The sequence below is a fragment of the Actibacterium atlanticum genome (assembly GCF_000671395.1).
Taxonomy (GTDB): domain Bacteria; phylum Pseudomonadota; class Alphaproteobacteria; order Rhodobacterales; family Rhodobacteraceae; genus Actibacterium_D; species Actibacterium_D atlanticum.
In genome coordinates, this window is the sequence record NZ_AQQY01000006.1 from 170,810 (window position 1) to 227,421 (window position 56,612).

The window sequence follows — 56,612 nt, forward strand, 5'->3', positions numbered from 1 at the left end:
TGTCATCGCCGTGACGATTTCCTGACTGTTCAAAAAGATGGTCAGCGGACGTTCTTCCACTACCCGGATTTGCACTTCATTGCCGTTCTGATCGCGGCCGGAAACAGGCCGTGTCAGGGTCTCGTCAGACGGATCAGGCAACAGGATCGGCGTGCGCGTCATGAGTTTGGTTTTCCTTTTTTTATCAGTATACTGTAGACATTCGCATAGGGCTACAGGCCGGAGACATAAGAAGGGTTCTCATGCTTGGGTTTATCACCCATGACGGACGCGGCAGCGCTGATCGACTGCTGAATAAAATCGCCTCTCAACTAGAGGCGGAAGGGCAGCATCTGGCCGGCGCGGTTCAAGAGAATTTAGGGGGCGACGAAGTCACCCGCTGTGACATGGTGCTGCGCGTATTGGGCACGGATCAACGGTTTACCATCAGCCAGCGCCTTGGCCCGGGGGCGGTTGGATGCCGACTTGAGCCAGACGCGTTTGAACGCGCGGTCGGACTGGTCGAAACGACGTTGTCGGATGACACGGTTTTGTTGATCGTGAACAAATACGGCAAACAGGAAATTGAGGGCCGCGGGTTTCGCATGGTCATCGCCGAGGCACTGTCGCGCGGCATCCCTGTCCTGACATCGACGGGCCGCTCGCATCGCCCCGCCTTTCTGGATTTTGCCGACAGTTTCGCCGAAGAAATCGCCCCAACCCCAGACGCCATCCTTGATTGGCTGGCCCGTCAGGACAACCCGGCGGAGGCAACTTGAAATCTGTTCGCCTAAGACTGCTGCTTATGGCCTTGCTTCCGCTTATCGTGCTGATGCCGATGTTGCTGGTGCTGGCCATGACCCGGTGGACGGCAGACTATGACGACGTTCTAATCGCCAAAGTCGAAAGCGATCTGCGGATTGCCGAACAATATCTGGGCCAGATCATGGCGGGCACAGGGGCCAGCATTCAGGCGGTGTCGAACTCTACGGATTTTCTCTTGGCCGCCCAAACCGGGGATTTCGCCGTAGCCCGACATCTGGCGGATATGCGTGACGCGCTCTCGTTGGATTTTCTGTACTTTCTGCCCAGCGAAGACCTGTTGCTGCCCGCCAAACGATGGCCGGTGATTGCTACGGCGGGCGCAGGAATGTTGGATACGCAAATCGATATTCTGTCCAATCAGGATTTGCGAACCCTATCGCCTGAAATGATGGCCCGCGCACGTTTGCCGCTGATCCCAACCGAAGCCGCCGTACCGACGGACCGCACCGTCGAAGATCGGGGCATGGTGGTGCACAGCGCGGCCCCCGTCGCGATCAAGGGCCATGAGGGCGTGCTGGTTGGCGGCATTCTGCTAAACCGCAACCTGCAATTCATCGATACGATCAACGCGCTGGTTTATCAAAGTGAACAGCCGGGCGTGCCCAACCGCCAAGGCACCGCGACCCTGTTTCTTGAGGATGTGCGGGTGTCCACCAATGTGCGTCTCTTCGAGGATGTTCGCGCCTTGGGGACCCGGGTGAGTGCGGTGGTCAGAAATCAGGTCTTGAACGAAGGGCGCACCTGGCTGGATCGCGCCTTTGTGGTCAACGATTGGTACATTTCGGGGTATCTGCCTATCGTCGACAGCTTTGGTGGACGGGTTGGGATGCTCTATGTCGGGTTTCTTGAATCGCCCTACAACACGGCCAAACGCGCCGCTTATTGGGCGGTTTTAGCCTCTTTTGCGGCGGTGGTGATCATTTCCGCCCCGCTGTTTTTATATCTGGCCAAGGGCATTTTTTCGCCGCTGGAACGCATGACCAACACCATGCAGCGCGTCGAGGACGGGGATTTGGCGGCGCGGATCAGCAATGTATCAAACAGCGACGAAATCGGACAGGTAGCGACCCACCTGAACGAGCTTCTGGATCAGGTTCAGGAGCGAGACCGCACACTGCGATCCTGGGCGGATGAGCTCAACGACCGGGTAGACCGGCGCACGGCAGAGCTGCATCGGGCCAACCAAAAGCTGGAAGACACGTTTCAGCAACTGGTGATGTCAGAAAAACTGGCCTCGATTGGCGAAATCACCGCCGGGGTCGCGCATGAAATCAACAACCCTGTCGCCGTCATTCAAGGCAATGTGGACGTTATCCGCGAGTCGTTGGGGGAAAACGCGGCACCTGTTGAAACCGAGCTAAACCTGATCGACCGGCAGATCGTTCGCATTGGCGCCATCGTCGGGAAGCTATTGCAATTCGCCCGCCCCGGAGAATTCGGCGATTTCGCGGAAAGCATCGATCTGTCAGTTCCGATCAACGACAGTCTGGTTTTGGTCAAGCACCAGTTCGTCAAACAGGACATCACGCTTGAGCAAGATCAGACTGCCAAAGCCCGGGTGTTGATTGACCCGGGCGAGTTCCAGCAGGTTGTGATCAATCTGATCATCAATGCCGTGCAAGCCATGGGCGACTGCAAATCCGGCACGCTGAAAATCAATACCTATGACGTCGAACGTGATGGCAAGGCCGGGGTGTGTATGACGGTGTCAGACACCGGCCCCGGCATTGCGCTGGATAAAATCAACGCGGTGTTTGACCCATTCCTGACAACCAAATCGGCCGAGGGCACAGGGCTGGGCCTGTCGATCAGTCAGACCATCATTCAAGAAGCGGGCGGGTTGATCACGGCGGCCAACCAAAAAGACGGCGGCGCGATTTTCACTGTCTGGCTGCCCGCCCACACGAACGGCTGAACTAGCTTCAGCCCTCTTCCCCGCCCCATGCCGCAAACTTGCGATCAATGGTTTTGCGGGACACGCCCAAACGGCGCGCGGCCTCGGCCCGATTGCCGCCGCACGTGTCCAGCACATGCATGATGTGGCGTTGGGTGACCAGCTCAAGCGTATCAATGGCCGCGGGCCCGGTGATTTTACCATTGCCCGAGAATTCTTCGGGGAAGGCCTGCAAGATCACAGATCGCTCGATCAGGTTGCGCAATTCGCGAACGTTCCCGGGCCAGTCATAGCGGCTCATTTTCAGCAAAGTTTCATCGTCCAGTTCCAAAGCGCGGGCGCCTTTGGCGGTGGAAAACTCTTTCATGAACAGGGCGGCCAGTTCGACGATATCTTCGCTGCGTTGGTTCAGCGGTGGCATTTCGATCTGCATGATGTTGATGCGATGGTACAGGTCCGAACGCATTCGGCCTTCGGCCACGGCTTGTTTCAGATCAGCATTGGTGGCGAACATAAAGCGCAGATCCAGCGGGATTTCGCGCTCGGCCCCCACCGGGCGAATGCGCTGATCTTCGAGCACCCGCAACAGCGCGACCTGAACCAGATCGGGCATTTGGGCGACCTCGTCCAGAAACAGGGTGCCGCCATCGGCATTCAGAAAAAGCCCGTCTTTGCGGGTGTCCTTCGCGTCGACATAGCCAAACAACTCTCGTGTCACCAAGTCGGGCGGGATGGCGGCGCAATTGATCGCGACAAAGGGTTTGTCGGCGCGCCCCGACATGGCATGCAAAGTGCGCGCGGCAACTTCTTTTCCCGCACCGCTTGGCCCGGTGAACAGAACCGAGGTCGACAAGGGCGCAAGACGCCCCAACAGATCACGAACCTGACTGATCGCCGGAGAATTGCCGATCAGCCGCCCCCCCGAAGCCGACACGCCCGTCGTCAGTTCATGGCGCAACAGGAAGTTTTCACGCCGCAGCCGTTTGCGATCCAACGCCTGCGAGACCGCATTCAAAATCTGGTTGGCGCGAAACGGTTTCAACAGGAAATCCGTCACCCCGATCCGCAGCGCTTTGATCGCGGCCTCAAGATCGGCATAGGCGGTAATCAGGATCGTATCGGCAAACAGCCCGACCCGGCGCTGTTCCTGCAACCATTCCAGCCCGGTCTGACCGGGCATGATGTTGTCGACGATGATCAGATCAAAATGGGCGGTATCCAAAATCTCGCTGGCGCGTTTGGGGCTGTCGGCCTGTTCCACCCGTCGGCAGCGTGGTGTCAGGATTTTGGCAAGGAAATTGCGCATGCCCGGTTCGTCATCAATCACAAGGATCGAGGCCCCGGCCAGTTTGGCATCATAGGTGTCTGTTTGCACCTTGTTCATCAGTAGCTATCTTCCAAACGGACAGAGTCGCTTGAGAATTTGTCTTGCGAGGAGAACCCCGCGCTGTTCAGAGCGTAGTTCGCAATCACCGCCAACACAACAATGCCAGCAAATCCAGCAAGGATCGTTTTCATAGGGGCCTCTTTCAGTTGGTTGCTGTTTTCAGAAAATCGGTCAGGTCGCGCCGGTCTTGCGGGTCAGTGATCCGCTGCATCGGCATTTTAGAACCGGGGATGTAGTGGTCTGGCCCCAGATCAAACAGTTGGTCGATGGTGTCTTCGTCCCAGATGATGTCTGATCCTGTCAGGGTATCAGAATACAGGTAATCTGGCACGGTCCCGGCGCGGCGGCCAAACACCCCATGCAAACTGGGCCCGGCCTTGCGCGATGCGCCCGGGGTAAGTGTGTGGCAGATGGAACATTTGCGCATGAACTGGCGTTCGCCGTTGGGCATGTTTTCAGCATCGCGCTGGAAGGATCGCGTGGGCCCTTGGATCGGGTCGTATTCATCCAGCAAGGCAACGGGCCAGGCATAAGCAACATCATCCAGCCCCCCGGCATAAATCACCTTGCCGTCCGGGCTGAACGCCAAGGCCCAGATCGGGCCTTGGCGCGTGGCGCGAAAGTCGCGGGTGATGCGCCAGGTTTCGGTGTCCAGGATCATGATATAGCCCTGCCCATCGCCCACCGCCAATTGGCCGGTCGCGGGGTGGTGTGCCATGGCCAGAACCGGGCGCCGGTCCAGTGTGAAATCCGCGCGCTCCCTCCCTGAGGGCAGGTCAACAACACGCGTCACCCCATCCACCGCGCCATAGGCCAGCCATCGCCCCGCCGGGTCCATTGTCATCACGTTCACACCAAATCCGTGTTTGACCAACGGGCGCTGCGTGTCGCCTTCAACCGACAGCTCGATGATCGCGCCCCCTGCCCCGGCGGCATAAAGCGTGGCGCCATCAGGTGAAAACATCACGTCGTTCAACCCGCCGTTGCCCAATGCGCGAAAGCGTTCCGGCGCGTCGGTGTGCCACAGGCCCACGGTGCCATCCCAACTGGCCGAGGCAATCAGCCGTCCATCCGGGGACACGGCCACATCTGTCACCTTGCCCTTATGGTATCCCAAACGCATCGGGGTGCCCTCGCGCCAAGCGATCACCGCGAAATCATCGCCGCCCGACAACAGATCATCTCCGTCAAACGCCACGCAGTTCACGGCGGCCGCGTGGGCATCCAGCCACGTGGGCGCGCGCCCGCGCCAAAGCCCTACAGCATTGTCGAAACTGGCGGTGGCCACCTGCCCTTCAGCCGACACGGCAATATCCATGATCGGCCCGCCGTGGCCTTTTAGTGTTACAAAGTCCTGGGCCGCCAATGGCGCGGCGGCCCAGATCAGTGTCACCAAAAAAGAAGCAGGAAATCGACGCATCATTCGGCGGGAGTGGCCTCATTGCTTGGCGTCGCTTCTTGTTTGGCTTTCACCTCGTCCAGCCAGATCGAGTGGTGCTGATGCGCCCAGGCCTCGTCTACCTCGCCGGTGCCCATGGCGTCATAGGCCCCTTCCATCCCGACAGAGCCGATGTAGATATGCGCAATGATGATCGCCATCAGGACAAAGGCCATGATCGCGTGCCATAGCTGCGCGTATTGCATTTCCTCTTGCGGGGACATCTGTTCAGGCAAAACGCCAAAGCCCAGCAGCTCGGGCAGACCCGTTTGGTTTAGCAGCGCGAATGTTTTGGCAAACAGCTGCAGTTCGAACGGAAACAGCAGGGCCACGCCAGAAAGAGAAATCGAGCTGCCAAACAGGATCACCGACCAGAATATCAACTTTTGACCGGCGTTGAACTTTTTGGCCGGCGGGTGTTTTTTGCCAATGATGCCACCGAACTGGCGCAACCATGTGATGTCGGTACGATTGGGAATGTTGTGCACAACCCACATCACAAAGACCATCGCCAGACCCAGTATGAACGCCCAGGCCACATTGTTATGGATGATCTTGCTGTAACCCAACAGCGTCGCGTTCAGCTCTTTTCCCAGATAGGGCGCGATGAAGACCCGGCCAAACAGAACAAGCAAGCCAGTAAGCCCCAGCAAGATAAATGATCCCGCCAGCAGCCAGTGGCCAAACCGTTCAATCGAGGCAAAACGGGTGACGGTGCGCCCGGTCATGGGTTCATCAATTTTGATACGCCCGCGCAGTAGATAGAACAGCACCAACGCGCCGATCGTCCCCATCAAAAGCCATCCGCCATAGGCGCGCAGTTCATCTTTGCGCCATTCCAGCCAACGCATGCCACCGTCCTGTATCAGCACGCTGGCAACCTCGCCTCCGGCGGAAACCTTTACATCAGCCGATCCATAACGCAGCGCGCGCCACACTTCGGGGTCTGACGCACCGCCCAATGTACCCAGCTGGGCCGAGCTGGCCGCCGCCGTGTTGTCGGCGCCGGTGTCTGTGCGGCGGAACGTGTCGTCAATCGCCGTGCCGTTCTGGCGGGCGAGAATGTCTTCGAGTGTCTGGGCGCCGCCGGTCGCTTCGCGATCCGTGGATTGGGCCGCAACCGGTGCGGCAAGTGTCACGGCAACCAGGAACGCAAGTAGAAGGCGCAGCATGGGCACTCTCCTTTGAAAATCCGTGTAGGGGAATGAGGATGGCCCCGCTGGGGGCCACCCTGTGTCAGGTGATCAGACAGACCGGCGGTTTAGCCGCCCTTCTGATCATAGGCCGTACCCCAACCCCAAGCGCCCGAGCCAAAGCCACGGGCCACCACACGTTCGCGATAGATGGCCGACACGATGTCACCATCCCCGGCCAGCAAAGCCTTGGTGGAGCACATCTCGGCGCAGATCGGCAGTTTGCCTTCTGCGATCCGGTTGCGGCCGTATTTGGCGAACTCGGCATTGGAGTGGGTCTCTTCGGGGCCACCGGCGCAGAAGGTACATTTGTCCATCTTGCCGCGTGAGCCGAAGTTGCCCGCCTGCGGATACTGCGGCGCGCCAAAGGGGCACGCATAGAAGCAATAGCCACAGCCAATGCACAGGTCTTTGGAGTGCAGAACGACGCCTTCTTCGTTTTGATAGAAGCAGTCGACCGGGCACACCGCCATACAGGGCGCATCCGAACAGTGCATACAGGCGACCGAAATCGACCGTTCACCTGGTTTGCCATCCTGAATGGTCACAACCCGACGGCGGTTGATGCCCCAGGGCACCTCGTGCTCGTTCTTACAGGCGGTGACGCAGGCGTTGCACTCGATGCAGCGTTCGGCGTCACAGAGGAATTTTGCTCTTGCCATTTCTCTTGTCTCCTTACGCTGTCCAGATTTTGCAAAGAGTGGCCTTGGTCTCTTGCATCTGGGTTACTGAGTCATAGCCATAGGTCTGCGCGGTGTTGGTACTTTCGCCCAGAACATAGGGGTCGGCACCGTCGGGGTATTTGTCCCGCAGGTCCTTGCCCTCAAAATGGCCGCCAAAGTGGAACGGCATAAAGGCAACGCCTTCGCCGACCCGTTCGGTCACCATGGCCATCACCTTGACCTTGGCCCCTTCGGGACCTTCGACCCAGACCTGATTGCCATCCCGTACACCAAGGTTGTTGGCGTCACGCGGGTTGATCTCGACGAACATGTCTTGCTGAAGTTCAGCCAGCCAGGGGTTCGAACGGGTCTCGTCCCCGCCGCCTTCATATTCGACCAGACGCCCCGAGGTCAGAATGATCGGATAGTCCTTGGAGAAGTCCTGTTTCTGGATCGACGCATACATGGTCGGCAGACGATAGAACTTGCGGTCCTCATAGGTCGGATAGTCGGCGACCAGATCACGCCGCGGCGTATACAGAGGCTCGCGGTGCAACGGGATCGGATCCGGGAAGGTCCACACAACTGCACGGGCCTTGGCGTTGCCAAAGGGCGCACATTCGTGCTTGATCGCGACCCGCTGGATGCCGCCTGACAGGTCGGTTTTCCAGTTGGTCTTGGGACCGGCCACCGCATCAATGGCAGCGCGTTCGTCGTCCGTCAGATCACCATCCCAACCCAGATCCATGAGCATCTGCATGGTGAATTCGGGATATCCGTCCTGGATTTCCGAATTCGCCGAGTAGACGCCTTCGGCCAGCAGGTTGTCGCCATCGCGTTCCACCCCGAACCGGGCGCGGAAGGTCAGGCCACCCTCAGAGACAGGTTTGGACATGTCATAGAGGTTGGGCGTACCCGGATGGTTCATTTCCGGCGTGCCCCAGCAGGGCCACGGCAGACCATAGTAGTCCCCATCAGCGGGGCCACCCACCGCGCGCAACGTGGTGCGGTCGAACGTGTGCTGGTTTGCCATGTGCATCTTCAGGCGTTCGGGGGACTGGCCGGTATAGCCAATCGTCCACAGACCGCGGTTGAACTCGCGGGTCACGCTTTCGATGTTGGGGGTGTTGGCGTCTTCCATCTCGATGTTGCGGAAGAAACGATCGGCCCAGCCGAACTTGTTGGCGAACATGCCAATGATCTCGTGGTCGGGCTTACTCTCAAAGAGCGGCTCAACCACCTGATCACGCCACTGGAACGACCGGTTCGAGGCCGTGACAGAGCCACGGGTTTCGAACTGCGTTGCGGCAGGCAACAGGTAAACCCCATCGGTGCGGTCATGCAGAACAGCCGAGACGGTGGGATACGGGTCGATCACGACCAGCATGTCCAGCTTCTCCATCGCCGTCTTCATTTCCTTCATCCGTGTCTGCGAGTTCGGGGCGTGGCCCCACAGCACCATGGCACGGACGTTGTTGGGCTGATCCATGTTGTCCTTGTCTTCAAGGATGCCATCAATCCAGCGCGACACAGGGATACCGGTCAGGTTCTGCAAAGACTTCTCTTTGCCATCGGCACCCGTCAGGGTGTCGAACTGGCCTGCCAGCCATTCGGGGTCTTCCTCCCACACGCGGGCCCAGTGGCCCCAAGCACCTTTGGACAGGCCATAGTAGCCCGGCAAGGTGTGCGACAGCACGCCAAGGTCGGTTGCGCCCTGCACGTTATCGTGGCCACGGAAGATGTTGGTGCCACCACCGCTGGTGCCCATGTTGCCAAGGGCCAGCTGAAGCACACAGTAGGCACGGGTGTTGTTGTTGCCGTTAGTGTGCTGCGTGCCCCCCATGCACCAGATCAGGGTGCCGGGGCGGTTGTTGGCCATGGTCCGGGCCACGCGCTTAAGCTGCGAGCCGGGGGTGCCGGTCACACGCTCCACCTCTTCGGGGGTCCACTTGGCCACTTCCTCGCGGATTTGGTCCATGCCCCAGACACGGGTGCGGATGAACTCTTTGTCCTCCCAGCCGTTCTCGAAGATGTGCCACAGAATGCCCCAGATCAGGGCCACGTCCGTACCCGGACGGAAGCGCACATATTCATCGGCATGAGCCGCCGTGCGGGTGAACCGAGGGTCACACACGATCAGCGGCGCGTTGTTTTCCTCTTTGGCTTTCAGCACATGCAGCAGCGACACGGGGTGTGCCTCGGCCGGGTTGCCGCCAATGATGAAAATGGCCTTGGAGTTGTGGATGTCATTGTACGAGTTCGTCATCGCACCATAGCCCCAGGTGTTTGCAACACCTGCTACTGTGGTCGAGTGACAAATCCGGGCCTGGTGATCCACGTTATTCGTGCCCCAGTAGGCGGCGAATTTGCGGAACAGATAGGCCTGTTCGTTGTTGTGCTTGGCTGAACCCAGCCAATAGACACTGTCAGGGCCGCTCTCGTCGCGGATCTGCATCATGCCGCCGCCGATCTCGTCGATCGCCTGTTCCCAGCTGATGCGCTTCCACTCTCCACCCTCTTTTTTCATCGGGTACTTCAGGCGGCGCTCGCCATGGGCATGTTCGCGTACCGAGGCGCCCTTGGCGCAGTGCGAACCCAGATTGAACGGGCTGTCCCAACCGGGCTCCTGCCCGACCCAAACACCGTTTTGCACTTCGGCAACAACCGTACAGCCGACCGAACAGTGGGTGCACACGGATTTGACAGCTTCCACCGCGCCGGTGGCCGCTGTGGCCGCTGTGGCTTGGGTGACAGCGCCGCCAGTGGCGCTGATTGCGGCAAGGCCACCAATGGCCAGGCCAGAGCCACGCAGGAACGCGCGGCGGTCCACTGATGTCGATGCGACATCAGACAGGATACTTGTCCGCTGGGGGCGTCTCGCAACCCCGTTGGTCTTTTTCCTAAGCATTTAAACCTCCCTTGCTCGTCTCATTGGACGTGCTGGGTTGACGAAAACCGCAGGCAGTCGGGCGTCACGCAACCAGTCGCCTTTGGCGTTTGGAAAGGTCCGCCTTAGAAGCGGGCGCTTTCAAAGTAGGCACGCGTATGTGCGGTATCCTGCATCTTCTCAGATGACAGGTCCGGCTCGGCCGCGTCGGCCTGCGTGCTGCCCGAGGCCACCGCGATCGCCGCAAGCGGCGCCGATGTCCCGGCCAGTTTCAGAAAATCGCGGCGGCTCTTGGCCTCCTCGGTTTTCTTGGTCATGAGAGTTCCCTCCCTCGGTTATGGCGGTCGCCCGCCGTTGAAATGCGGATCACTCCGCGCTCATCCGGAAGCCTTCGGCCTCGATCTCCATGAACACGCGGCCCACCTGGCCGACGGCTGCAAATAGGACCGAGTTTTTGGCGGCTTCCAAATCGGTGAAAAAATGCCCGGCCCATGGCGCGATGTGCCGGTTAAAGAAGGTGCGCTGATCGGCCAGTTCGGCCGGGTCGCCGAAACGGCCCACGATCAAAGCCCCCATCATCTCCATCAGGCTGGCGATGTTGTCTTCGGGTTCGTAAACGTTTTGGGCGCGGGTCATGCCGCGCGCTGCCATGTCCTGACGCAGCAGCGCCAAGGGTTTCTCGTTCAGGAAACCTGTCATGTAGTAACTGGCATAGGGCAGCAGCTCGCCGCGCCCCAGACCGATGAAAAGCTTATTGAACTCGCTTTCCACAGCTTTGGGTTTTGACAGCTTGGCGATTTTGGCTAGCGCATTGATCGCGGTGCCCAGATCCCCCTGATCACCGCTTAACCCCGAGGTCTGTTCCAACAAAATCTGATCGGGCGGACCTGATAAAAGCACACCCAGAAAATTGTAAAGGTCCGCACGCAGGCGGTCTTCCTCGCTGACGGGGGGCTGTTGCAGGGCTTGTGCTGTCATTTTGTCGTCCTCTGTCATGCGGGGGCCTGCGACGCGTCGAATACAAACCGCATTCGGCGGCGCGTGGCATCAAAGTCGGGGATGGGGTCATCAGCTGTATCTTCGGCGTCGAGCTTGGCAATCTGCGGTGTGGGCACGGCGACTGCCGCCGGGTTTGGGCTTTCCTCAGCACCCGCGATTTCTTCGGGTCCCTCCGCGGAACCCTCCGCCGCATCCGGGTCATGATCGGCGGTGGTCTGGGCTTCGTGTGCAAGCCGTTCTGCCTCGGCCTGTCGTGCCATCTCTTCGATGTGGCGGGTCATGCCCTTGCCGACCTGATAGGCGGTCTTGAGCCCCTCGATCACCAGATTGGAATCCGTGTAATCCTCGCCGTAATCCACCAAGCCATCGACATTGGCCAAAACCGGATTGCTGAGCCACAATCGACGGATCGCCCGTTGGCGAATGCGGGCGGGTACGGTCTTGGCCAGGAAGGCCTTGAAATCATCGCCCTCGCCCAGCGTATCGGGATCCGGCAGGCCGAGCTCCTCCAGAATCTCGGCATCCGGTTTGTCTGCTAGCGCCGCTTCACGTTCGGCCTCGGCCAACGCTTCTTCGGCGCGCAGCTCGTCTTGCTGTTCAGCCTGTACGGCAGCCTTGCGGCGGGACCAGAAATCGTTGCTCATTGCAAACGCCCCTTTCTGGAAGATGTCGGAGAGCGATACACATCGCTGACCTGAACGATGCGCGCGTCGCCAATCCCGTCTTCGATCTTGTCGATGCGCTTCTTGTCGCGACGCCGCTTTTTGAAAATTTCTTCTTCGTGGTGGGCTAACGCAAAATCGCGCACCCAAGCCACCAGCCCCTCGGGCATGGCAACCTTTTCAACAAGATCCTCGCCATTGTCGGCATAGTCCTGCGCCTCGTAGGGGGACGCCGTGACAAGCAGAGCGCTCAACGGGCGCGTTGGCTCATCGCTTTCGCGCAGAATGACATAGACACAGGGCACCTTGGCCGAGAGCCCCTGCAAATAGGCCTCGGCGTCAGCACCATGCATTTCCAGCGGCAAGGTGGCGATGTGGTACTCGGTGATGTCAGCCTCCTTGCGCAGCAGCTGCCAGTCCGCCGGGGGCGCCCCCGGCAAAATGCCAGTCGCCTTCCACGACCACTTGGCCCAGCGAGTCACCCCGGGTGTGCGTCGGATGACGATACCAAGTGGCATCATGTCAAAACGTTCAGAAATATCCGTCTCTCCTCCCAAGCTCCGTCTCCGGAACCCCTGCACAAAGTGTGTGTCAGCGCCGGAAGCGGACAAAGGCACAAATCCGCGCTTTCGCGAGAAACCGACCGAGCCGGACAATTTGGGACACTTTGCTGGGACCTTCTGTCGCGGTGAGACGATTTGTCTAATTTGACTGATTTGCTTGGGTATTTGCCGCCGCAGATTTTGGCCGGATTTGACGGTGTGATTCGCGCCGAAACCCGGCGCTCCCCGACGAGGAACGCGGTTTACGGCGCAAAGGAATCATGCCTAGCTAGGGGGGTAAACAGTCGTGAAAATCGCCCAAAAGTGGTGCCACGACCCCGGGAGGAAAAATGCCTAAGTCACTGATTCTTTGTAATTGTTCCGACAGCTTTGCTCTCGACCCTCAGGCCCTGTCAACGGCCACGGGCCTTGCGTGTTCGAAGGTGCATACCGGGCTGTGCACCACTCAAGCCGCCGCCGCTGCCGAGGCCATTACACAAGAAGAGGTAATTTTTTGTTGCGGCCAGGAGCAGCGCCATTTTGAGGAGTTGGCAGACGAACTTGCCGCCCCCACTCCGGCCTTTCTGGACCTGCGCGACCGGGCCGGTTGGACCGCGGACAGCACCTCGACACTACCCAAAATGACCGCGCTGGTGGCCGAGGCAAACCTGCCCGCACCGTCGATCAAGACCATGGATGTGACCTCCGAAGGGCTCTGCCTGATCATCGGCAAAAGTGACGTCGCAACTGCCGCCGCCGAGCAGCTCAAGGACTATCTGGGGGTCTCGGTTCTGCTGACAGACGGGGATCTGCCCCCCGACCCGCCGCGCGACTATGATCTGTTGCGCGGGCGCCTGAAATCGGCGCGCGGGGCCTTGGGGCAATTCGTGGTTGTTATCGACGCCTTGCAGCAATGTCCCCCTGACGGACAGGACGCGCGCAACTGGTCTGCCCCGCGCGACGGGGCACATTCGCAGTGCGATATCATTCTGGACCTGACCGGCGAAACATCGCTGTTCCCGGCACCCGAAAAGCGCGAAGGATACCTGCGGGCTGACCCGGGCAGTCTGCCCGCTGTCAGCGCCGCGATCCTTCAGGCTTCGCACATGGTGGGGACCTTTGAAAAACCACTTTATGTAAAGCTGGAACCGCTTCTGTGCGCCCACTCGCGGGCGGAACAGGTGGGGTGCAGCAACTGCCTGGACAACTGCCCCACCGGCGCCATTACCCCGGATGGGGACCACGTCACGGTCGATCCGATGGCCTGTGCGGGCTGCGGGACCTGCTCGGCGCTGTGCCCATCAGGGGCGATCACCTATGACGCCCCTCCGGTAGACCTGACCCTGCGTCGGGTTCAGACGCTGGCTAAGGCCTATCTGGACGCAGGTGGCAGCAATCCCCGCCTACTTGTCGTCAACGCCCATGGCAGCGAGATGATCCGGCTGTCGGCCCGCCATGGCCGTGGCCTGCCCGCCGATGTGATCCCGCTTGAGGTCCCCGCGCTGAACGGTTTTGGCCATGCTGAAATCGCCGCTGCGCTGGCTGCGGGTTTTGCCTGTGTGTCGCTGCTGCCCGGCCCGACAACCGAACGCCCCCCGCTCGAGCGCGAGGTCACCCTTGCCCGCGCCATTGCCTCGGACGAAGCGGTTCAGATCATCGACACAACCGACCCCGACGCGATGTCCGATGCGTTGTATGGCGCTGACATTGCCCAAACCACCGTCAGCCCCGTGCGCCCCCTTGGCACGCGGCGTCAGGTTACCCGTCTGGCCGCGCAGGCCCTGAACCCCGAGGCCGAGCATATCCCCCTGCCATCAGATGCGCCCTATGGCGCTGTGTTGGTGGATACGGACAGTTGTACGTTGTGCCTGTCCTGTGTGTCGCTCTGCCCCTCAGGTGCATTGGGGGACAATCCCGATTTGCCCCAGCTGCGCTTTCAGGAAGATGCCTGCCTGCAGTGCGGGTTGTGCGCAAATGTTTGCCCTGAAAATGCAATCTCTTACGAGCCAAGGTTGAACCTGACACCCACTGCGTTGGAACAAACGGTCTTGAACGAGGAAGAGCCCTTTGCCTGCATCGAATGCGGCGCTTTGTTCGGGGTGAAGTCAACCATCGAAAAGATCACCGAGAAGCTGGCCGGCAACCACAGCATGTTCGCCAAGCCCGAAGCCGCCAAGATGATCCAGATGTGTGACAATTGCCGGGTCAACGCGCAGTTCCATTCAGAAAACAATCCCTTCACCGCGGGCGATCGCCCCAAGGTGCGCACCACCGAGGATTACCTGAGCAAAAGGCGTGATCACTGATGCGCAAGCGGGGCGCCCAAATCGGCGGGCGACATGGCCGCCACATAGGCAAGGATTGCGTCGACATCCTCCAGCGTCATTTCGAGCGGGATGATCGTAGCGGGGCGTTCCTCGGCGAAAGGGGCGGTAACCCCACTCACTTGCGTGAAAGCCGGGTGCGGGTTCAGGACATAGAAGGTTTCAAACCGCTCCTGCCAGTCCGACAGGCTGCGCAGAACCGAAAAGGACGGGGTCGAATCCACCGCGTTACGACGCCCCTCCCCTCCGATCGCGTGACAGCGCTGACACATCTGCTCCGACAGAACCAGCCCCCGCGCCGCATCTCCATCAATAACGACGGCTTGGGTCGTTACGGCGGCCTTCATGGGCAGATCAAAGATCTGAACACCGTCTGGCTTGAATCCGGTGATCGCCCGCTGACCCGCGTCAGATGTAATCCAGTCTGCAAACCTTGCGGTGCCCGGATGATCCCTGTTCAATACCTGCAAGTGCCATGTTTGCCCCATGCCGGAAAACACCGCCTGACCCATAGTGCCTATCTGCGCCTCGGCGGGGTCACCGGGGCCAACAACCTGAACTTTCACCTGCGTTTTCAGGGTAAAGCGTGGCAGCAGAAATTGGGGAAACTTTGTTTCGGACAGCTCGGGCGGCAGCGCAAGGCGCACCAGCCGATCCTCGGCATGGACAATTCCAGCCTGAGCAAACAGCATAAGCGCGACAAAGCGCAACACGTGAACCAGTCTTACCATGCCAAATGGTATGTGGCGCCCACCCGCCACGTCAATATCGTCGAAAGGGAGAGCCGATGAGCGATGATTTCAACATGTCGATGCGCAAGTTCCTAAAGCAGGTCGGCGTGACCTCGCAGCAAGCCATCGAAGAGGCCATGCGCCAGAACGGCAAAGCCGGAACGCCCTACACAGCCAAAGCTGTCATCACCATTGAGGGGCTCGAAATGGAACATGTCGTGACCGGAACAATCGAGGGGCAGGACTGACCGTGGCTGTTACACGAGAGGCTGTATTGGCAGCCCTGAAAGAGATCAAAGACCCGGCCACCCAAGGTGACATTGTCGCCAGCGGTGTGGTGCGGGCGCTGAATGTTGACGCTGGCGCCGTACGGTTCGTCCTTGAGATAGACCCGGCCCGGGCACAGGCCTATGAGCCAGTGCGAGCGCAGGCCGAAGCAGCTGTGAAGGCGCTGCCGGACGTCCAGACTGTTTCGGTCGTGTTGACCGGACACAGCGCACAACCCGCCCCGCCCGACCTGAAACTGGGCAAAAAAGCCCCGCCCAAAGGCCCGGAAAAGCTGCCGGGAGTAGATAGGATCATCGCCATAGCCTCGGGCAAAGGCGGGGTCGGAAAGTCGACCGTTTCGGCCAATCTGGCCTGTGCTCTGGCCGCGCAGGGGCTGCGGGTTGGCTTGTTGGATGCCGATGTCTATGGCCCGTCGCAGCCGCGCATGCTGGGTGTGTCGGGCCGTCCGGCCAGCCCTGATGGAAAAACCATCCTGCCGATGCGTAACCATGGCGTGACGATGATGTCACTGGGGTTGATGACAAACGAGGATCAGGCCGTTGTCTGGCGTGGGCCAATGCTGATGGGGGCATTGCAGCAAATGCTGGGTCAGGTGCAATGGGGGGCGTTGGATGTGCTTTTGGTTGACCTGCCACCCGGTACGGGTGACGTGCAGATGACCCTTGCACAAAAGGCGCAGCTGCAGGGCGCCGTGATCGTCAGCACCCCGCAGGATGTCGCGCTGATCGACGCCCGCAAAGGGATCGACATGTTCAAGCAGCTCAACGTGCCGATCCTTGGGATGATCGAAAATATGTCGACCCACATCTGCAGCAATTGCGGCCACGAAGAACATGTCTTTGGCCATGGCGGCGTCGCCGCCGAGGCGGCCAAGCTGGGCGTGCCTTTGCTGGCTGAAATTCCGCTGCATCTGGATATCCGTCTGGCGGCGGATGGCGGCGCACCCATCGTTGTCTCGCAACCCGACAGCCCGCAGGCACAGGCGTTTCAGGATGTCGCGCGCAAACTGGTCTCGGTGGAGGCCCCTGCATGAGCGATCTGAGCTTCCCGCCATTGATGTCCGGGCATGCGGTGTCTGCCTCTGAAGACCCGTTTGATACAGCTTGCGTAAAAGCCACCATGGGCTGTGATGCCGGGTTGATCGTCTATCGCCTTGAAGCCGACCATATGGCCGCCGCACTGGTTTTTGCACCCGAAGTGCCCTTGGCGCAGGCCATGGCGATGTTGCCTACTTGTGGGGTCGGGTTTCAGAACGCGTTGGGCGCCTTGGCGCCGCCAGAAGTGGCGGTACATCTGGAATGGGGCGGCGCGATCCGGGTGAACGGCGCGCGCTGCGGCCGGCTGCGCGCAATGGCCAGCACCTTGGACCCGGAACAAACACCGGACTGGCTGGTGGCTGGGTTCGAACTGGACCTGCTGCCGCAAGACGACGATCCGGGCATCACCCCCGACCGCACCGCGCTCTATGCCGAAGGCTGCGCGGATGTGCCCGCACCTTTGCTGCTCGAAGCCTGGGCGCGCCACACGTTCAACTGGATCGCCCGCTGGGAGTCAGAAGGCGCCAAACCCCTGCATGCCGAGTGGCGCGGGCTGGTACACGCACTGGGCGAGGAGACGCAGCAAGGCTCCTTGTGTGGCACTTTCCTGGGTACGGATGACCAGTTCGGCATGTTGCTGCGCGACCCGGACACAACCCATCTGATCCCGCTCAGCGCCCGGTTGGAGACCTCGTCATGAAGCTTGCCCGCGCCATCCATTTCGACGAAAGCGATCAACGCATTTTTCATAATCCGGCCCGCACCGGCGAATGGTGCCTGCCGGGAGGTTTCGAGTTTTCGAACTGGACCGAAGATGACCTTGTCGGCAAGGCCCGACAGGCTTTTGCCAACGGCTGGTTGGGTCTGGAGACATCAGGCCGGGTGACCTTTGTTGCGGTCACACAGATCGAAGAGGCCGAGTTAAGCGCGCTGACGGACCTTCTGGCCCAGCACTTCGTGACCTATTACGGCGCTCCGAATGTGGAGGCGGCCCGCCCCGTCGCTGCCGAGGAATTGGCGCATATGGTCGAGCTGTGCGAAGATCATGATCCAAACACGCTGCTGACGGTTGCGCGCGAGTTGACCGAGGCCGGTGTGCGCGAAGCCTTTCGCGCCATCCAGCCTCAGGATGCAGGGTTGGAGCAGTTCGCCATTCACGGCTCCGTCGACGAAGAAAGCTGAAGCAAGGCTTGGCCGGGCCTGCCATTTAGGCCGGCCCGGCCAAAGCCGCGTTACCGCGGCTGGGCGTTGAACACGAAAAGACCTTCGCCATTGATCTGATAGCCATTGATCAGCTCTTTGGCGGTGTCCGACACCAACCAGCCCTCAAGTGCGATGGCCATATCATGTTTGACGTGGCCATGTTTGTCAGGGTTCACCGGGATATAGGCATATTGGTTGAACAGGACCGGATCGCCCGCATAGAGCAGTTCCAAGCCCCGCTTATTGCCAAAATTCAGCCAACTGGCGCGGTCCGACATGACATAGGCGTCCATCGCTGCCGCCGTGTTCAGCGCCGTCCCCATGCCCGCGCCCACCGCCCGGTACCAGCTGTCAAAGCCATCGGCCTGCAGACCTGCCTCCAACCAAAGGCTGAGCTCTTTCTTATGGGTGCCGCTGTCATCGCCACGGCTGACAAAAGGGGCTTTGACCCCGGCAATCTGCCGCAAGGCCTGCACCGCATTCGCGGCCCCCCTGATCCCGGCCTGATCTGAACCGGGGCCGACAAAAACGAAATCATTATACATGATCTCGCGCCGATAGGTGCCGTTGCCCTCGGCCAGAAACGCCTCTTCGGCCTTGCGCGAATGCACCAGAATTGCATCCACATCCCCCGCAGCCCCAAGGCGCAGCGCCTGCCCCGTGCCCACGATCAACAGGTGCACCTCCAGCCCAAGGTCCCGCTTGATCGCAGGCAAGAGCACCTCTGACAGGCCCGAGTTGTGAAACGAGGTCGTCACCGCCATCTTCATTTCGGCAGCGTTCAGTCCAAACGCCATCGCCAGCCAGGCTACCGCCCCACACATCATCTTCTTCATTCGACGATATCTCCTTTGATAAACGCGCGCGCTTGGGCGGACGGGGGATGATCAAAAAATGCCCGGGCCGGGCCGAAAGCCTGCACCTTGCCGTGCAGTAAGAACAGCACCTCATCCGCCAGTCGCCGGGCCTGCCCCATGTCATGCGTGGACATCACCAACCGGGTTCCCGCCGCAGCGGCAGCGACCAGGGTTTCTTCGATTTCGCGGGTGGCGCGCCCATCCAGCGAGGCGCAGGGTTCATCAAGAAACAAAACCTGTGGATCACGGATCAATGCGCGGGCCAACGCCAGCTTTTGCTGTTCACCGCCAGACAGAACCGTGGCCTGTCGATCCAGCGCATCCTGCAACCCGACCCGGGCTGCCCAGTGATCGGCGCGGTCCCGGGCTTCGGCGCGCGCGACCCCTGACAGGCGCAACGGATAGGCCAGATTGTCCCGAACCGTGCGGCGCATCATGATCGGTGACTGAAATACAAAAGCCTGTTTTTCAAAGGTTTCATGCATCGGCACAGCCCAGCGCACCTGCCCCGCGCTTGGGCACTCCAGCCCATGCAACATGCGCAGCAAGCTGGTCTTGCCCGACCCGTTCGGGCCCAGCACGATGGTCACCCCCTTGGCGCCAAGCGAAACATCGACAGGCCCCACCAAGAGCTTACCCCGGAAGCGCAGCTCGGCACCTTCAGCACGCAGAGGCAAGATCGACGTCACCAGCGTCCCTCCGTCTCGGTGCGCGACAGGTTATGGATCGCGAAGTTGATCACAATCGCCATCGCGATCAGGATAAATCCCAGCGCCAAGGCCAGCGCGAAATCGCCCTTGCCTGTTTCCAACACGATGGCGGTGGTCAGCACCCGGGTGACATGTTCGATGTTGCCGCCCACGATCATAATCGCGCCAACCTCGCCTATTGCCCGTCCAAACCCGGCCAGTGCAGCTGTCAGCAAGGCCCGCCGCCCATCCCACAACAGTGCTGCGATCCTTTGTCGTTTGGTCGTGCTGAGCGAAATCAGCAGATCATGATATTCAGACCACAATTCGCGCAATGACTGATGTGCGACCGAAGCGATCAGAGGCACGATGATCACCACCTGTGCGATCACCATGGCCCAGGGCGTGAACAACAGACCCAGAACCCCCAAGGGGCCACCGCGCGACAGGATGATGTAAACAATCAGGCCAACAACGACAGGCGGCAGGCCCATCAGCGCGTTCAGCGTGGCCACAGTAAGCCGGCGAAACCGGAACCGTTGTACCGTCAGCACCGCCGCCAAGGGCAAGGCGATCATCGAGGCAATGAGCAACGCCGACAACGTCACCCGCAACGACCGCAAAGAGATTTCGACAAGGTCAGGATCCAGCGTCACTACCAGCCAAACGGCCTGACGCATGCCTTCCCACAGTTCCCCCATGCCTGGTCGCCCTCCCTTGCAGCCGTCGTGGTCTTGTTTTCTTTTCGACAGACCACAACCGGATCAAGCGCGGAAGGGGGCGCGTATGTCAAACTGTTCAGAAGGGCAAAATTCCCAGTCTTTCTGAGATGATGCACGCCAGCGTGGACATTTTGACCACTTCACTGATGCGCACCGCCCTAAAGGCAGCTTATCCATCGCGCCGGTGCAAAGACACGACTTTAGGCCCCTCCAGCGCGGCTTGTTGCAGCCGGGGGGCTAGCAAGTCCTCGAAATCCTGCCGAACAGCCGCCACCACTTTACCAGCCCCCCCATGATAGTAGCGCAGCTGGCACAACACGGCTTCGTGCAGGCCGCGATCGGGTTTGGGGGCAAAGTCAACCCAGGCGGCGATGGGCATGTCATTCAGACTGCGGTCCACAACCACCCAGGCATTGGGCTGCAGGATCAAATCCAGCATCGGCAAACCGCGCAAGGGCAAGCGCATGGCACCACGCGCCCGCTGCAATGCTCGGGACGCCGTGTTATAGTCGCGCGCTTCCACCTGCGTTGGCCAGGCAGACAGTGCGGGAAGCTCGTCATGCCTTGTGTACATATCCCCAGTATGAGGGGATCAGCCGTCCGCGGCAAGTTCTGCCTCACCGCTCCAGCCCGCCGCGCGTGCATCCAGGATTGCCTGCGCCTGAATGTCCATAAATCGGGCACGCAGATCATCGGGCAGGTTCGAGGGCAGGAACCCATATTTGTCCCACTCGGCGCTGACTTTGCGCCACAGGTCCTCGATTCCAGCCGTTCGCCAGCCTTCGCAGGTTTCGGTCGGTGGGATTAGCCCAAAGACCCAGGCATCGCGGACAATTTTGCCCGTGGCGGTCATCCCGCCCTGAATATCCTTGTCGATTCCGGCATAGCACTTTTGAACGGTCATTGGTCGCTCCTTTAGCTGGTCAGAGATGCAAAGAGAGTTGGCAGTTTCTCGGGTAGCCGATCCACGTGATCGACCACGGTAAAGTTGTTTTCACCAAAGATACGTTTGACATAGGTATCGGCCTGCGGGTCCAGCGTCAGGCAATAGGTCATCACCCCCTTGGACCACAGTTCCTCGACGGCCTTCTTGGTGTCATGGCGCAGGTGTTGCGGATCACGTTCGTCGATGTCGGCTGGCGCACCGTCGGTGACCAGAATGACAAGCTTGCGCCGTTCGGGCTGTGTCATCAGGTCAGCCGCCGCATGGCGCAGCGCCGCGCCCATGCGGGTCGATAAGCCGCCCTTCATCCCCTGCAGCCGCGCTTTGGCCTCGTCATCGAACCGTTGGCTGAAGTCCTTGAAACGATAGTAGTGCACATCGTGCCGCCCGTCGGACGCAAACCCCTGCACCGCAAACGGATCACCAATGCCATCAATCGCGGTGGCCACCAGCGTGGCGGCCTCACGCGTCAGCTCCAGCACCGTCTTTTCCGAACCATCCATCGTGTCATTGGTGCTTTCGGACAAGTCCAGCAGCACCGTCACCGCCAGATCGCGGGATTTGATCACGTTGCGCATGGTGATGCGCGGGTTGGGCTGTTCGCCCATGCGAATGGCGATCATCGCATCGACGGCAGCGTTAATGTCGATCTCGTCGCCATCCTCCATCCCGCGCACGCGCTGCACACCCGCTGGCGTCAGCAGGTCAATGATCTGTCGGATGCGGTGGGCAATGGGTTTGTGCTCGGTCAGGATGGCATCGACCGCTTCTGGGTCCCCCATGGTGGCACGGCGCTCGTACACCGTGGCCCAATCCGGGCGATAGAGCTGCACCTGATAGTCCCATTCCTGATAATGATACGGGGCTGAAATAGGCTCCTTCCCCCACATATCGTTGAAGCTGATCGTTGCCTCTCCCGCGTCCTCATAAGGCATGAAATTATCTTCGCAGATCCAGATTTCCTGTGCGTCGTCCCCGGCCAGCTCGGCGTCAACCTCATGCGCCATTTCCAGCACCGAGACATACTTGCGCACTTGGCGCTGGCTGGCGGGAATGTATTCAGCGCCCTCTTTCGACCAGTCAAATTCTTCAAACGCCCAGATGAACCGGTTGTCATCGCGATACGGGATGCGGATCGAATTCAGCACCCTTAACGAGGGCACGTCGCGGGTGCTGGCGAAGATGTGGTACAGCTCCATTCCGAAATCCCACGACAGCTGATTGTCCAGCGCGCGGGCGCCAATTTCAGCATGAAACCGCGCGCCCAGATCGTTCAGATCTGCGCGGCCCGTGTCGATGGTCGGGTCCAGCAGCAAATGCGCCATGCGTTCCAGCGCCTCAACGGTCGGGTGTTCGGCGGGCGGATGTTCCAGCGCCAGCAAGGTGCCCCACAGTTTGGCCAGACCGGGGAAATCGCGGGCCGCGCAATATTCGACGCGGGCATCTTCAACCACGCCGATAAAGAACATCTGCGCCGGGGTCAGTTGCTCGGCTGAAACCGCAGCACTGGTATATTCCAGATGCGCCGCCTGATGGGCAACCTGCGCGCGATAGAGTTCAAGCCCGTCCATCCCGCCGATCGGGTCCACCGCATCTGGCAGATGCATGATCAGCTGGTCGATATAGGGTTTGAACCCCTCGTAATCGGCCGCTGTGGGGCGCAAGAAAAAGTCCCGCCCCCACAGGGCGCGCAGGTAAAAGTTCAGCTTGCGCTGGCTATCTATGAACAGCGTTCCGCGACGCTCTCGCTGCAGAATTTTCTTGGAATCCGCGCTTTCCAAGGCAAAGTATTTCGTCAGGTTCGGCAGATCACGGCGATAGGCCTCGGCCCCGAAATTGGCCCAGCGTCGCAGGCCCGACAGGGTAAGTTTGCTCAGCAGCTCGTCGATATGGGTCAGCATGGGCCGCAGCCCGCGCGCCGCCTTGGCCGAGATTTGGTGGATCAACGCCAGATAGCCGCGCAACAGTTCCGGATCGCCCAACCGGCGCGCTGCCGTGGGCAACGATGAAAACAGCAAGGCAATCACCTCGCCGCTGGTCATCGACGACAGTTTCATCGCGGCGTTCAGGCAATCGCGGATGATATCCTCGCCACATTCCTTTACAACAAGCGGGATGTTTTCAAGAAAGCTCAGGACCAGATCAAAGCCGCGACCCAGGTTGCTTAACCCGCGTGCGCCCTCGGCGTAATCCCTCATCCCGGCCGGGCTCATCACCCGCGGGGCGTCATGAAAACTGGCTTCCGCCGCGGCCACCAGATCGGCCGGGGCCTTGGCGAAACTTTCCCGTAGATCGTCAAAACTCACAGTCACAGCGCAACCTCCTTCGGATCGCTTGCGATCCGGTGTGCGCCCGGCCCTCAACGGGGCGGGCGCGCACCCTCGGTTTCAGGTTCAGTTCACAAAGAATGTCTCAACCGCCGCCTGCAGCGTCTGGCGCATGTCGGGGTCATCGGTCAGGGGCGTAACCATGGTCATCAGGCAGGCGGCTTGCGGATCAACGCCTTCGGCGATCATCTGCCCGGCATAAACCAACAAGCGGGTGGAAATCCCTTCGTCCAGCCCGTGTCCTTTCAGGTTCCGGGTGCGATGGGCCACCTGCACCAGCTTTTGTGCCACATCCGCATCGACGCCGGTTTCGCGGGCGACGATCTCGGCCTCCATGTCGGCCTCGGGATAATCGAAATCCAACGCACCAAAGCGCTGCTTGGTCGATTGCTTGAGGTCTTTCATCAGCGACTGGTAGCCAGGGTTGTACGAAATCACGAGCTGGAAATCCGGGTGCGCCTCGATCAGCTCGCCCTTCTTATCCAGCGGTAGCGCACGGCGGTGATCGGTCAGCGGGTGGATCACCACGGTGGTGTCCTGACGGGCCTCAACGACCTCGTCCAGATAGCAGATCGCACCGATACGCGCGGCAGTGGTCAGGGGGCCGTCCTGCCACTTGGTGCCGTCCTTATCCAACAAGAACCGCCCCACCAGATCGGATGCGGTCATGTCTTCGTTACAGGCGACGGTGATCAGCGGGCGCTGCAATTTCCACGCCATATATTCCACGAACCGGGATTTACCACAGCCCGTCGGCCCCTTGAGCATCACCGGCATCCGGCGCGCATAGGCCGCTTGGTACAGCGCCTCTTCCGCGCCGGTTACGCGGTAAAACGGCTCTTGTGTGATGCGGTATTGTTCCGCCACATCCGTGTTCATCTCTTCAACCTGTTGCAGCATGGGAAATACTCCGGGGAAATGGGCTGCCCGGCCGAGCGACTGGCCGGGCAGACTGGGGATCAATCAGACGGCATTGCCGCGGTAGATCACCATCTCAGTGCCTTTGGACTGGGCGTAATTGTCATAGCCCACCAGTTTGACGTGATTGGCCGGGTGGGCCTTGTGGCAGGCTGCCGCCTCGCCCAGAATCCGATCCACATCGGTTTCCCCGAACATCGGCAGCTTCCACATGTACCAAAAGTTGTCGGCTGCGTTTTCCGGCTCGGTGTGCTCAACGGCCGGGTTCCAGCCTTTCGACACGATGTATTCCACCTGTTTGCGAAGGCCCGCCTCGTCCATGTCGGGCAGATAGCTGAAAGTTTCAAACTTGCGGCTCGAGGTATCGCTCAGGCTCGATTTATAGTCCTGCATGTCACTCATGACAGTGCTCCTTGAATTGAGTATCAGACCCGGCCCCGACAGAGCGCCGGAGCCGTGAAAAGCGCGGAGGGATCAGCGGTGAACGACGTCCAGCTTGTCGACGGTGTCGAACTCGAACTTGATCTCTTTCCAGGTTTCCATCGCCATGGCGAGTTCGGGCGAGGACTTGGCCGCATGGGTCAGGATGTCCTTGCCTTCTTTCTCCAGTTCGCGACCCTGATTGCGGGCCTCGACACAGGCTTCCACCGCGACGCGGTTGGCGGCGCCCCCGGCGGCGTTGCCCCACGGGTGGCCCAGCGTGCCGCCCCCGAACTGCAGAACCGAGTCATCGCCGAAGATGTTTACCAGCGCCGGCATGTGCCAGACGTGGATCCCGCCCGAGGCCACCGGGATCACACCCGGCATGCTGCCCCAGTCCTGATCGAACATGATGCCGCGATCACGGTCTTCCTTGATGAATCCGTCACGCATCGTGTCAATCCAACCCAGCGTCGCCTCGCGATCGCCTTCCAGCTTGCCCACAACCGTTCCTGAGTGCAGGTGATCACCCCCCGACAGGCGCAGCATCTTGGCCAGCACACGGAAGTGGATGCCGTGGTTGGGGTTGCGGTCCAGAACGGCGTGCATGGCGCGGTGGATGTGCAGCAGCATGCCGTTGTCGCGGCACCAGTTGGCCAGGCCCGTGTTGGCGGTAAAGCCACCGGTCAGATAGTCGTGCATGATGATCGGCGCGCCGATTTCCTTGGCGTATTCGGCGCGTTTGTACATCTCTTCGGGCGTCGGCGCGGTCACGTTCAAATAGTGGCCCTTGCGTTCCCCGGTTTCGGCTTCGGCTTTCTGGATCGCCTCCATCACGAAATCAAACCGCTGACGCCAGCGCATGAACGGCTGCGAGTTGATGTTCTCGTCATCCTTGGTGAAGTCCAGACCACCGCGCAGACCTTCATAACAGGCCCGCCCATAGTTCTTGGCCGACAGGCCCAGCTTGGGTTTGATGGTGCACCCCAGCAGCGGACGGCCATACTTGTTCATGATGTCGCGTTCGACCTGAATACCGTTGGGCGGGCCGCCGCAGGTGACGACATAAGCCAGCGGCACGCGCACGTCTTCCAGACGCAGGGCGCGCACGGCCTTAAAGCCAAACACGTTACCCACCAGCGAAGTCAGCACGTTCACCACCGAGCCTTCTTCAAACAGGTCCAGCGGATAGGCGATAAAGGCATAGAATGCCTCGTCATTGCCGGGCACATCCTCGATGGCGTAGGCGCGGCCCTTATAGTGATCCAGATCGGTCAGCAGGTCGGTCCAGACGGTTGTCCACGTCCCGGTCGAGCTTTCCGCAGCAACAGCGGCAGCGGCTTCTTCGCGCGGCACGCCCTCTTGGGGGATCACCTTGAAACAGGCAAGGAAATCAGTATCCAGCGGGGTGTAATCGGGCATCCAATAGGTTTCCCGATAGTCCTTCACCCCTGCATTATAGGTCTTGGCCATGTCGTATAGCTCCTCTGCACATACGTGTTGTTGTTGATCCACCGGGCGGCCGATGCGCCGGGGATCGTTCCTCCGCCAACAGGGGTAATTGACGGCATGGATCAATAACACTAAATTGTTTTTATGCTTTGGATAGAGCTTTACTTATGGCAAGAATGATCCCCCCGACTTTGCAGCAAATGCGCTTGTTTGAGGCCGTTGCGCGGCTCAAAAGCTTCACCCGCGCCGCCGAGGAGGTCAATTTGACGCAACCTTCCGTGTCGATGCAGGTGAAAGCGATGGAGGAGAAAATCGGCCTGCCCCTGACCGAACAGATCGGCAAGAGCCTGCATCTGACTACTGCGGGGTCCGAAGTCTATGGCGCTTGTGTCGATGTGCTGGCGCGGCTGCGTGAACTGGAAACCGGGCTGGACGATCTGCGCGGCGAGGTCGCCGGGCCGTTGAATGTGGCCGTGGTCAGTTCGGCCAAGTATTTCTTACCCCACCTTCTGGGCGCGTTTGTGCGCCGCTACCCCAAGGTCGTGCCGCATCTGGAGATCACCAACCGCGCGACGCTGTTAGAGCGCCTGTCGCGCAATGCCGATGACCTTTACATTATGGGGCTGGCGCCCGAACAATATGCGGTTGAACGGGATCTGTTTCTGGAAAACATCATCGTCCCGGTGGCGCGGGCCGATCACCCGCTGGCCGGGCAGCGCCGCATTCCGATGACGCAATTGGCGCAGGCTCAGGCCATCGGGCGCGAACAAGGCTCGGGCACGCGCGGTGCGGTGGAACGGATGTTTGCCGACAAAGGCGTCGATCTGAACTTCCAGATCGTGCTGGATGACACCGAGGCGATCAAACAAGGGGTGATCGGCGGGCTGGGCATCGCGTTTCTATCACTGCACGCGCTGCGGCTGGAACTGGACCACGGTGCTGTTGCCGTGCTGGATGTCGAAGGCTTTCCGCTGCGCCGCAGTTGGTACGCCGTGCACCGGCAAGGCAAGCGCTTGTCAAAGGCGGCCTCGGTGTTTCGGGAATATCTGCTGGAGGAAGGCGAGGACGAGGTCGCACACCTGCTGAATCCAACGGTTTAAGCGGGCACGCCACCGATAGAGTCGGTCAATCGTGCCGCCGCGGCCACCACATCGGCGGCCATCCGATGCGCCTGCGCCGGGGTGACACGCGCCGCCAGCCCTGACACCGACAGGGCCGCCACGGCCTCGGATGTGTCCGACCACACCACCGCCGCCACACAGCGCATTCCGATCACGTATTCTTCGTCATCCAGCGCATAGCCCTGTTCCCGGATACGCGCGATTTCATCAAAAACTTCGGACTTTGATCGCAAGCTGCGCGAGGTCAGCGGCCGCAAACCCTGCCGGGCCACCAAATGCTCGATCGCGTCGTCAGGCCAGGTGGCAACAATCGCCTTCCCCATACCCGAGTTCAGCACCGGCACCCGCCCGCCCGGCGGCGCGATGGCGCGCATGATCTCGCGACTTTCTGCTTGGGCAATGGTGACGGCCTCTTCGGCTTCGATCACCCCCAGATTGGCGGTTTCGCGCGTGGCGTCGCGCAGTTGGCGCAAAATGGGCCGCGCTGGCACAACCAGATTACCATGCAACGAAAAGCTCTCGCCGACCAGATGCGCGCGCTGGCCCACGGCCCAGCTGTTACTGATAGGGTCATGCTGCACAAAGCCGCGCCGTTCCAATGTGGTCAGCAACCGGTGCGTGGTGGACACCGCCAACCCGGCCCGCTTGGCCAGATCAGACAGCCGCGTGCCCGGCCCCGGATCGGCGATGAACTCTAACAAGCGCAGCGCCCGGTCCACCGACTGCACAATCCCCTCTTCTTTCGCCATTTAGGAACGCCTTTTCCGTATCGTGGAAAACATATCTCATAAAATGGAGCGCCGCGCAAACCCCGGCTAAAGTTGATCCAACAAGGAGATGCCCATGACCTATGTCGATCGCGCTGGCCTGCAGGTGGCCGCTGAGCTGGCAGATTTTGCCGAAACCCGTCTGTTGCCGGGCACCGATGTTACGCCCGAAGATTTCTGGGCTGGATATGCAGCGATGCTGCGTGAACTGGCGCCAGTAAACGTGCAATTGCTGGCCAAACGCGAAGCGCTTCAGGCCCAGATTGACGAATGGTCCCGCGCCCGCAAGGGCCTGCGGTTCGATGTGGCTGAACACACCGCATTCCTGCAAAAAATTGGCTACCTTGCGCCGGAAGGTGCGCCCTTCAAGGTAGAAACGCAAAACATCGACCCCGAGATCGCACAGGTCGCCGGCCCGCAGCTGGTGGTGCCGGTGATGAATGCGCGCTATGCGCTAAACGCCGCGAACGCGCGCTGGCGCTCGCTTTATGACGCGCTCTATGGCACGGACGCGCTGCCCGGTACGCCCTCGGGGCCCGGCTATGACCCGCAACGCGGGGCGCAAGCCGTCGCCTGGGCGGCGGATTTCCTTGATAAAGCCGTGCCTTTGGCTGATGGGTCGCACAGCGATGTCACCGCCTATCGCCGACACGGCGCTGAACTGATTGCCGATCTGGGCGGCAAGTCCAGCGGGTTCAAAGACCCATCGGTTTTCATCGGCGATGTCGAGCATTTTGAGACCGCCCGCTATTTGCTGCGCCACAATGGGCTGCATATCGAGCTGCTGATCGACCCGGCCCACCCTGTGGGCAAGTCCCACCCTGCCGGGCTTGCCGATGTGATCCTTGAAAGCGCCCTGACCGCGATTCATGACTGCGAGGATTCCGTCGCCGCCGTTGATGCCGCAGATAAGGTGCTGGCCTATGGAAACTGGTTGGGCCTGATGGATGGGTCGCTAACGGAAAGCTTTGAAAAGGGCGGCAAGACTGTCCAGCGCACGCTGGCCCCTGACCGCGACTATCAGGCGCCAGACGGCAGCCGGATCACACTAAAAGGGCGCAGTCTGGCCCTGGTGCGCAATGTGGGCCACCTGATGACGACCGATGCCGTGCTGCTGGACGGGCAGGAAACGCCCGAAGGCATGATGGACGCGCTGTTCACCGTTGCGGCCGCTTTGCACGATACGACCAATTCCAAGACCGGGTCGGTTTATGTAGTGAAACCCAAGATGCACGGCCCCGAAGAAGTGGCCTTCGCCGATACCACCTATGCCCGTGTCGAAGACATTCTGGGCCTGCCCCGCAACGCGGTGAAACTGGGCGTGATGGACGAAGAGCGGCGCACCTCGGCCAATTTGGTCGAATGTATCCGCGCCGTCAAAGGCCGGCTTGTGTTTATCAACACCGGCTTTCTGGATCGCACCGGAGACGAGATCCACACTGCCATGCAGCTTGGGCCGGTAATCCCGAAAGAGGAAATGAAATCAGCATCTTGGCTGAATGCCTATGAGGACGGCAATGTCGACGCAGGGCTGGCCACGGGGCTGAACGGCAAGGGTCAGATCGGCAAGGGCATGTGGGCCAAGCCCGATGACATGGCCGAGATGCTAGAGGCCAAGATCGGCCATCCGATGTCTGGGGCAAACACCGCCTGGGTGCCCTCGCCCACCGCCGCAACGCTGCACGCGACCCACTACCACGCGATCAACGTGTTCGACCGGATGGAGGCGCTGAAAGACCGCGCCTTTGCCTCGCGTGATGCGCTGTTGACGCCCCCGATCATGACCGGCCGCAACCTGACCCCCGAAGAAGTCTCGCACGGGCTGGACAACAACTGTCAGTCCATTCTGGGCTACGTGGTGCGTTGGGTGGATCAGGGCGTGGGCTGCTCTAAAGTGCCCGACCTGAACGATGTGGGACTGATGGAGGATCGGGCGACGCTGCGGATCAGCTCGCAAATTCTGGCCAACTGGTTGTTGCACGGCATCGTCACCGAAGAACAGGTGGTGGACAGCCTTGAACGTATGGCCGTGCGGGTGGATGCGCAAAACGGCGGTGATCCGGCCTATCGCCCGATGGCGCCCGGCTTTACCGGACCCGCGTTTCAGGCCGCGCGTGAATTGATCCTGCAGGGCACGTCGCAGCCTTCGGGCTATACCGAGCCGCTGCTGCATGCCTATCGCCGCCAAGCCAAACAGATGTACGGGGCCTGAGATGCAAACCATAACCCGACTGGATATCAGAGACGCGCGCATCCTGATCAAAGGGGCCCGCCAGCGTGCCGACCAAATTGGCGTGCCCATGTGCATTGCCATCACCGATGAAGGCGGCAACCTGATCGCCTTTGAGCGCATGGACGGTGGCAAGGTCACCAGCTCGATCATCGCGATGGACAAGGCCTATACCGCCGCCGGCGCCAAAAAAGCGACCCATGAATATGGCGAGGCCAGCCAGCCGGGCAAACCGGCTTATGGCATATCGTCGGCCATCGGCGGGCGGCTGATGGTGGTGGGCGGCGGCGTGCCAGTGGTGGTGGACGGTGCGGTTGTGGGGGGCATTGGGATCAGCTCGGGCACCCCGGCGCAGGATCAAGATGTCGCATTCGCGGCCATCGACCATTTTATGGCCACGCTCTAAGCTGCGCACCAAGGGAGGACGCACATGTCACTGAAGAATTGTCATAACTTTCAGGATTTTCGCGCGCTGGCCAAACGCCGCCTGCCCGCGCCGATCTTTCACTATATCGACGGCGCCGCGGATGACGAGATCACCTATCGCCGCAACACGACCAGTTTCGATGACGTCGATCTGGTGCCCAACGTTCTGAACGGGGTGGAAGACGTGGACATGAGCGTCGAGGTCATGGGGCAGAAACTGGACATGCCGATCTATTGCGCCCCCACGGCGCTGCAACGGCTGTTCCATCACGAAGGCGAGCGCGCCGTGGCCAAGGCCGCCACCAAACATGGCACCATGTTTGGTGTGTCCTCGCTGGCCACCGTGACGGTTGAAGAGATCGCCAAGCTGGCGTCGGGCCCTAAGATGTTCCAATTCTATTTTCACAAGGATCGCGGGCTGAATGATGCGCTGCTGGAACGCGCCCGTGCGGCCAAGTTCAATGTGATGGCGCTGACGGTGGATACGATCACCGGCGGTAACCGTGAACGCGATAAGCGCACCGGATTTACCTCGCCGCCCAAGCTGACGCCCAGCTCGCTGCTCAGCTTTGCCACCCATCCGATGTGGGCGTGGAACTTTCTGACCAAGGAAAAGTTCGACATGCCGCACCTGTCGGGACATGTGTCAGCGGGCACCAATCTGGCGGTGTCGGTGGGGGATTACTTTTCCACCATGCTGGATCAGTCGATGAACTGGGATGACGCTGAAAAGCTCTGTGCCCAGTGGAACGGCCAGTTTGCCCTGAAAGGCATCATGAGCGTCGAAGACGCCAAACGCGCTGTTGATATCGGCTGCACCGGGATCATGGTGTCCAACCACGGCGGGCGGCAGCTGGATGGCTCGCGCGCGCCGTTTGACCAGCTGGCCGAGATTTGCGACGCCGTGGGCGACAAGATCGATGTGATCTGTGAAGGCGGTATTCAGCGCGGCACCCATGTTCTGAAGGCGCTGTCTGTGGGGGCCAAAGCCTGTTCGGGCGGGCGGCTTTACCTTTATGCGCTGGCTGCGGCGGGTCAGGCCGGGGTCGACAGGGTTCTGGACAACATGAAAATCGAAATCGAACGCGACATGAAACTGATGGGCATCACCAGCCTTGACCAGCTCAGCCGCGACAACCTGCGCTGGCGCTAAGCCCTCTATCATCCCTGCGCGGCCCTTGGTAGCATCCGGGGGCCGCGTTTGTTTTGGGAAGGAACCGGGGATGAAACTGGAATTCCATCATATCAACTACGTCTCGCAAGACGTTGATAAAATGCACGACTTTTATACAAACGTGCTGGGCATGGATGACATCCCGCAAGACAACTTCCCCCGCACCCAAGCGACCGGACAAACCGGCTATGACGGCAAAATCCGCTTTGCGACCGAAGGGCAGATGCAAATGCATCTGGCCCAACGCGATCTGGAAGTCGCGTTCAAAAATGGTCATGTGATCAACCCCGTTGACCGTGGCCATATCGCCTTTCGCACTGACGATATTCAGGCTTTTCTGGCCCTGCTGGACGCCAAGGGCATTCCCTATTCTGACTATGGCACCACTTTTGCGGCTGAATGGCACCAAGTGTTCTTTCACGACCCCGAGGGCAACGTGATCGAAGTGCACCAGCAGATCACCTGACCTGCGCGCTAGAGAATTTGCAGATGCAGGTTCAGCGCAATGGCAATCAGGATTAAGCCCCCGGCCCAGGCCATCCGTTCACGCATGACCCTTTCCCGGTTGACGATCTTGGTCATGGTCCCCCCCATGAACGCCACGACCAGATCCGAAGGGATGGCGGTCAGTGGAACCAGCATGCCAAGTATCAACAGTTGCAGGGTGACATCCGCCCCGGCATCAGGCGTGCCGCCGGTCTCGATAAAGGGGGGCAGGAACAACGCAAAGAACAGGATAGTTTTCGGGTTCAGAACCTCAACAACCACCCCTTGCCAGATGATGGATGGAAACGATCTGCGGCGCACCGTTTTAACGTCAAGCGTCATCTGGGCCTCTGCTTTGGCGCCGCGGATCATATCCAGCCCAAGCCAAACCAGATAGGCCGACCCAAGATAGCGCAGCGCCGTCACCATCCAGCCAGATTGCTCAAACACCGACGCCAGCCCAAGCGCCGTGGCGATCGCAATGGCGACGCCTCCCAGACAAAGCCCCAAGGCCGACGCCAGCCCCGCAGCCCGGCTTTGGCCAACGGTTCTGGAAAGGACATAAAGCATGGAAGGGCCAGGCGTAGCACTCAGCGCAAAGCCCGCCAGTGCCACAGCAATAATCGCGTCAAAATTTGGCATTGTTTACTTGGAACTCTGGTTCATTCTTTGTTCAAAAGGGTTTTCGATTCCGGGGTGGTTTTTGCTCAGCTCACCGCGGCGCGGATCGCGCAAATATGGGAAATCCCGCACCAGCATACGCTCTAAATGCGCGCCTGCCCTGAAGGGTTTGTAACCTGCGGGTTCCTGCCCCAGCAACTGCGGAAATGGCTGGATCATCGTATCGTGATTGGCGGCGACGAAATAGGGCATCGAAAAGCGCTCTGGGCTGAGATTTAGAACCCGGTGCGGCGTCGAACGCAGCTGCCCGTTTGTCCAGGCTTCCAGCATATCGCCAATGTTCACCACATAGGCGCTGTGATCCACCGGCACGTCAATCCAGCGGTCCTGCGCCGTCATGACCTGCAGCCCCGCATTGCGGGTGTGCAGCAAGGTCAGGCACTCGTAATCCGTATGCGCCCCCATGTTGACCGAAGTGTCTTCGATCTCTTGATCCCGCACATAATGCAGCAATCGCAGCTGCGAGATCGGCTTGGACATGTGTTGGGTCATTGTCCCCGGGGGCAGCCCCAAATGTGTTTCCAACGCGGTGCTGATCAGCCGGCCAAGCACCGAAATCTGATTGTAATAGCTCGACACGACCTGTTTAAACCCCGCCACGTCAGGCCAGACATTTGGCCCCAGCAGCCGGTTGCCCGCCAGATAGTCCGGATCGTCATCCGGCAGGTCCAGCCCAAGATCAAAGGCTTCATAGCTGCGGCTGACCTCGTCGGGGTAGTCGCCTTTTTCGGTGAAGGGCACATAGCCGCGATGATTGGTACTGAGGCCAATATAATAGCGCCGCTTGAACGCATCGGGCTGCGCAAAGAAATACTGGGCGTATTGATAGGTACGCTCAACCAGATCAAGGTCGATTCCATGGCCGATGATCCTGAAAAAGCCGATCTCACGCGCGGCCATGCCGATCTCATCAGCGACTTCTCTTAGCCGAAGACTGTCATTGGATCGTAGTCCACTGACATCAATCAAAGGCAGGCTTTCGACCCGGCCTTCTTTGGGTGGTTCGGTTATCAAAGCCCCCACAAGCGTCTACTCCCTTGGCTCTGTGTCTTAAGGGCGCTGGAAGCCCGCGCCCGGGGCCGCCGGGAAATAGAGCTCAAAGGTCGCCCCTTCCCCCTGTTCGCTGTGCGCCACAATGGTGCCGCCGGATTGACGCATAACGCCCAGCACCATCGACAGCCCCATCCCGGTGCCCTGCCCCACGGGTTTCGTTGTGAAAAACGGATCAAAAATCTGCGCCAGATGGGCATCTGCGATGCCACCGCCCTGATCACAGACGCTCAGCCGGACATAGCGCCCCGGGATCAATTCAGAGGGATACCGGTGGCTTTCGGACAGGGTGTGAAAGATGTTCTCGGTTAAAATCTTTGGGCTTCCGCCATCCGGCATCGCTTCGATGCTGTTCATCACCAAAGCAAGCAAAACGTTCTCAAGCGCCATGGGGTCAACCGACACCGGCCAAAGCTCCTCGGCCAAATCCAGACTGATCGGCCGCGACAGCGACTGTTCAAAACTGGTACTAAAGGCCAGCACATGATCATTCAGCGCGAGATCCTTGGGAGTAAGACGGGTTCTTTGAGCAAAAGCCAGTAGATCCTGAATCAACTGGGCTCCGCGCTTTGACGCCAGCTTGACGCCCTGTAGCATGTCATCAGCACCGACATTCTGCTCTTCCAGCTCCATCAGTTCGACATTGCCTGAAATTACCGTCAGCAGATTGTTGAACTCATGCGCGAAACTGCCGGTAAGCCGCCCGATCACTTCCATCTTGCGCGATTCAAAAAGCTTGGCTTCCAGCGCCTTGCGGCTTTTGGTTTCAACCGTCAGCTGCGAATGCGCGGTCACCAGTTCTTCGTAACGCTCCTGCGAACGCCGGGTCTCGGCCAACAGTTCCAGTTTGGCGCACATCATCGCTGCGACGGTGCTCAGGATTTCAAGCTCAGCGTCGCCAAAGGCCCCTATATCAGGATGTTCGCTGTCAATTACACCGGCCACCCGCCCCGAACAGGTCAACGGCACGCAAATCTCTGAGCGCGCAGGCTGCGTGTCCGCGATGTAATTTGCATCCCCCAGCAGATCGTCAACGATGATCGGTTTGCGGCTTTGGGCCACCTGCCCGGTAATGCCCCGCCCAAAGGGAATGATCAGCGGATTGATGATGTTGCGGGCATAAGGGTTTTTCTCGCCCCAGGCGGCGGCCTGCGTCAGTTCCGTTTGGGCTTCATTGGCGCGATAGATCACGCAATCCTGAAACCCAAGCTTGCCCACCACGTTCTGCGCCACATACCAGAACAAATCTTCTTCGCTGGGAATCGACATCAGATCGACCGCGAAGGTGTTCAGCGTACGTAGCATCTGCGCCTCGCTGGCCCAGTTTCGGTGGCTAAGAGTGGATGGCACTGACTGCAACATAGATAACTTCCCCAAACGCGCTTACCTGATCACTTTAAACGAAATTGCCCTAAAGTGTAGTGTTTTGGCAATATATCGCTTTTTGGTTGTTTTTAGCGCCAGCCCAAACTGGTCACTCAAAAGGCATCACGCCGCAAAATCAGGCCTGTTTGACCGAATTCAGAAGCATGCACCGCGCAACGATGATGGATGAAAAGATTGTGAAGGCATCCAAAGGGGGGGCTGGCGGAGGAGGTGTCCGTATACTCCCGGTTTTTAGGGGTTCGCCACCATTCGCCACAATCCACTTTATACCAATGATTACAGTTGCTTATTTTCGCGCTCTCCCATTGAAGTTCGCCCGCATTCGCCTTAAATCAACACAAAGTGTGGGAACAAATGTGGGAACGGTATGGCGCTGAGTGCCCAAAAGGTGAAAACGGCAGGCCCCGGACGGCACGGTGACGGGCGGGGCTTGTCTCTCTACGTAAAACCCTCTGGCGCAAGATCGTGGGTGCTGCGCTATCAGATGCAGGGGCGGAGGCGTGACCTTGGACTTGGATCATATCCTGACATAACTCTGGCCATGGCGCGGGAGCGTGCTACCGAAGCGCGTCGCTTGATCGCCGAAGGTGAAGACCCAATAGCCAAAAAGCATCAAGCAAAACCCAAAACATTCAAAGACGCGGCATTGGAGTTGATTGAAAGCAAGCGGCCCGGTTGGAAGAACGCCAAGCACGCCGCGCAATGGTCTTCGACGCTTGAAGCCTATGCATACCCCAAGATCGGGCGTTTGCAGGTCGCAAAGGTGCAGACAGCCGATGTGATGGCGTGCCTTGCTCCGATTTGGTCAGAGAAGCCAGAAACGGCAAACCGTGTCCGTCAGCGCATTGAAGCTGTGATCGACTATGCAGGTGCGCTTGGCATTCGGACTGGTGACAATCCAGCCCGGTGGCGTGGACATTTGGATAATCTTTTGCCCAAGCCTAACAAGGTGCGCGCGGTCAAACACCACCCAGCCTTACCTCATGCGAGTATTGCAGAGTTCATGGATGCTCTGAGTGGGCGTGAAGGTGTTGCCGCACGGGCGCTCGCCTTTACGATCCTGACCGCAGCCCGTTCAGGTGAAACGCGCCTCGCGACATGGGCCGAGATTGACCTAGACGCGCTCGTCTGGACCATCCCTGCGCATCGTATGAAGGCCGAGAAAGAACACCGAGTCCCACTCACCAATGCCGCCATTGCATTGCTGGGGCCGCGTCGTGATGACGATGTGCTGGTTTTTGAAAGTGAAGCCAAAGTTGGCAAGCCCATTTCCAACATGAGCATGACTTCTGTGCTGCGCCGTATGGACCATACTGACATAACCGTTCACGGCTTTCGCTCGACCTTCCGAGACTGGGCGGGCGAGACAACGGGCTTCCCGCGAGAAGTGATCGAAGCGGCATTGGCGCACGGCATCAAAGATAAGGCAGAGGCTGCTTACGCGCGTTCTGACCTTTTCGACAAGCGCCGCAAGCTCATGGAGGCTTGGGCCAAGGCTGCAATTCGTTTTGGCAGCGACGACAACGTCGTTTCACTTGTCAATTGAGCAAAGCCAGACCCGCAATCGATTATTCTGAGTACAAGGCTTTCTGCATTGCTGCGAAGCTGGACTTAATAGCTGGAAGACCGCCAAGCCTTTCTTTGCCTTCGCCAATCGTTGAATAACGAGCCTTCAAGAAAACGCCTAACTTTGAGTTTGCAAGCTCTGCAACACCATTGGCCTCATAAGCGCTGAGAATAGACAAAAGAAATTCTCGCAGCTCGCCATCTGGAAGGCTGTCTTCAGAAGCAGTTACGAGTTCGGCTCTCTCTGACCGCGTCTTGGGCGGGTTACTAAAGAGAATATAGGCTATGACATCAAACAGATCGCTGTCCGGTGCATCCACGAGCCGTCGTATGATATCCAACCGAGAGCCATCAAAACCGCGATCACTTAGCTGATCTAGAAAGGTCTGGCGGTTGTCTGGATCACTCCAAACCACACGCAACTGATCTTCACTTGCCACCAATCCAGAGAGTTCGCCGAAGAGTAACTCGATAAATTCATTCGCAGAAATTGGTTTGCCATCTGGTCCCCAGTAAGTTGTGCTGGCCAGATATGCGATCTGTCTAACTTTTCCATCCGAAAGCTTGATCTCGATCTTTTCCGTCGGTGGCCCATCATCGCCATCAGCATCGTCGCCCGGTGAAGGCGCGTCTTCGGGTTCTGTAGGAACGACATGAATTCGGGGCGGTTCCGGGTCCAGTGGTTCACCGTCCCATTCAGGATCGTTGAAGTTTTCATGCGCTTTTACGAAATCCCAGATTGTGAAAAAGTCCTTGCCTTCGAAAGTTCGGGTCCCTCGCCCGATGATTTGCTTAAACTCAATCATGGACTTAACCGGGCGCATCAAAACGATATGACGCACGTTGCGGGCATCAACACCCGTTGAAAGCTTCTGAGACGTCGTCAGGATCGTGGGAATGGTTTTATCGTTGTCTTGGAAGTCGCGAAGCCATTGCTCGCCCACAGCGCCGTCCTCGGCGGTCACGCGATGACAATAGTCGGGATGGTCGCCTGTCTTCACTTGATTAATCAGATCGCGCACCAAACCGGCGTGTTCCTGCGTAGCGCAAAACACGATGGTTTTCTCGCGCTGATCGATCTGCTCCATAAACTCTTTTACACGGCTCAATTCGCGATCTTCGATCACGATCCTCATATTGAACTCGCTTTCGGTGAACGTCTCCCCAACCTCAATCTCTCCTGAAATCAACTCGTCCGAACCGTCATAGACATACTCGTCAATCGTACTGACCATCTGGCGGACCTTGAACGGCGTCAGGAAGCCATCGTCGATCCCGTCGCGAAGGGCATATGAATAGGCGGGCTCACCAAAATAGGCATAGGTATCAGCGTTGTGTTTTCGCTTAGGCGTGGCTGTCAAACCAAGCTGGGCGGCTGGTTGAAAATACTCCAAGATTTGCCGCCATTCGCTCTCGTCCTTGGCCCCGCCCCTATGGCATTCGTCGATCACAATAAAGTCGAAGAAATCCGCCGGGTATTGCTTGTAAACCGGTTCCCCGTCTCCCGTCATGAAGGTCTGGAAGATGGTGAAGAACAGGCTGGCGTTCTTGGGCACACCCTCATTCTTGCGGATGTTGGCGGGGTCGATCCGCGTGACGGCATCATTCGGAAAGGCGGAAAAGGCGTTGTAGGCCTGATCGGCGAGGATATTGCGGTCGGCGAGGAACAGGATGCGCGGGCGGCGCACGGGCTCGCCCGAGAGGTTCCACTTCGCCTGGAACAGCTTCCAAGCGATCTGGAAGGCGATGGATGTTTTGCCCGTCCCAGTCGCGAGTGTGAGAAGGATGCGTTGATCACCCTTGGCCAAGGCCTCAAGCGCAGCATTGACCGCGTTGTGTTGGTAGTAGCGCAGCTCCCATTTGCCACCATCTGTCTCGAAATCCACGGCACCGAAGCGCTCACGCCAAGCGTTCTGATCGTCGAAGGTGCGATCCCAAAGCTCTTCTGGCGTCGGGAACGGTAGGTCGATGTCACCTTCAGCCCCGGTGGACATGTCGATCTGATACCATTTCAGACCGTTGGAAGCGTAAGCGTAGCGAGTTCCAAGTCGTGTCGCGTAGTCCTTTGTTTGCCCAACTCCGTCGCGGTGTGATTTTCCAGCACGCTTTGCCTCTAGCGTGGCGAGCTTCTGGCCCTTGTGAAACAGGACATAGTCACAAGACAAACCCTTGCCGCGCGTGCCTCCGGATTGGATGCGCCCAGGACAGATGACTTCACGACGCACCTTCGAGCCGTTCTGCCCCCAGCCCGCCGCCGCAAGGACGGGGTCAATGCGCTCGGCGCGGGTATCGGCTTCGGTTTCGTCGTGAATGCTCATCTTCTCTACTCGTTAGGTCATGTTAATTCGCCTGCGAAGGCTTTCTGCAAAAGGGATTGGCGAAGGTCGCCGAAGTCTTGGATTTTGGCCTCGTACTTCTTCTTAATGTCTTCCAACTTAGTCTCTGCATCCGATAGTTTATTGGCAAGCTCTGCTTGCAGTTCGACGGAAGCGGGAAAGGTCAGTTCAAGATCGGCAAGAGAAGAGTTCGAAATAACGGGTTGTGCCGCCTGTCGAGCAAGACTCCTCAGGTTCTTGAAGTTCAAAAGGTAAGCAAGAAACCTGTGATCAAAGTCGAAGTTATAGTTCACCACTTTGAACGCGTTATCAGTTAGCCATATGTCGTGGTCGATGTATCTGGCATTGCCGCAAAGCGCACCAACGCGCCCAATTATCACATTGTCACCAGTCAGATTGCACGCGTCGTGGGTGCCAGCAATTCCGTTGCCGCCATAAACGGGGAACGGTCCTGGAACCATCTTCTTGGCCGTAAGGTTCTCGCCACTCTTCAGCCTGAAACAATCCGCAAGCGGATGTGTTTCCCAGCCTTCCGTCTGCTCAGAGAGCATCACAAACCGTAGGCTTTCAAACAAATCTTGCGCATTTTGCAGGTTGGCTTCGGCATGGGCGCGGGCGCGGGCCAGACCCTCAAGGGCCTCGTCCAGAATTGCAACAATCCGCTGTTGTTCTTCCAGCGGCGGGATGGGAATTTCGACCGACTTGAGATTTGTTGCCGAAAGTTCCTTAAAGGTTGTTCCAGAGCCCAACTCGTTCAGCAGGTCACGGCTCATGTCTAGGAAATGATATAGATAAACTGGATCGAGCTTCTCGCTTGGTATAATTCCTCGGCACCCCTGGTTGAACGCCATCGGCGCGGCGTTTATTGCCAAGTGACCTATCGGTGCCCGTGTTGACAGGATCACCGAACCAGCGGGAACCAAACGCGCCGAAGAACCTTTTAGACCTGCTTGCGTGATCGTGCGTGGCGTTTCCGAAATCTCTCGGCCCTCCATCTGCCCCATATCTTTAGGGGTAAGCCACTGAACATCGCCGCCCCAATATTCCGCAACCTTGGACTTGGGTGTGCCGCCGTTGACGACCGTGGCGACATCACTCAGGGCTACAAGGGTCCAGCCTGTCGTCGGCAAATCCTTCACAGCATCCCCCGAATGTCTTCGAGGATTTGCGCCGTCTCGGCATCGCGTTCAAGCATGTCGGCGATGATGTCTTCGGGGCTGCGCAGCGCTTCGGCCTCGGGCGCGTTGGGGTTCTTGACCGACAGATCGCAGGTCTCCTCGTCCAGATCGGTGCGGTTCACGATCCAGCTTTTCTCACCCGTATCGCGGGTGCGCTGCAGCTCGACAAACTCCGCCAGATCGTCATCGTTCAGCGGGTTGGTCTTGCCAAGGCTGCGGCCTGGATCGAGCTGGTAATACCAGATGTCCCGCGTCGGTGCGCCCTTCTCGAAGAACAGCACCACGGTCTTAACGCCCGCGCCCTGGAAGGTGCCTTGCGGGCAATCGAGGACCGTGTGCAGCTCCGCCGCCTCCAGCAATTCCTTGCGCAGCGCGATAGAGGCGTTGTCGGTGTTGCTTAGGAAGGTGTTCTTGATCACCACGGCGGCGCGCCCGCCTGCCTTCAGCTTGCGGATGAAGTGTTGCAGGAACAGGTAGGCCGTCTCGCCCGTGCGGATCGGGAAGTTCTGCTGCACTTCGCGCCGCTCGCCGCCGCCGAAGGGCGGATTGGCGAGGATGATGTCGTGGCGGTCTTTCTCCTGAATATCCATCACGTTCTCATTGAGCGTGTTGGAGTGGATCAGGTTCGGGGCCTCTATACCGTGCAGCACCATATTCATGATCCCGATGATGTAAGCGAGGCCTTTCTTTTCCTGCCCATAGAGCGTGCGGGTTTGAAGGGTCTCGTATGCGGATGCGGACAGGTCGTTGGTGCGCAGATGGCCATAGGCTTCGCAGAGGAAGCCCGCAGAGCCGCAGGCCCCGTCATAGATCGTCTCGCCGATCTTGGGATCGGTGACCTTAATCATCGCGCGGATAAGCGGGCGCGGCGTGTAATATTCGCCCCCATTGCGCCCTGCGTTCCCCATGCGCTTGATGCGGGTTTCATAGAGTTCAGATAGCTCGTGGCGCTGGGCCTGTGTGTTGAAGGCCAGCCCGTCTACCTGTTCCAATACATCGCGCAGGATATAGCCCGAACGAAATTTGTTGCGCAGTTCGGTGAAGACCTCGCCGATTTTGTATTCGATGGTTTGCGGGCTTGTCGCGGATTGCCGGAAGGCGGCGAGGTAGGGAAAAAGCTCGCGATCCACGAAAGTGATCAGATCGTCGCCAATGCGCGCGGAATTATGGTCAAATTCCCCGTTTACCTTGGGCGCAGCCCATTTGTGCCAGCGAAAGTCGCCATCAATAATTGGGGCGTATTCTTTGCCTTCAAGCTCGGCGGCATCTGCCCGCTCACTTTCAAGGTCGGCGAGGTACTTCAGGAACAGCACCCATGAGGTTTGTTCGACGTAATCGAGTTCGTTGGCGATACCTTCCTCGGCTCGCAAGTCACGTTCGATCTTATTGAATGCGTTTTCGTACAATTGCGCCTCACGCTTCTCGTGCTAGTTGCGACCAGTGTTTATCAACACGCGTGTGATCGCAATAGACGAAGCGAGAACATGAACACCTGCGTACGGGTTGCGCCGAACACATGCGAATACTATATTTTGCCGCAATCAACAATAGTGGACACAATATATGGCATCTTTCAGCGGGTTTCTTCGCAAATCACCCAGCGCGCGGTTAAAGGCATGGTCTGAAAATCGCGGGTTGGAAGTACCTGACGACTTCAATTGGCAAAGCGCTGGGCGGGGAAAGGCCCTTGTGACGGAAATCAGCGCCCTGCTTGATGATCTGACCACCCGCAAACAAGATGCGTTGAAAGCCGAGCTGGATCACCTCGCCAGCCTTGCCAATGATAAGGGCATGTTGGCTGCCGAACAGATTTGCCCCGCGCTGGGCATTGATTTGGAAGGGTTGGAAGGCGTGCAGGATGTGATCCTGATGCTTGCAATAGATCACCCACAAGCCCTAGAGCGTGTTGGTGTGCTTGCGTCTCTCAGCCAGCGCTACGGCGGTAAGAGCTGGTCGGCATTCCAGTTCGAAGATGACGGCAAACCGTGGGCCTTAGAAAGTGAAGATGCCCGAACAGCGTTTGTGTCCGATGCAATTGGTATTCTGGAATTGCCGGATCACCGCAAACGCGAAGCGGATTGGTATACCTCTTTTCGCATTCACCCCATCACGGGTGAAGAGTCCGAGATCGTCCACGCCACGATTTATGTCGAAGACCGTGCGGCCAGTGAACTGGCCTTTGGCGCGTCGGAAGGGTTGGAACGGCAAGTTTTTCAGCGCGTGATGGAGGTTGGCATCGCGTGCGATCCCACAAACCGGATCGTCGAGATTTGCGCAAACGGTGGAAAGAAAATGCGGGATCAATATGCGACCGTCTTTTCCAAGCATTTTGCGCCGGATACACCACCACCGATTGAAGCACCGCGTCGAGAGGTTTTGTTAGAGACGCTGCGCGCGCACCCCAGTTTCGTAATTGAGCCATCGGGCGGGATTGACCGTGTCGAAGTGTCAGCGCTCGAATGCTTCGCAACTGGCGGGGGCTTTGCCCGATTTGAACGACGCGGCGAAGACGAAACAGTTTATCAGTTTCTCACGCGGCACTTTGGTGAAGTGTCACCACTCAAGACGCGCGGATGGACGATCACCGGCGCGACATTGAGAATTTTCCTGAAAGCGCAAGAGGGCAAACGGGCACGAACCCTGACCATTACCTTGCGCACGCCGAACACCACGACGATTCCCAACAAAACTGAAACCGACCGTCAGTTTGTCATGCGCCTGCTGGAAAGGTGGAAGCTCGTTGCGCCGCCACCCGAAGACGCCGACGTAATTGAGGCGGCATAAGTGGACGCCGCGCGCCTGCTTGCCGAGATCATCGCGCAGAAAGCACCAGTTTCCGCTGCGCAATACCAGTCGTTCACAGCTTTCAGGTTTTTGATCGAAAGCGGATACGTTGAGGAGGTTGGCATTGTTCAATCCGTTCACTGTGATGATTGCGACCAACCACATGACGCGGATGTGGTCTTTGAATTGGGCGAGTATGGCATCTATTGCCCTGATCTGGGGTTCACCGTTAAAGCGCGGTCGGAACTGATTGCCATCCGGCCAAACTTGGTGCGACTGGTTGAGAACCTCGCAGATTGTTTGGATTGCAAGCGTAGCAAAACCATCCCGATTGATGGTCATACTTGGCGTGTTGGCGTTGTGTCCTGCACGTCAGCAGACGTGGCCGTTTATTTCCAACCCACCTTGCAAGATGCTAATGATCTTCGATCATTGGAAGCTGCACTGGCGCGCGAGGCAAAGGCCAGGTTTGGCGTCATCGTGACGGCGTATGGCGAATTGGCGTGCCCACCATTCAAAACTCTGCACATCGAAGACTGCCTATCAATCGATGAAACAACGGGTCGTTTAGAGTTCGAAGCGGACCTTCTAACCGTTGCAGGCGCGCCGGTGACGCAAACGGGTGGGCGACCAAGCCCATACGCAATCACGCTTCCGAAACTCATTGGTGAACGCCGAAAAACAGGGATGGCGCTACCCGGCACAAATGAAGAAGCGCGAGCCATTCAAGCATTTTTGAAGTCCGCCAGATCAAATGAACCACTCCCATCTCTGTCCACAATAAAGCGCGCAATCGCAAAGGCTTAGACTGGGTCATAACTGGGTCAAAACCTACGCTATGTTTTGACCCACCTCTCGTCCGCCAAGGTTCACTCATCTTCTAACGATGGAGTTCGAACAATGACGGACCAGAAAAAAACACACCAACCTCAACCGCCCATTGCCGTATCACCTGATGAAGCCGCACGGCTCGCCGGGATTGGGCGCACAACACTTTACGCCGCATTGGCAAAAGGTGATCTGCCCAGCATCAAGATCGGTACACGGCGGCTCATTCTGGTAGATGCCATTCGCGACTGGCTTGCACAGCACCAGGGATAAGGCCCCATGCCAAAGTCAGCAAAAATAACCGGAATCAAATCGGTCTGCTGCTACACCATTCAAGAGGCGGCGGACATCACCGGCGTCTCTGAACGGACAGTGCGCGCGTGGATCAAAGGCGGACTTCCAGCAATGACGCAAGAGCGACCGACCTTGATACGTGGCGATACGCTGATTGCGTTCATCAAAGCCCAGCGCAGCGCGCGCAAAACGCTTGTGGGACCAGATCAGTTCTTTTGTTTGAAATGTCGAGATGCGCGCAAACCGGCCAGCGGACTGGTTGATTGTGAAGTGACTGGCGAGCGCGCCAAACTCACGGCGATCTGCGGCGTGTGCGACACGATCATGCACAAGCCAGTTGCTCACACGCAGGTGCCAATGCTGTCCAAGGTCTTCGATTTGACCATCCGCGATGAAGCCCGGACTGTCAAAGGCGTTGTGGTGGAATAGCCGCCCTGAATCGACATTAAGGTGGTGGACATGCACCCCCCTGAACTTCCACTTCGACACTCAAGCGATTGGCATGCTTTTTGATCACCAGCATGAACCTCGTTTTGCCCCATCCCTGCAACAAGCGGGTCACGCACGCAGGGCTTGTTATGGCCCATTCTCAAGCCTCGCAGAAATCACCACCGAATACCATATACCGTCAGCCAAAGAGGTTCTGATATGACCAAAGCTCCAAATGAAAAGAACGAACGCACGAAGCGCGCCTTTCTCACCTACCGCAAGCATTCCGAACAGGTGTCGGACAAAACCTTGGATCGAGAAATCGCAGCGCTTGAACGCTTCGACGTTTGGAATGGGCGCAAGGATTTTGCCAAGTTCCACATTGATTGGGCTGTGGGTTTTCGTGCCCATCTGGATCACGCCAAAGGGCCAACCGGTAAGCCGCTCGCCAAGTCCACCACGCGCGCGATCATGGCAACGATGCGCGCCTTCACTCTTTGGCTCTCTCAGCAAGATGGCTTTCGCCGCCGTATCAAAGCCGCCGATGCCAATTACTTCAAATTGTCGTTGAGAGATGAGGCCGAAGCCCGTGCCGCCCCCGAGCGACCGGCACCCAGCATCCGCCAAGCCAAGCGTGCTTTGGAACGAATGCCCAGCGCCACGCCGCGTCAGAAGCGCGACAAAGCTATCTTTGCGCTGCTGTGCTTGACGGGCATCCGCGTGGCTGCGCTTACCTCGCTCAAAATCAAGCATCTGGACTTGGATGAGAAATCTGTTTCCCAAAACCCGCGCGAGGTGGCCACTAAGTTCGGCAAGCAAATAGACACGTTCTTTGCCAAAGGTTTTAAAGAGGCCGAAGTCGCTTTGGCTGATTGGATCACTTATCTCGACGAAACCGCGCTCTACAGCCCCGATGATCCGCTTTTTCCCGCAACCGCACTCAAAGCCCATTCAAACACGGGTTTCACCGCTGATGGCTTCACCCGTGCCCATTGGAAAACGACAGAACCCGTTCGCAAGATCGTCAATACCGCCTTCGACAATGCCGGAATGCCCGCCTATGGCCCCCACGCCTTCCGGCATATGCTGGCCCGACACGTTGCAAAGACCTGCGGTTCAGTGGCTGAGCTGGTGGCAACGTCCCAGAATTTGGGCCACACTGATGTTTTGACCACGCTTCGCAGCTACGGGCAAATCAATCGCGACGATCAGCGCCGTTTAGTTACGGGGCAAGATTGACGTGGAGAACAGCATTTGCAGTAAAAGAAAAATGTGGGAACAAGTGTGGGAACACTCAACAACCACCCTCAATAAATTATTGAAAAACAACACATTAAACCAAAATTATGGCGGAGGAGGTGGGATTCGAACCCACGGTAGGCGTTAACCCACGCTGGTTTTCAAGACCAGTGCATTCGACCACTCTGCCACTCCTCCGGCAGAACAACGGCTTAGCGCCCATCAGGCGATTCTGAAAGACCCGGCTGGCCAAATTTTGCCACCCCCCCCTGCAGTGCCCTTCCCATGTGATGTGACCACCGCTATCATGCCCGCACGTTACGGGGGCTTTAGAACCACGGGCGTCACAGGCAGGTAAATGCCGCGCACCGGGCAGGTCGCGGCGAAGGGGGCAAGTTATGGCAGTTTTTCCTTTCCGCATGGGGGCTTGTGCGCTTTGCGCGTCGCTGGCGCTGGCCGGATGCGATGAAAACGGGCAATTCACCCTGTTGCCACCTTCGGGCAGTAGCGATGTCACCGAGCCCGCGCCGACCACAACAACCAAGCTGGTAGAACGCGATGTCGAGGCTCCGGATGTGTTTCAGGCCAATGAAAACGGTCTGTGGGACGGACGCCCATCGTTGGGCGGTGTCTGGGTGGCCTATCCCGGCGTCACCGACCCGGAACGGGTGATCATCCGCAATGAAAGCAACGGTAAATTCGTGATTGGCGCGCTGTTCCGGCGCGAACGCGAAAACCCCGGCCCCAAGATTCAGGTCAGCTCGGATGCGGCCTCGGCCCTGGGGATGCTGGCCGGTCAACCGACCTTGCTGAACGTCACCGCCCTGCGCAAGCAGGAGGTGCCCGAAGAACCCGTGGTGTCGAATGAAACCATTGAATCGGCCGAGCTGGACCCAATCGCCGCCGCCGCCGCCGCGATTGACGCGGCCGAGGGCAAGCCCATGGAACCCGTGGGCGATATTACCCCGGCAGCGGGCACCGCGGCCCCGGCCCCCGTCGCCACAACCGCCGCGGCCCCGGCCTCAGGCAGCCTGACCAAACCGTTTGTTCAGATCGGTATCTTCAGCATCGAATCCAACGCCTCCAGCACCGCAAGCCTTCTGCGCGGCAATGGGATCGAGCCGACCGTCTATGAACAGGAAAGCAACGGCAAGAAATTCTGGCGCGTCGTCGTCGGCCCGGCCTCCAGCAGCGCAGATCGCAGCGCGCTTCTGAAAAAGGTCAAAGGGCTGGGCTTTGGCGACGCCTACGCCGTGACAAACTAAGAGGACGCTCGTGAAAGCCTTCCGCCTGCTTCGCCGCCTTGCCCTGATCAGCGTCGCCGCGCTGGCCTTTGGGGCGCCGGCATCCGCCTTTGAAACCCGCGCCACCGCGGCCTATGTGCTGGATCAAACCACCGGCACCGTGCTGATGAACAAAAACGCGCAGACGCCGCTTCCGCCGGCGTCCATGTCCAAGCTGATGACGCTGAACATGTTGTTTGAGGCCCTGCGCGATGGCCGGGTAACGCTGGGAACACAGTTTTCAGTGTCGCAAGCGGCGATGGATATGGGCGGCTCGACCATGTTCCTGACCACCCGTGACCGCCCCACCGTCGAAGACCTGATCCGCGGCATCATCGTGCTGTCAGGCAATGACGCTTGTGTTGTCGTCGCCGAAGGGCTGGCAGGCACCGAGGCCGCCTTCGCCCGCCTGATGACCGAACGCGCCGCCGTTCTGGGCATGGAAAACTCCAGCTTCGCCAATGCCTCGGGCTGGCCACATCCGGGTCAGCGGATGAGCATGCAGGATCTGGCCACCTTGGCCAACCGGCTGATCACCGAGTTCCCCGACTATTATCGCTATTTCGCCGAGGCCGAGTTCGGCTTTGATGGCCGCGCGCCGCAGAACCGGTTCAACCGCAACCCGCTGCTGAAACTGGGCGTGGGCGCCGACGGGCTGAAAACCGGCCACACGAATGAGGCCGGATATGGCCTTGTTGGCTCGGCCATGCAGGGCAAGCGCCGGGTGATCGTTGTGATTTCCGGCCTGACGTCCGAACGCGAACGCGCCGAAGAAAGCGAACGCCTGATCAACTGGGCCTTCCGCCAGTTCGTGCAACGCACCGTGGTGCCGCAGGGCACCCAGCTGGCGCAGGCCGATGTGTGGCTGGGCGCGCAAGGCGCCGTTGACCTGACCGTGGCAAATGACGTCAGTCTGCTGCTGCCCGCCATCATCCCCGGCGATCTGCCCGCCCATATCGAATACAACAACCCGATCACCGCCCCGATTGCTGCCGGGCAGGAACTGGGCACGCTGATCATCGACGTTCCCGGCATGGACGCCGCGCGCGTACCGTTGGTCGCCGCAACGGATGTGGCCAAGGGCGGCGTTGTCACCCGTTTGCGCACCGCGGCCTCTGTGCTCTTGAATAAATTCGCTGCAGGTGCCACTCAGTTCTGACAATGACCTGCGGAACTTTTATCACCTTTGAAGGCATCGACGGCTCGGGCAAATCCACCCAGGCCCGTCTGCTGGCGGATCATCTGCGCAACGCAGGCCGCGACGTGGTGCTGACCCGCGAACCGGGCGGCAGCGCCGGGGCCGAAGAAATCCGCTCTTTGGTGCTGCAAGGCGACCCGGACCGATGGTCGGCTGAAACCGAGATTTTGCTGTTCACCGCCGCCCGTCGCGACCATCTGGAAAAGACCATCCAACCGGCGGTAGAGGCTGGCCAGATCGTGATCTGTGACAGGTTCGCCGATTCCACCCGGCTCTATCAGGGCATCACGCGCGGCGATCTGCGCGGCGTGGTCGATCAGCTGCACAGCCTGATGATCGGGCGCGAGCCTGACCTGACGGTGATCATCGACATGGACCCGACCACAGGCTTGTCCCGCGCCAAGGGGCGCGAAGGCACGGAAGAACGGTTCGAGGATTTCGGGATCGCATTGCAACAGCGCATGCGCGCCGGGTTTCTGGCACTGGCGCAGGAATTCCCAGACCGCTGCGTCGTGATCGACGGCGATCGCGATATTGATGCCGTGGCCGCCGACGTGGCCGCACTGGTCGAAAAGCGGCTGGCATGAGCGTTGATGACGATCTGCCCGAAGCCGACCGCGTCGAAGGCGCGCCGCATCCACGTGAAACCGTCACCCTCTACGGCCATGCGCAGGCCGAGGCCGATTTTCTGGACGCGTTCAACTCAGACCGTCTGCACCACGGCTGGCTGATTTCAGGTGCCGAAGGCGTGGGCAAAGCCACCCTTGCGTGGCGCATTGCTCGGTTTTTGCTGGCCACGCCCATGGATGACGGCGACAGCCTGTTTGGCGCCCCGCCCGCGCCGACGTCATTGGACATCTCGCCCGACCACCCGGTCGCGCATCGCGTGGCGGCCCTGTCTGATCCGGGGCTGTTCCTGATGCGCCGGGCCTATGACCATAAGAAAAAGGGCCTCAAGACCGTCATCACCGTCGATGAGGTGCGCAAGATGAAGTCCTTCTTCGGGCTGTCGGCGACGGATGGCGGGCGGCGCGTGGCGATCATCGACAGCGCCGATGAAATGAATCCCTCCGCCGCGAACGCTGTTCTGAAATTGCTTGAGGAACCCCCGGCGAACACCACTTTACTGCTGATCTCGCATCAGCCGTCGCGCCTGTTGCCGACGATCCGCTCGCGCTGTCGCGCGCTGCGGCTGGGCACGCTGGCGCCGCAGGATATGGCGGATGCCCTGCATCAAGCCGGGGTCGAGCTGGACGATCATCAAGCCCTTGCCGCGCTGTCAGGCGGCTCAGTTGGGGCGGCGGTGCGGCTGGCCAATCTGGGTGGCGAAGCGCTCTATCGCGATCTGATCGCCCTGTTCCACGACCTGCCCCAACTGGATCGCCCCAAGGCGCTGGCCTTGGCGCAAAGCGTGGTGGGCAAAGCGGCGGCGGATCGGTTTGATCTGATGCTCAACCTGTTGGACCTGTTCATGACACGTCTGGCGCGCAGCGGTGCAGGCGCCCTGCCCGACCCGCAAGCCGCCCAGGGCGAGGCCGAATTGATGGCGCGGCTTTGCCCCGATGCCCATTCAGCACGCATCTGGGCGCAGACAGCCCAAGAACTTGGGGCGCGGGTGCGGCGCGGGCACGCGGTCAATCTTGACCCTGCCGCGCTCATCCTTGATACGGTTCTCAGGATTGATCAGACCGCGGCATCTTTGGCCGCCCGTTAGGCCGGATAATGACCCAAGAACCGCACATCACTGACAGCCACTGCCACATTGATTTCCCCGATTTCAAAGATGAACTGCCCGACGTGATTGCGCGCGCGCAGGCGGCGGGGGTTACCCGTATGGTCACCATCTGCACCAAGCTGCGCCAACTGCAACAGGTGCAGGCCATCGCTGAAACCTATGCGCCCGTGTTCTTTGCCGCCGGCACCCACCCGATGAGCGCCGCCGAGGAACCGATGGCCACGCTCGATGAGCTGATTGCGCTGGACCAACACCCCAAATGCGTCGGCATTGGCGAAACCGGTCTGGATTACCACTACACCGCCGACAGCGCGCAGGTGCAAAAGGACAGCCTGCGCATTCACTGCGCCGCCGCGGCCACCACCGGCCTGCCACTGATCATCCACGCCCGCGCCGCCGACGACGACATGGCCCGCATCCTGGCCGAGGAAAACGCCAACGCGCCCTTCAGCTGCGTGATGCATTGCTTCTCGTCCTCGGCCGAGCTGGCCAAGGCTGCGCTTGATCTAGGGTTCTATCTGTCGATGTCCGGCATCGCCGCCTTCCCCAAAAGCCAAGAGCTGCGCGATATTTTCGCCGCCGCCCCGGTGGATCGCATTCTGGTGGAAACCGACGCGCCCTATCTGGCGCCCCCGCCCTATCGCGGTAAGCGTAATGAACCGGCTTACGTTGCCCACACCGCCCGCAAAGGGGCCGAGGTATTCGGCATGGACTACGCCGAATTTGCCGCCCAGACGCAGGCGAATTTTGATCGGCTGTTCACCAAAGTCAGCCAATGGCAGGAGGCCGCCTGATGGCCGAAATCCGTTTCACCATTCTGGGCTGCGGCTCGTCGGGCGGGGTGCCGCGCTTGGGCGGGCACTGGGGGGCTTGCGACCCTGAGAACCCGAAAAACACCCGCAGACGCTGCTCGCTGCTGATCGAACGCGAGGCCGATTCCGGCACCACCACCGTGCTGATCGACACCACACCCGACATGCGCGCCCAACTGTTGGACGCCGGGATCGGACGGTTGGACGCGGTGGTCTATACCCATTCGCACGCCGATCATGTGCACGGGCTGGATGATCTGCGCCAGATCGTGTTCAACACCAAGGAACGCCTGCCGGTCTGGGCCGATGGCCCCACGCAAGAGTCGCTCTATAGCCGGTTTGGCTATGCCTTCACCCAGCCCGAGGACAGCCCCTACCCGCCAATCCTTAATATGCACACGATAGATGGCGATGTAGTCATCGACGGCCCCGGCGGCGCGATCACCCTGACACCGTTCAAGGTGAACCATGGCGCGATTGACGCGCTTGGCTTCCGCATCGGCGATTTGGCCTATCTGCCCGATGTTGCTGAAATATACGACGACGCATGGCCCACGCTGGATGGGCTTGAGACGTTCATCGTCGACGCCCTGCGCCGCACCCCGCATCCGACCCACGCCCATCTGGACAAAGCGTTGGAATGGATCGAGCGGCTGGCCCCGCAACAGGCGGTGCTGACCAACATGCATATTGATCTGGATTACGCCACAGTCGCCGACGAAACACCTGATCACATCCGCCCCGCTTATGATGGGATGATCCTGCGCTTTCAGGTACCCGAGCAATGAGCGCGCTGATCGAAGTTATCCTGCCGGTCTTTTTGATCATCGGCGCGGGGTATATCTCGGTCTGGAGCAAAATCATCACCGAAAGCGGGCTGGACGGGCTGATGAACTTCGCCCAGAAGTTCGCCCTACCCTGTCTGCTGTTTGCCGCCATTTCACGGCTGGATCTGGGGCAGGAGTTTGATCTGCGCCTGCTCAGCAGTTTCTATATCGCCGCGATCATCAGTTTCACCATTGGCCTGACCGGCGCGCGGATGCTGTTTGACCGCAGCTGGGAAGACAGCGTTGCCATCGGCTTTGTCGCGCTGTTTTCGAACTCGCTTTTGCTGGGCGTGCCGATCACCGAACGCGCCTATGGCAGTGATGCGCTGGCGGCGAACTTCGCGATCATCTCGGTCCACTCGCCGATCTGCTATGGCCTTGGCATCACCGCGATGGAAATCGCCCGCGCCCGCAAGTCGCGCAAACGCTTTGGTGCAACGGTGCTGTCGATCCTGCGGGCGATGTTCTCCAACGCACTGGTGCTGGGGATCGCGCTGGGATTTGTCGTCAACCTGACGGGCCTGCCCCTGCCCGGCCCCGTCTGGGACGCGCTGGACCTGATGATCCGCGCCGCCCTGCCCGCCGCGCTGTTCGGGCTGGGGGGCGTGCTGTATTTCTATCGCCCCGAAGGCGATTTTCGCACCATCCTGTTTGTGACCTGCCTGTCGCTGATCCTGCACCCTATACTGGCCTATTCGTTGGGCAAGCTTCAGGGGCTAAGCACCGAACAGATGCGCTCCATGGTGGTGACCGCGGCGATGGCACCGGGGGTGAACGCCTATATCTTTGCATCGCTCTACAACACCGCCAAACGGGTTGCGGCGTCGGCGGTGCTGTTGGGCACCGCGGCATCGATCTTTACAGCCTGGCTATGGCTGCTGGTCCTGCCCTGATCCCTTGCGCGCGCCCCCTGCCATGGGGTAGCAGGGGCCAACACCAAGGAGCATCCAATGGCCAAGACCGTTCAGATCAAAGATATCACCGTCTCGAATGACGCGCCCTTCACCCTGATCGCCGGGCCTTGCCAGCTTGAATCGCTCGACCATGCCCGGATGATGGCCGAAAAAGTGCTGGAAGCCGCCGCGCCCACCGGCACCAACGTCATTTTTAAATCGAGCTTTGACAAGGCAAACCGCTCGTCGGTGGATGCCGCGCGCGGCATGGGGATTGATCACGGGCTCGAGGTGCTGGCCACCATCGGCCAGGAGTTCGGCTGCCCGGTCATCACCGACGTGCATGACATCGAACAGGTGAACCGCGCCGCACAGGCGGTGGACGTGTTGCAAATCCCGGCGTTTCTTAGCCGTCAGACCGATCTTTTGCTGGCTGCAGGGGAAACCGGCAAAGCGATCAACGTTAAAAAGGGGCAGTTCCTTGCGCCTTGGGACATGCAGCATGTGGCGGCCAAGATCGCCTCGACCGGCAATGAAAACATCATGCTGTGCGAACGCGGGGCCAGCTTTGGCTATAACATGCTGGTGTCCGATATGCGATCACTGCCGATCATGGCGCAAACCGGCTATCCGGTGGTGTTTGACGCGACGCACTCGGTGCAACTGCCCGGCGGGCAAGGCACCTCCAGCGGCGGGCAACGTGAATTCGTGGCGCCCTTGGCGCGTGCAGCGGTGGCCGTGGGCACCGGGGCGGTGTTTATCGAGACCCACCAAGACCCCGATAACGCGCCTTGCGATGGCCCCAACATGGTGGCGGTCGACAAGTTGGGTGGCGTTCTGGCGGAACTCAGCGCGATTGATAAGCTGGTGAAGGGGCTGTAACGCCCCCGCCCTTAGCGGACCTTCAGCAGCAACAGCATCAGGAACCACAGGGTTCCGATGTGGATCAGCAGATAACGGATCAGCACCTGCGAGTTTGACCAGTTCAGGTTCTTGCGCGAATGGTCGTGCAGCGGAAACCGTACCGAGCTGAGCAACCGAATACGGAAGATGCGGATCAGGGCAACCTTTACCAGCCCCGTGGCGCCATTCACCAGGATCAGCCCGGCGACAAAGAAGATCAGTGTCGGATTGCCCACCACAACGATGCACATGCCGATGAACAGCCCGATCGGGCGCGACCCGGCGTCGCCCATCAGCGCCACGCTGGGCGGGGCGTTGTACCACAGGTAGCCCAGGATCGAGCCGACCAGAATGGCCGAGACAATGACCCAATAGGCAGCCTCGGGCTTGAAGGGCAGCAACAGGTATTCGGCGTTTTCGACGTTGCCAACGGCGGAATACATGATGAACCCCAAAACCGTGATCGTCACCGCCGACAGGCTGCCCGACAGACCATCCACCCCGTCATTGCAGTTCAGCGCATTGATCGACAGCCAGACCACCGGTGTATAGATCGCCACAGCCAGCCAATAGGGCACTTCAAACACCATATCGGTGAAGGGAAGCCACATGTTCTGATCTTCGCCATAAAGGATGATCAGACTGGCCGCGAGCGCCAGAAACAGATCGCTGACGCCAAGGGTCAGTTCGCTATAGCCGCCCTCTTTGACATCATCGCCAAAGCCCACCAGCGAGGCCGCAAACAGCACCAGCATGCACAGGTAAACCTTCAGATCGAAGGGCACGAACAGGATCGTCGCCACCAGGGTGAACAGGATCATGAAGATCCCCACCCCCATCGGTTTGCCCACGCTGGCCTCGGCGTTGAACGCATGCGCACGGCCCTTGTCGGTCGTGGCCAGATGCCACAGCCGTGGCAGCAGGAACAGGCTGGCGGCAGTCGACAGCAACGATCCAAGCGACGCCAAAACCAGAATTGAGGTCAAAAGCCGGATCGGCCCCCAGACGTCGCCCAACGCGTTGACAAGAAATTCGGTAATCATACTGCTCGTTCACCTGTTTTCGGTGTTATTAACCTTGGTTTTGCGCTGGTACCGCAAAACGGCGCGCAAAACAATGTTTGGCCCATCGGCCGGGCCACAAAGACCCGGCACAAAAGGCTAGATCAGTTGCCAATATCGGTCGCAGTATCGGCCAGGCCCAGGGTCGGGATGATCTGGCTGATGGTGCGGTTCCAGCGCGTGACCGGCTGCTCTGACACAAAGACCACGTCATTGGGGCGCAGTTCAAACCGGGTCGCCAGCAGAAGGTTCGCCGCATTCGAAGCGTCCAGTTGCCATGCGGTTACCCCGCTGAATTCACGCGGATCGGGCGAGCCCCGCAACACGTAAATCTGGCGCACATCGGCAAAGGTCGTCGACAAACCGCCCGCATTGTCAAACAGCGCATCCGCCAGCGAGGCCGAATGGCCAAACGGCAGCGCAAAGCGCGACTGACGGCGCACCTCACCGGTCAGGTACACATAGTCACGCTCGACCCCGCCATATTCAAACCGACGGTCGAAATTCTCGCGCTGTTCCTGCAAAGAGGCACGGCGAATGCTGATTTCGGTGTCCAGCTCGGCAAGGGCCGCCTGACGCGAGCTTTGCTTGAACTGTGCCAGCTGGATTTGCTCTTCGAAATAGCTTTGCGCCTGTTCCAGATCATACTCGGTGTCGACGAAAACGCTGTCGCCATCCACCAGCTGCACCCGGCGCAACCCGGTGCGGGCGTAAAGCTCGGACAGCGGAATCTGGTACAGCGTTCCGGCGCGATAAATCCGCACCGATGCATAATCCAGATCCGAGGCCGTCACCCCGCCCGCCGCAGCCAATGCCGCATCCAAAAAGAGCGGAGTCAGCGTGATGGGCGCGACCGTCGGCTTGCTAACCGCCCCGCCAATTGAAACTTTCTTGGAATTGAACTCGGCGATCTCAAGGCTGAAAGTCGGATCAATCTGATTTTCCACCAGACGGCGGAACAGTTCGGCTTCGGCCTCTTCCAGGGTCAGCCCGGCGACGCCGACACGGCCAACATCAGGAATCGCAATCACCCCGTCATCTTGCACGGTATATCCCTGACGGCGGTTTTGCGCAGCCAGAAGGCCAGACAATTCCTCAACCGTCGACCCGGCAGTTTGCGTTGCCAGCAACAGTACATCGCCAACGCCAATCCGGTAGGGGCCGGGGTTCACAGCAGGCGGAATGCGCACATTCAACTGGCCCGGGTTTTGTTCGGGTTCGAACACCGGCTCGGGCAGCGCCCCTGCACCGCGCAGGCTGCCGCCTCCGGCATATTGCGAAAACACCGCGGGCAGGCTGCGTGGCTGGTAATCCACCTGATTGGCCAGCAACGCATTTTCAGCGGTAATCGGCATAACCCGTACTTGCGATGAATCCGTGGCACCGCTTTGAACGGTGGGGCTGTGATAGATCACGCCACAGCCCGAAAGCGCAAAAGCAGCTGCGGCCGCGGCAATTAGCTGAAATCGCAAGGTTCAATCTCCGTTCCGTTCGGACCGCGCCAGAATTTGACACGTACGTCCGTTGACTGTTTAGGGCTTGTGGG

At 59.4% G+C, this 56,612-nt stretch carries 56 protein-coding genes and 1 tRNA gene (1 of these 57 cut by a window edge); 26 read left to right on the top strand and 31 right to left on the bottom strand.

Translation table 11 applies throughout. The features are described from left to right. On the bottom strand, positions 1–162 hold the start of the coding sequence (locus tag ATO10_RS10780) for a formate dehydrogenase accessory sulfurtransferase FdhD (protein ID WP_035251320.1). The gene continues 711 nt to the left of window position 1, outside the view; 162 of the gene's 873 nt are visible here — the first part of the coding sequence; its start codon is at positions 160–162; the stop codon falls past the left edge of the window. Positions 163–242: 80 nt separating this feature from the next. On the opposite strand from ATO10_RS10780, the gene ATO10_RS10785 reads away from it, so the two are divergent. Together ATO10_RS10785 and ATO10_RS10790 are read left to right on the top strand one after the other, a co-directional pair. Continuing rightward, a complete protein-coding gene (locus ATO10_RS10785; RefSeq protein ID WP_035251322.1) occupies positions 243–758 on the top strand; it encodes a DUF2478 domain-containing protein in 516 nt (171 codons plus the stop codon). Then, on the top strand, positions 755–2,719 hold the full coding sequence (locus ATO10_RS10790) for a sensor histidine kinase (RefSeq protein ID WP_035251323.1): 1,965 nt from the start codon (positions 755–757) through the stop codon (positions 2,717–2,719). The genes ATO10_RS10785 and ATO10_RS10790 overlap by 4 nt, the downstream gene beginning before the upstream one ends. Before the next feature lie 7 nt (positions 2,720–2,726). On the opposite strand, the gene ATO10_RS10795 is transcribed toward ATO10_RS10790, so the two are convergent. The 10 genes from ATO10_RS10795 to ATO10_RS10835 all read right to left on the bottom strand — a co-directional run bounded on the left by ATO10_RS10795 (position 2,727) and on the right by ATO10_RS10835 (position 12,444). Further along, the gene (locus ATO10_RS10795) at positions 2,727–4,082 is read right to left on the bottom strand and encodes a sigma-54-dependent transcriptional regulator (RefSeq protein WP_035251324.1); all 1,356 of its coding nucleotides are present in this window, start codon (positions 4,080–4,082) and stop codon (positions 2,727–2,729) included. Continuing rightward, complete coding sequence (locus ATO10_RS16700; RefSeq protein WP_272945302.1) at positions 4,082–4,216, bottom strand: hypothetical protein; 135 nt, start codon at positions 4,214–4,216, stop codon at positions 4,082–4,084. The genes ATO10_RS10795 and ATO10_RS16700 overlap by 1 nt, the downstream gene beginning before the upstream one ends. Positions 4,217–4,227: 11 nt before the next feature. Next, positions 4,228–5,505 carry a c-type cytochrome gene (locus ATO10_RS10800; protein ID WP_035251452.1) on the bottom strand — a complete coding sequence of 426 codons (1,278 nt, stop codon included), beginning with the start codon at positions 5,503–5,505 and terminating at the stop codon, positions 4,228–4,230. Continuing rightward, positions 5,505–6,695, bottom strand: coding sequence for a formate dehydrogenase subunit gamma (locus ATO10_RS10805; protein WP_035251326.1), 1,191 nt, complete (start codon positions 6,693–6,695; stop codon positions 5,505–5,507). The genes ATO10_RS10800 and ATO10_RS10805 overlap by 1 nt, the downstream gene beginning before the upstream one ends. Before the next feature lie 89 nt (positions 6,696–6,784). Then, a complete protein-coding gene (gene fdh3B, locus ATO10_RS10810; RefSeq protein ID WP_035251328.1) occupies positions 6,785–7,378 on the bottom strand; it encodes a formate dehydrogenase FDH3 subunit beta in 594 nt (197 codons plus the stop codon). A 13-nt stretch (positions 7,379–7,391) separates the two neighbouring features. Next, positions 7,392–10,286 carry a formate dehydrogenase subunit alpha gene (locus tag ATO10_RS10815; RefSeq protein ID WP_035251329.1) on the bottom strand — a complete coding sequence of 965 codons (2,895 nt, stop codon included), beginning with the start codon at positions 10,284–10,286 and terminating at the stop codon, positions 7,392–7,394. Positions 10,287–10,390: 104 nt separating this feature from the next. Next, on the bottom strand, positions 10,391–10,582 hold the full coding sequence (locus tag ATO10_RS10820; protein WP_035251331.1) for a twin-arginine translocation signal domain-containing protein: 192 nt from the start codon (positions 10,580–10,582) through the stop codon (positions 10,391–10,393). Between the two features lie 49 nt (positions 10,583–10,631). Beyond that, entirely contained in the window at positions 10,632–11,243 is a 612-nt protein-coding gene (locus tag ATO10_RS10825) for a TorD/DmsD family molecular chaperone (RefSeq protein ID WP_420313641.1), read from the bottom strand. A gap of 14 nt (positions 11,244–11,257) precedes the next feature. Then, positions 11,258–11,908, bottom strand: coding sequence for a DUF3306 domain-containing protein (locus tag ATO10_RS10830; protein WP_035251335.1), 651 nt, complete (start codon positions 11,906–11,908; stop codon positions 11,258–11,260). Further along, positions 11,905–12,444, bottom strand: a complete 540-nt coding sequence (locus tag ATO10_RS10835; protein WP_035251454.1) for a DUF3305 domain-containing protein — start codon at positions 12,442–12,444, stop codon at positions 11,905–11,907. Before ATO10_RS10835 ends, ATO10_RS10830 begins: the two co-directional genes overlap by 4 nt. Positions 12,445–12,818: 374 nt before the next feature. On the opposite strand from ATO10_RS10835, the gene ATO10_RS10840 reads away from it, so the two are divergent. After that, positions 12,819–14,774, top strand: coding sequence for a 4Fe-4S binding protein (locus ATO10_RS10840; protein ID WP_035251337.1), 1,956 nt, complete (start codon positions 12,819–12,821; stop codon positions 14,772–14,774). On the opposite strand, the gene ATO10_RS10845 is transcribed toward ATO10_RS10840, so the two are convergent. After that, positions 14,768–15,523, bottom strand: a complete 756-nt coding sequence (locus tag ATO10_RS10845; protein WP_035251339.1) for a c-type cytochrome — start codon at positions 15,521–15,523, stop codon at positions 14,768–14,770. The two genes, ATO10_RS10840 and ATO10_RS10845, sit on opposite strands and share 7 nt — an antisense overlap. Before the next feature lie 56 nt (positions 15,524–15,579). On the opposite strand from ATO10_RS10845, the gene ATO10_RS10850 reads away from it, so the two are divergent. Genes ATO10_RS10850 through ATO10_RS10865 form a run of 4 tightly spaced genes read left to right on the top strand, consistent with a single transcriptional unit; the run spans position 15,580 to position 18,030 of the window. After that, positions 15,580–15,771 carry a DUF6494 family protein gene (locus ATO10_RS10850; RefSeq protein ID WP_035251341.1) on the top strand — a complete coding sequence of 64 codons (192 nt, stop codon included), beginning with the start codon at positions 15,580–15,582 and terminating at the stop codon, positions 15,769–15,771. Between the two features lie 2 nt (positions 15,772–15,773). Beyond that, on the top strand, positions 15,774–16,844 hold the full coding sequence (locus ATO10_RS10855; protein WP_035251343.1) for an Mrp/NBP35 family ATP-binding protein: 1,071 nt from the start codon (positions 15,774–15,776) through the stop codon (positions 16,842–16,844). After that, positions 16,841–17,548, top strand: a complete 708-nt coding sequence (locus ATO10_RS10860) for a biotin/lipoate--protein ligase family protein (protein WP_035251345.1) — start codon at positions 16,841–16,843, stop codon at positions 17,546–17,548. Before ATO10_RS10855 ends, ATO10_RS10860 begins: the two co-directional genes overlap by 4 nt. Then, the gene (locus tag ATO10_RS10865; protein WP_035251347.1) at positions 17,545–18,030 is read left to right on the top strand and encodes a DUF6505 family protein; all 486 of its coding nucleotides are present in this window, start codon (positions 17,545–17,547) and stop codon (positions 18,028–18,030) included. Before ATO10_RS10860 ends, ATO10_RS10865 begins: the two co-directional genes overlap by 4 nt. 50 nt (positions 18,031–18,080) lie before the next feature. On the opposite strand, the gene ATO10_RS10870 is transcribed toward ATO10_RS10865, so the two are convergent. The 9 genes from ATO10_RS10870 to ATO10_RS10910 all read right to left on the bottom strand — a co-directional run bounded on the left by ATO10_RS10870 (position 18,081) and on the right by ATO10_RS10910 (position 26,400). Next, positions 18,081–18,887 (bottom strand): ABC transporter substrate-binding protein, encoded by an 807-nt coding sequence (locus tag ATO10_RS10870; protein ID WP_035251349.1) that lies wholly within the window; start codon positions 18,885–18,887, stop codon positions 18,081–18,083. Then, complete coding sequence (locus tag ATO10_RS10875; protein ID WP_035251350.1) at positions 18,884–19,597, bottom strand: ATP-binding cassette domain-containing protein; 714 nt, start codon at positions 19,595–19,597, stop codon at positions 18,884–18,886. Before ATO10_RS10875 ends, ATO10_RS10870 begins: the two co-directional genes overlap by 4 nt. Then, positions 19,594–20,298, bottom strand: coding sequence for an ABC transporter permease (locus ATO10_RS10880; protein ID WP_035251352.1), 705 nt, complete (start codon positions 20,296–20,298; stop codon positions 19,594–19,596). The genes ATO10_RS10875 and ATO10_RS10880 overlap by 4 nt, the downstream gene beginning before the upstream one ends. 190 nt (positions 20,299–20,488) lie before the next feature. Further along, the gene (locus tag ATO10_RS10885) at positions 20,489–20,893 is read right to left on the bottom strand and encodes a hypothetical protein (RefSeq protein ID WP_051598088.1); all 405 of its coding nucleotides are present in this window, start codon (positions 20,891–20,893) and stop codon (positions 20,489–20,491) included. 18 nt (positions 20,894–20,911) lie between these two features. Continuing rightward, positions 20,912–21,223, bottom strand: a complete 312-nt coding sequence (locus ATO10_RS10890) for a hypothetical protein (protein WP_035251354.1) — start codon at positions 21,221–21,223, stop codon at positions 20,912–20,914. 11 nt (positions 21,224–21,234) lie between these two features. Next, on the bottom strand, positions 21,235–23,574 hold the full coding sequence (locus tag ATO10_RS10895; protein WP_035251356.1) for a nitric oxide reductase activation protein NorD: 2,340 nt from the start codon (positions 23,572–23,574) through the stop codon (positions 21,235–21,237). A gap of 81 nt (positions 23,575–23,655) precedes the next feature. Beyond that, positions 23,656–24,489, bottom strand: coding sequence for a CbbQ/NirQ/NorQ/GpvN family protein (locus tag ATO10_RS10900; protein ID WP_337588305.1), 834 nt, complete (start codon positions 24,487–24,489; stop codon positions 23,656–23,658). A 63-nt stretch (positions 24,490–24,552) separates the two neighbouring features. Beyond that, positions 24,553–24,909 (bottom strand): ribulose bisphosphate carboxylase small subunit, encoded by a 357-nt coding sequence (locus tag ATO10_RS10905; protein WP_035251359.1) that lies wholly within the window; start codon positions 24,907–24,909, stop codon positions 24,553–24,555. Positions 24,910–24,981: 72 nt separating this feature from the next. Then, positions 24,982–26,400 (bottom strand): form I ribulose bisphosphate carboxylase large subunit, encoded by a 1,419-nt coding sequence (locus ATO10_RS10910; RefSeq protein ID WP_035251360.1) that lies wholly within the window; start codon positions 26,398–26,400, stop codon positions 24,982–24,984. 146 nt (positions 26,401–26,546) lie between these two features. Between ATO10_RS10910 and ATO10_RS10915 the strand changes: the two genes are divergently transcribed. Beyond that, on the top strand, positions 26,547–27,479 hold the full coding sequence (locus ATO10_RS10915; RefSeq protein ID WP_202898657.1) for a LysR family transcriptional regulator: 933 nt from the start codon (positions 26,547–26,549) through the stop codon (positions 27,477–27,479). On the opposite strand, the gene ATO10_RS10920 is transcribed toward ATO10_RS10915, so the two are convergent. Further along, complete coding sequence (locus tag ATO10_RS10920) at positions 27,476–28,249, bottom strand: IclR family transcriptional regulator (protein ID WP_035251362.1); 774 nt, start codon at positions 28,247–28,249, stop codon at positions 27,476–27,478. The genes ATO10_RS10915 and ATO10_RS10920 overlap by 4 nt on opposite strands. A gap of 94 nt (positions 28,250–28,343) precedes the next feature. Here ATO10_RS10920 and ATO10_RS10925 point away from each other — a divergent pair, with 94 nt between their 5' ends. From ATO10_RS10925 to ATO10_RS10940, 4 genes are all read left to right on the top strand, one after another. Continuing rightward, complete coding sequence (locus ATO10_RS10925) at positions 28,344–30,479, top strand: malate synthase G (protein ID WP_035251364.1); 2,136 nt, start codon at positions 28,344–28,346, stop codon at positions 30,477–30,479. 1 nt (position 30,480) lies between these two features. After that, the gene (locus ATO10_RS10930; RefSeq protein ID WP_035251366.1) at positions 30,481–30,903 is read left to right on the top strand and encodes a GlcG/HbpS family heme-binding protein; all 423 of its coding nucleotides are present in this window, start codon (positions 30,481–30,483) and stop codon (positions 30,901–30,903) included. A 24-nt stretch (positions 30,904–30,927) separates the two neighbouring features. Further along, a complete protein-coding gene (locus ATO10_RS10935) occupies positions 30,928–32,076 on the top strand; it encodes an alpha-hydroxy acid oxidase (RefSeq protein ID WP_035251367.1) in 1,149 nt (382 codons plus the stop codon). Between the two features lie 70 nt (positions 32,077–32,146). Beyond that, positions 32,147–32,563 carry a VOC family protein gene (locus ATO10_RS10940; RefSeq protein WP_035251369.1) on the top strand — a complete coding sequence of 139 codons (417 nt, stop codon included), beginning with the start codon at positions 32,147–32,149 and terminating at the stop codon, positions 32,561–32,563. Positions 32,564–32,571: 8 nt separating this feature from the next. On the opposite strand, the gene ATO10_RS10945 is transcribed toward ATO10_RS10940, so the two are convergent. The 3 genes from ATO10_RS10945 to ATO10_RS15995 are packed head-to-tail and all read right to left on the bottom strand — an operon-like array spanning position 32,572 to position 35,676. Further along, positions 32,572–33,225 carry a LysE family translocator gene (locus ATO10_RS10945; RefSeq protein WP_035251372.1) on the bottom strand — a complete coding sequence of 218 codons (654 nt, stop codon included), beginning with the start codon at positions 33,223–33,225 and terminating at the stop codon, positions 32,572–32,574. Positions 33,226–33,228: 3 nt separating this feature from the next. Beyond that, positions 33,229–34,287, bottom strand: coding sequence for an isopenicillin N synthase family dioxygenase (locus ATO10_RS10950; RefSeq protein ID WP_238323472.1), 1,059 nt, complete (start codon positions 34,285–34,287; stop codon positions 33,229–33,231). 27 nt (positions 34,288–34,314) lie between these two features. Continuing rightward, on the bottom strand, positions 34,315–35,676 hold the full coding sequence (locus ATO10_RS15995) for an ATP-binding protein (protein WP_081806499.1): 1,362 nt from the start codon (positions 35,674–35,676) through the stop codon (positions 34,315–34,317). A gap of 391 nt (positions 35,677–36,067) precedes the next feature. Between ATO10_RS15995 and ATO10_RS10960 the strand changes: the two genes are divergently transcribed. Next, positions 36,068–37,246 (top strand): tyrosine-type recombinase/integrase, encoded by a 1,179-nt coding sequence (locus ATO10_RS10960; RefSeq protein WP_202898658.1) that lies wholly within the window; start codon positions 36,068–36,070, stop codon positions 37,244–37,246. Positions 37,247–37,268: 22 nt separating this feature from the next. Here ATO10_RS10960 and hsdR read toward each other — a convergent pair whose 3' ends face one another. From hsdR to ATO10_RS10975, 3 genes are read right to left on the bottom strand one after another with little or no spacing between them, the layout of a single operon-like run. After that, on the bottom strand, positions 37,269–39,584 hold the full coding sequence (gene hsdR, locus ATO10_RS10965) for an EcoAI/FtnUII family type I restriction enzme subunit R (RefSeq protein ID WP_035251375.1): 2,316 nt from the start codon (positions 39,582–39,584) through the stop codon (positions 37,269–37,271). Between the two features lie 17 nt (positions 39,585–39,601). Continuing rightward, the gene (locus tag ATO10_RS16000; protein ID WP_051598091.1) at positions 39,602–40,741 is read right to left on the bottom strand and encodes a restriction endonuclease subunit S; all 1,140 of its coding nucleotides are present in this window, start codon (positions 40,739–40,741) and stop codon (positions 39,602–39,604) included. After that, positions 40,738–42,186 carry a class I SAM-dependent DNA methyltransferase gene (locus tag ATO10_RS10975; RefSeq protein WP_035251377.1) on the bottom strand — a complete coding sequence of 483 codons (1,449 nt, stop codon included), beginning with the start codon at positions 42,184–42,186 and terminating at the stop codon, positions 40,738–40,740. The genes ATO10_RS16000 and ATO10_RS10975 overlap by 4 nt, the downstream gene beginning before the upstream one ends. Before the next feature lie 283 nt (positions 42,187–42,469). On the opposite strand from ATO10_RS10975, the gene ATO10_RS10980 reads away from it, so the two are divergent. From ATO10_RS10980 to ATO10_RS11000, 5 genes are all read left to right on the top strand, one after another. Next, positions 42,470–43,564, top strand: coding sequence for a hypothetical protein (locus tag ATO10_RS10980; RefSeq protein ID WP_155886752.1), 1,095 nt, complete (start codon positions 42,470–42,472; stop codon positions 43,562–43,564). Further along, the gene (locus tag ATO10_RS10985) at positions 43,565–44,371 is read left to right on the top strand and encodes a hypothetical protein (protein ID WP_035251380.1); all 807 of its coding nucleotides are present in this window, start codon (positions 43,565–43,567) and stop codon (positions 44,369–44,371) included. It abuts the gene before it with no gap. A gap of 93 nt (positions 44,372–44,464) precedes the next feature. Continuing rightward, a complete protein-coding gene (locus ATO10_RS10990; protein WP_035251381.1) occupies positions 44,465–44,665 on the top strand; it encodes a helix-turn-helix domain-containing protein in 201 nt (66 codons plus the stop codon). A 6-nt stretch (positions 44,666–44,671) separates the two neighbouring features. Then, complete coding sequence (locus ATO10_RS10995) at positions 44,672–45,115, top strand: helix-turn-helix domain-containing protein (RefSeq protein ID WP_035251382.1); 444 nt, start codon at positions 44,672–44,674, stop codon at positions 45,113–45,115. A 219-nt stretch (positions 45,116–45,334) separates the two neighbouring features. After that, on the top strand, positions 45,335–46,354 hold the full coding sequence (locus tag ATO10_RS11000; protein ID WP_051598092.1) for a tyrosine-type recombinase/integrase: 1,020 nt from the start codon (positions 45,335–45,337) through the stop codon (positions 46,352–46,354). A 108-nt stretch (positions 46,355–46,462) separates the two neighbouring features. Here the strand turns inward: ATO10_RS11000 and ATO10_RS11005 are convergent. Beyond that, a tRNA-Ser gene (locus ATO10_RS11005) sits at positions 46,463–46,552 on the bottom strand. A gap of 200 nt (positions 46,553–46,752) precedes the next feature. Between ATO10_RS11005 and ATO10_RS11010 the strand changes: the two genes are divergently transcribed. Genes ATO10_RS11010 through kdsA form a run of 8 tightly spaced genes read left to right on the top strand, consistent with a single transcriptional unit; the run spans position 46,753 to position 53,984 of the window. Beyond that, complete coding sequence (locus ATO10_RS11010) at positions 46,753–47,619, top strand: SPOR domain-containing protein (protein WP_035251383.1); 867 nt, start codon at positions 46,753–46,755, stop codon at positions 47,617–47,619. A gap of 10 nt (positions 47,620–47,629) precedes the next feature. After that, a complete protein-coding gene (locus ATO10_RS11015; RefSeq protein WP_420313642.1) occupies positions 47,630–48,796 on the top strand; it encodes a D-alanyl-D-alanine carboxypeptidase family protein in 1,167 nt (388 codons plus the stop codon). Between the two features lie 2 nt (positions 48,797–48,798). Then, on the top strand, positions 48,799–49,422 hold the full coding sequence (gene tmk, locus ATO10_RS11020; protein ID WP_035251384.1) for a dTMP kinase: 624 nt from the start codon (positions 48,799–48,801) through the stop codon (positions 49,420–49,422). Then, complete coding sequence (locus ATO10_RS11025) at positions 49,419–50,549, top strand: DNA polymerase III subunit delta' (RefSeq protein ID WP_035251385.1); 1,131 nt, start codon at positions 49,419–49,421, stop codon at positions 50,547–50,549. The genes tmk and ATO10_RS11025 overlap by 4 nt, the downstream gene beginning before the upstream one ends. Positions 50,550–50,557: 8 nt before the next feature. Then, complete coding sequence (locus tag ATO10_RS11030) at positions 50,558–51,364, top strand: TatD family hydrolase (protein ID WP_035251386.1); 807 nt, start codon at positions 50,558–50,560, stop codon at positions 51,362–51,364. Beyond that, complete coding sequence (locus tag ATO10_RS11035; protein WP_035251387.1) at positions 51,364–52,170, top strand: MBL fold metallo-hydrolase; 807 nt, start codon at positions 51,364–51,366, stop codon at positions 52,168–52,170. The genes ATO10_RS11030 and ATO10_RS11035 overlap by 1 nt, the downstream gene beginning before the upstream one ends. Continuing rightward, positions 52,167–53,102 carry an AEC family transporter gene (locus ATO10_RS11040; protein ID WP_035251388.1) on the top strand — a complete coding sequence of 312 codons (936 nt, stop codon included), beginning with the start codon at positions 52,167–52,169 and terminating at the stop codon, positions 53,100–53,102. Before ATO10_RS11035 ends, ATO10_RS11040 begins: the two co-directional genes overlap by 4 nt. Positions 53,103–53,159: 57 nt before the next feature. Further along, positions 53,160–53,984 (top strand): 3-deoxy-8-phosphooctulonate synthase, encoded by an 825-nt coding sequence (kdsA, locus tag ATO10_RS11045; RefSeq protein WP_035251389.1) that lies wholly within the window; start codon positions 53,160–53,162, stop codon positions 53,982–53,984. Positions 53,985–53,995: 11 nt separating this feature from the next. Here kdsA and ATO10_RS11050 read toward each other — a convergent pair whose 3' ends face one another. Next, positions 53,996–55,048 carry an MraY family glycosyltransferase gene (locus ATO10_RS11050; protein ID WP_035251391.1) on the bottom strand — a complete coding sequence of 351 codons (1,053 nt, stop codon included), beginning with the start codon at positions 55,046–55,048 and terminating at the stop codon, positions 53,996–53,998. 122 nt (positions 55,049–55,170) lie between these two features. After that, positions 55,171–56,538 (bottom strand): polysaccharide biosynthesis/export family protein, encoded by a 1,368-nt coding sequence (locus ATO10_RS11055; protein ID WP_238323474.1) that lies wholly within the window; start codon positions 56,536–56,538, stop codon positions 55,171–55,173. Positions 56,539–56,612 lie beyond the last annotated feature (74 nt).

What these genes read in the sequence shown, in the direction of transcription:
- ATO10_RS10945 (WP_035251372.1), bottom strand. Translation starts at nt 33,225, where the DNA reads ATGCCAAATTTTGACGCGATTATTGCTGTGGCACTGGCGGGCTTTGCG.
- ATO10_RS10885 (WP_051598088.1), bottom strand. Translation starts at nt 20,893, where the DNA reads ATGTACACAAGGCATGACGAGCTTCCCGCACTGTCTGCCTGGCCAACG.
- ATO10_RS10930 (WP_035251366.1), top strand. Translation starts at nt 30,481, where the DNA reads ATGCAAACCATAACCCGACTGGATATCAGAGACGCGCGCATCCTGATC.
- ATO10_RS10890 (WP_035251354.1), bottom strand. Translation starts at nt 21,223, where the DNA reads ATGACCGTTCAAAAGTGCTATGCCGGAATCGACAAGGATATTCAGGGC.
- ATO10_RS10995 (WP_035251382.1), top strand. Translation starts at nt 44,672, where the DNA reads ATGCCAAAGTCAGCAAAAATAACCGGAATCAAATCGGTCTGCTGCTAC.
- ATO10_RS11050 (WP_035251391.1), bottom strand. Translation starts at nt 55,048, where the DNA reads ATGATTACCGAATTTCTTGTCAACGCGTTGGGCGACGTCTGGGGGCCG.
- kdsA (WP_035251389.1), top strand. Translation starts at nt 53,160, where the DNA reads ATGGCCAAGACCGTTCAGATCAAAGATATCACCGTCTCGAATGACGCG.
- ATO10_RS10990 (WP_035251381.1), top strand. Translation starts at nt 44,465, where the DNA reads ATGACGGACCAGAAAAAAACACACCAACCTCAACCGCCCATTGCCGTA.
- ATO10_RS10915 (WP_202898657.1), top strand. Translation starts at nt 26,547, where the DNA reads ATGGCAAGAATGATCCCCCCGACTTTGCAGCAAATGCGCTTGTTTGAG.
- ATO10_RS16700 (WP_272945302.1), bottom strand. Translation starts at nt 4,216, where the DNA reads ATGAAAACGATCCTTGCTGGATTTGCTGGCATTGTTGTGTTGGCGGTG.
- ATO10_RS11040 (WP_035251388.1), top strand. Translation starts at nt 52,167, where the DNA reads ATGAGCGCGCTGATCGAAGTTATCCTGCCGGTCTTTTTGATCATCGGC.
- ATO10_RS15995 (WP_081806499.1), bottom strand. Translation starts at nt 35,676, where the DNA reads ATGTTGCAGTCAGTGCCATCCACTCTTAGCCACCGAAACTGGGCCAGC.
- hsdR (WP_035251375.1), bottom strand. Translation starts at nt 39,584, where the DNA reads ATGAGCATTCACGACGAAACCGAAGCCGATACCCGCGCCGAGCGCATT.
- ATO10_RS10935 (WP_035251367.1), top strand. Translation starts at nt 30,928, where the DNA reads ATGTCACTGAAGAATTGTCATAACTTTCAGGATTTTCGCGCGCTGGCC.
- ATO10_RS11035 (WP_035251387.1), top strand. Translation starts at nt 51,364, where the DNA reads ATGGCCGAAATCCGTTTCACCATTCTGGGCTGCGGCTCGTCGGGCGGG.
- ATO10_RS10905 (WP_035251359.1), bottom strand. Translation starts at nt 24,909, where the DNA reads ATGAGTGACATGCAGGACTATAAATCGAGCCTGAGCGATACCTCGAGC.
- ATO10_RS10910 (WP_035251360.1), bottom strand. Translation starts at nt 26,400, where the DNA reads ATGGCCAAGACCTATAATGCAGGGGTGAAGGACTATCGGGAAACCTAT.
- ATO10_RS10940 (WP_035251369.1), top strand. Translation starts at nt 32,147, where the DNA reads ATGAAACTGGAATTCCATCATATCAACTACGTCTCGCAAGACGTTGAT.
- ATO10_RS10820 (WP_035251331.1), bottom strand. Translation starts at nt 10,582, where the DNA reads ATGACCAAGAAAACCGAGGAGGCCAAGAGCCGCCGCGATTTTCTGAAA.
- ATO10_RS10865 (WP_035251347.1), top strand. Translation starts at nt 17,545, where the DNA reads ATGAAGCTTGCCCGCGCCATCCATTTCGACGAAAGCGATCAACGCATT.
- tmk (WP_035251384.1), top strand. Translation starts at nt 48,799, where the DNA reads ATGACCTGCGGAACTTTTATCACCTTTGAAGGCATCGACGGCTCGGGC.
- ATO10_RS10785 (WP_035251322.1), top strand. Translation starts at nt 243, where the DNA reads ATGCTTGGGTTTATCACCCATGACGGACGCGGCAGCGCTGATCGACTG.
- ATO10_RS10870 (WP_035251349.1), bottom strand. Translation starts at nt 18,887, where the DNA reads ATGAAGAAGATGATGTGTGGGGCGGTAGCCTGGCTGGCGATGGCGTTT.
- ATO10_RS10960 (WP_202898658.1), top strand. Translation starts at nt 36,068, where the DNA reads ATGGCGCTGAGTGCCCAAAAGGTGAAAACGGCAGGCCCCGGACGGCAC.
- ATO10_RS10845 (WP_035251339.1), bottom strand. Translation starts at nt 15,523, where the DNA reads ATGGTAAGACTGGTTCACGTGTTGCGCTTTGTCGCGCTTATGCTGTTT.
- ATO10_RS10850 (WP_035251341.1), top strand. Translation starts at nt 15,580, where the DNA reads ATGAGCGATGATTTCAACATGTCGATGCGCAAGTTCCTAAAGCAGGTC.
- ATO10_RS10815 (WP_035251329.1), bottom strand. Translation starts at nt 10,286, where the DNA reads ATGCTTAGGAAAAAGACCAACGGGGTTGCGAGACGCCCCCAGCGGACA.
- ATO10_RS10900 (WP_337588305.1), bottom strand. Translation starts at nt 24,489, where the DNA reads ATGCTGCAACAGGTTGAAGAGATGAACACGGATGTGGCGGAACAATAC.
- ATO10_RS11000 (WP_051598092.1), top strand. Translation starts at nt 45,335, where the DNA reads ATGACCAAAGCTCCAAATGAAAAGAACGAACGCACGAAGCGCGCCTTT.
- ATO10_RS10835 (WP_035251454.1), bottom strand. Translation starts at nt 12,444, where the DNA reads ATGCCACTTGGTATCGTCATCCGACGCACACCCGGGGTGACTCGCTGG.
- ATO10_RS11030 (WP_035251386.1), top strand. Translation starts at nt 50,558, where the DNA reads ATGACCCAAGAACCGCACATCACTGACAGCCACTGCCACATTGATTTC.
- ATO10_RS10795 (WP_035251324.1), bottom strand. Translation starts at nt 4,082, where the DNA reads ATGAACAAGGTGCAAACAGACACCTATGATGCCAAACTGGCCGGGGCC.
- ATO10_RS11025 (WP_035251385.1), top strand. Translation starts at nt 49,419, where the DNA reads ATGAGCGTTGATGACGATCTGCCCGAAGCCGACCGCGTCGAAGGCGCG.
- ATO10_RS10925 (WP_035251364.1), top strand. Translation starts at nt 28,344, where the DNA reads ATGACCTATGTCGATCGCGCTGGCCTGCAGGTGGCCGCTGAGCTGGCA.
- ATO10_RS10825 (WP_420313641.1), bottom strand. Translation starts at nt 11,243, where the DNA reads ATGACAGCACAAGCCCTGCAACAGCCCCCCGTCAGCGAGGAAGACCGC.
- ATO10_RS10860 (WP_035251345.1), top strand. Translation starts at nt 16,841, where the DNA reads ATGAGCGATCTGAGCTTCCCGCCATTGATGTCCGGGCATGCGGTGTCT.
- ATO10_RS10800 (WP_035251452.1), bottom strand. Translation starts at nt 5,505, where the DNA reads ATGCGTCGATTTCCTGCTTCTTTTTTGGTGACACTGATCTGGGCCGCC.
- ATO10_RS10880 (WP_035251352.1), bottom strand. Translation starts at nt 20,298, where the DNA reads ATGGGGGAACTGTGGGAAGGCATGCGTCAGGCCGTTTGGCTGGTAGTG.
- ATO10_RS10840 (WP_035251337.1), top strand. Translation starts at nt 12,819, where the DNA reads ATGCCTAAGTCACTGATTCTTTGTAATTGTTCCGACAGCTTTGCTCTC.
- ATO10_RS10920 (WP_035251362.1), bottom strand. Translation starts at nt 28,249, where the DNA reads ATGGCGAAAGAAGAGGGGATTGTGCAGTCGGTGGACCGGGCGCTGCGC.
- ATO10_RS10805 (WP_035251326.1), bottom strand. Translation starts at nt 6,695, where the DNA reads ATGCTGCGCCTTCTACTTGCGTTCCTGGTTGCCGTGACACTTGCCGCA.
- ATO10_RS11010 (WP_035251383.1), top strand. Translation starts at nt 46,753, where the DNA reads ATGGCAGTTTTTCCTTTCCGCATGGGGGCTTGTGCGCTTTGCGCGTCG.
- ATO10_RS10830 (WP_035251335.1), bottom strand. Translation starts at nt 11,908, where the DNA reads ATGAGCAACGATTTCTGGTCCCGCCGCAAGGCTGCCGTACAGGCTGAA.
- fdh3B (WP_035251328.1), bottom strand. Translation starts at nt 7,378, where the DNA reads ATGGCAAGAGCAAAATTCCTCTGTGACGCCGAACGCTGCATCGAGTGC.